The organism is Methylobacter sp., assembly GCF_023227905.1.
GTDB lineage: Bacteria > Pseudomonadota > Gammaproteobacteria > Methylococcales > Methylomonadaceae > Methylobacter_A.
The window spans coordinates 1-51,321 of the sequence record NZ_JALOCF010000030.1; the positions used below are offsets into that span (position 1 = coordinate 1).

The following is a 51,321-nucleotide window of genomic DNA, read 5'->3' on the forward strand; positions in this document are numbered from 1 at the left end:
CAGATTCCTACGCGTTACTCACCCGTCCGCCACTCGTCAGCGCCCGAAGGCCTGTTACCGTTCGACTTGCATGTGTTAAGCATACCGCCAGCGTTCAATCTGAGCCATGATCAAACTCTTCAGTTTAAATCAGTTTGCCACTCAATAAGATGAGTAGCCAATCTTGGCTCGACTACAAATTCAACGTATAAATTACTTTTTACGCAAGATCTTGTGTCGATTATTTATTACAAGCCTAAACAATCCATCACAAGCTCCCACACAAATTATTTTGATCTGATTTTTAAAGAGCGTGGAGCTAAGCCCCGGTTGAGCTGGACCATTATACCGATCCAATTCAATTTGTCAACACCCTGTCGACTTTATTTATTTGTTTCCGTCCGTGCCGGAACCGATACCCAGGTCCCGATGAGCCGACCATTATAACCGGTCCAACCCGTTTGTCAAGCTCCCTGCCAACTTTATTTCCCGCTCTCGACATCCGGTCAAGACTGCCAGGGCTGCCTGCCCCGAAAGAACTGCGCATTTTACAGCCTTTACAGCCGGCGTCAAGAAATTATTCTTACTCGGGCAAACTTTCGTTTTCCTACCTGATAAACATGTTGACTCCCTACCGGGATATCCAGCTTTGGATCAGAAATTTTTTCTCCATCAATTTTTACAGCTCCTTGTTTTATCATACGGATCGCCTCAGATGTACTCTCCGTTAATCCGGCATCTTTTAGTAAATTTGCTATTCCGTAACCCGTATCGTCAACCTTTAACTCCAGCTCTTCCATTTCATCAGGGATCGCGCCCCGCTGAAATCTGGCCTCGAAGTTTTCCAGCGCCTTGGCGGCCGCGAACGCATCATGAAATCTTTCTATAATTTCCTGCGCTAACTTTACTTTATAGTTTCTAGGATTTGCCCCTTGTTTGCACTCCTCTACCCATAACCTTATTTCAGTCATGGGTCGAAAGCTGAGTAATTCAAAATAACGCCACATCAATTCATCAGATATGGACATTAATTTACCAAACATGTCATCCGCAGAATCAGCTATGCCTACATAATTATTCAGTGACTTGGACATTTTTTGCACACCGTCCAACCCTTCCAGAATCGGCATCGTCATCACGACTTGCGGCTTTTGCCCAAAAGCCTCTTGCAACTGCCGCCCAACCAGCAAGTTAAACTTTTGATCTGTTCCGCCCAATTCCACATCGGCCTTCATCGCCACCGAATCGTAGCCTTGGATTAAAGGATATAAAAATTCATGTATCGCAATGGGCTGTCCGCCTTTAAAGCGCTTGCTAAAATCATCTCGCTCCAGCATTCTGGCGACAGTATGCTTTGCAGCCAACTGAATTAAATCAGCCGGTGACATTGCATTCATCCAGCTGGAATTAAACATCACTAACGTTTTAGCCGGATCCAGGATTTTAAATATCTGCTCTTCATAAGTTCTTGCATTATCAATTACCTCATCCCGAGTTAATGGCTTACGCGTAACATTTTTACCTGTTGGATCACCAATCATTCCGGTAAAATCACCAATCAGAAATAGCACCTCGTGCCCCAACTCCTGAAATTGCTTTAGCTTATTGATCAACACGGTATGCCCCAAATGTAGATCAGGGGCTGTCGGATCAAAACCCGCCTTAATCCGTAGAGGCCGCCCCTCTTCCAGCTTTTTAATTAACTCCTGCTTGATTAAAACCTCATCAGTTCCTCTTAGAAGGTGCTCCAATACGTCCTCTTGCAATTTCTTTCTCCAAAATATCTACAAATTATTCATTATAGAATTAATAACCGGCTGCGTTGAATAAAACTTTTATGCAGCCTAAAATTGGTAAAAGTACGTAAAAGCACTTAAAATGAAACCCTAAATCTATTAAGTATTTTCTGATTTATCTAACTTCAATTACTTAGCGTAGCCTAGTGAAAAATAGAATCTATACCTCTTTGCTCTTTGGAATTAGCATAGCTTTTTCAATAACCGGCCACACGCAGACAAAAGTAGAAAGCAAACACACAACAACCAAGACTATTTCTGCCTCAATTTCTCATTCAAAACTCGCAAAGCCTGGTGATAAAAAACTTGCTGTCGCGGTTAAGACCACGTCGAACAATAAAAAAGAGCCCGTTTCATCAAAAAACGCCAGCAAAAATAGCGCCATTGCTACGGCCAAGAAAACTGCCGCCCAAAAAACCGTTGTAATATCTAAAGCGGTTACTAGAAATCAACCTACCGTTTCCACTAAGCTAAAAAACAATAAGCAATCTATTAAAGCCGCCAAGCTTGTTGAGAAAGAAAAAGCCAATGTTTCTGCCAAGCAAAAACACAACAAACAGTCCATTGCCTCATCCAAATCGAATCACATAACGCACACTACCGCACCCGTTGATCCGTCTGCCAGAAAACGTACCGTTATTTCTTCCAAGTCGATCGAATCAACATCTATAAAGCCTGTTAATTATGGGGAGTCCGATAGAAATACTCGAACTAAGTTGAACCTGGACAACATTGGCTTAAATCCAATTGTTCCCACAAATGATGCCAGTCAATTTCATCCAATTTCAATTGCTCGCCCACAACCGACAACAATTAACACTGCGCATGTATCGATAGAAACCTCATTATTTTTGGATGGACTCGAAGCCGACCTATCTAAAGAACTTCTCTTGCAGCTTACCGACGTTTTTGCATGGGATATTGATTTTGCTACCAATTTACGCCCTGGCGACCAATTCACAGTTGTTTATGGAAAAAAAGTGGTTAATGGCAAAGAAATGGAAACCGACGAAATCATTGCCGCCGAGTTTATTAACCAGGGCGTCTCATACGCAGCAGTCCGGTATATCGATGACTCCGGCAATGCCAGTTATTACACGCCTGACGGACAATCCATGCAAAGAGCTTTTTTAAGTGCGCCGGTCGATTTTATAAAGATAAGCTCGCCTTTTGACCCTCACCGCAAACACCCTATCCTGAACAGGATTCGTGCTCATAAAGGTATCGACTATGCCGCACGAACCGGAACTCCTGTAAAAACAACCGGGGATGGCACTGTGACTTTTTGCGGTCGTAATGGTGCTTACGGACAAGTGGTCATTATTGAACATAACGACCACTATGAAACGCTTTATGCTCACATGTCCGGCTTTATGAAAGGCTTAACGGTTGGCAGTCATGTCAAACAAGGTGATGTTATCGGCTATGTCGGCCAAAGCGGTCTGGCTACCGGCCCACATTTGCATTACGAGTTTCACGTCGATGGACAGTATCGCAACCCGGAGACTGTCAAAATACCGCACTCATTGCCTATCGGTGGCGAGCGGCTAGCTGACTTTAAAACTCAAACCCAAACCTACGTTGCACAGCTGAACCAAGCCAAAGCCAAAAGTCTACTGGCTAAAACCCCTCCGGCAATTGCTCCCGATGTTGCCCTACCTTCGTCATCGACATCACCGTCTAATTACGACTAATTAAGACAATGCAAGAGTTTTATATTGGACTCATGTCCGGAACCAGCTTGGACGGCATTGACGCGGCTCTTGTTGATTTTAGCGCCAACCAAGCCCAACTTGTCGGTTTTGAATACCTGCCTTTTCCTGAAGACATACAAAGCGCCATCCAACGGCTCAGCAAGCCTGACGCGCTAATCTCTCTCAAAGAATACGGCGCTATGGATGCCCGCCTTGGCCATTTATTTGCCGATATTGTTAATACCTTGCTTGCTAAAGCCGACATGCCCGCGTCATCGATCAAGGCCATCGGCAGCCACGGACTAACCGTTTACCACGCGCCCGAAATCAAATTTCCTTTTTCCCTGCAAATTGGCGACCCCAACGTGATTGCCGAACTTACCGGCATTACCACTGTGGCCGATTTCAGGCGACGAGATATTGCCGCCAAAGGCCAAGGCGCACCGCTAGTTCCGGCGTTCCATCAAGCCGTATTCCAGCATCCGGATGAGCATCGTTGTATCGTAAATATCGGCGGCATAGCCAATATTACCGTTTTGCCTAAACATCAGTCCTCTGCTGTCATCGGCTTTGATACCGGCCCCGGTAATACCTTAATGGATCTCTGGATTAAACTGCACCGGAACCTACCATATGATAAAAACGGCGCCTGGGCTAAAACTGGCAACATCGACCATGACTTGGTGGAACTTTTAAAACAAGACGCTTATTTCAACTCCGCCCCGCCCAAAAGCACCGGCAAAGAATATTTTTCGCTTCCCTGGATTTATCAGTATTTCGACGCCTTCAGCTATAAAGCCGAAGACATACAGGCCAGCTTGTGTTTTTTAACGGCAATAACGATTTGCGATGCCATCAAAGAGCATGCGCCGACTACTGAGCGCATATTGATCTGCGGCGGCGGCATTCATAATGAATATTTATTGGAGCTCATCCAGCAAAACATAGGCTGTCCGGTTGAATCAACTGAGCAGTATGGCCTTCATCCCGATCATGTTGAGGCTGTAGCTTTCGCATGGTTAGCCAGGCAAACGCTAAACAATCTGCCGGGCAATCTTAAAGAAGTCACAGGAGCGATTGACTCTGTTATTCTTGGAGGAATTTATCAGGGAAACAAAAAGGGCGCAGCTTCCGCTCCTGCTGACGCTAAGCACCTACATCCCTGTAGGTGACATCGTATTGCCCGAATAAAGGGAGAGAACTATAAAATAACTACGCGGAAAAAGACGATCCGCAACCGCAGGTAGTGGTCGCGTTAGGATTACGAATAACGAACTGAGCGCCCGACAAATCTTCCTTATAATCGATTTCAGCGCCGGTTAAATATTGAATACTCATCGAATCAATCAATACGGTGACACCGCCGTTTTCAACGCAAGTATCATCTTCATTGACTTCTTCATCAAACGTAAAGCCGTATTGAAACCCTGAACAGCCACCACCTGAAACATAAACCCTCAGCTTCAGATTATCATTGCCTTCCTCGGCTATTAATTCACCTACCTTGGAGGCAGCGCTGTCGGTAAAAACGATTGGATTTGACATATACGTAACACTATAAAAATAAAGTTGGAAGAAATTATGACTATACCTAGCTTTTTAGTCAACAATTATGAATGGATATACAACTGCTCCTTTGACACTTACGGATAAAGCGCAATCGTCCTTAATCCCGAGTCTTCCTTCAGCCCGAATATCAGATTCATGTTTTGCACCGCTTGCCCCGCCGCGCCCTTCACCAGGTTATCAATCACCGACAGCACTACGATGGTTTGGCCACCCTGCGGCCGGTGAATCGAAATCTGGCAATTATTGCTGCCCCGGACATTTCGGGTATCCGGATGCGAACCTTGCGGCAATACATCGACAAACGCCTCATCAGCATATCTTTTTTCATACAAAGCTTGCACATCGCTCAAGCTTCCATGCCCCTGGCCGTATAACGTGGCGTGTATACCACGAATCATCGGCGTTAGATGCGGCACGAAGGTTAACCCGACCGATTTGCCGGCGACAAGCTCAAGCCCTTGCCTGATTTCCGGCAAATGCCGATGGCCGCCGACTGCATAAGCTTTAAAACTCTCGCCGGTTTCACTCATTAACGTCGCCAGCTCCGCTTTGCGCCCTGCCCCGCTAACACCGGATTTAACATCGGCAATCAAATGATTGGCATCGACCAGGTCGTTCTCAAGCAACGGTAAAAAACCCAGCTGCACGGCTGTTGGGTAGCAGCCGGGACAGGCGATTAAATTAGCTTTTTTAATCGCCTCGCGATTCACTTCCGGCAAGCCATAAACCGCCTCGGCGATTAAATCGGGGCACGCGTGCTCCATGCCGTACCACTTGCTCCAATCCTTGGCATCTTTCAACCTGAAATCCGCCGAAAGATCGATCACCTTAACGCCGCGCGCCAATAACTGTTCCGCCATCAGCATTGCAGTGCCGTTCGGGGTCGCAAAAAACACCACATCGCACTCGGCCAAGGTTTCGACTTCAGGCAGGCTGAATACCGCATCGATAGCGCCTCTCAAGCTGGGATAAAGCGCATCCACCCTAACTCCCGCATCGGCGCGCGAAGTGACGACCGACACTTCAGCGTCCGTATGTAACGCTAAAATCCGCAATAGCTCAACACCGGTGTATCCGGTTCCGCCCACAATACCTGCACGAATCATCTGTTTTATCCTACCCACACATTGTTTATGAAAATAACTGGGGCATATAATAACCGCAACTTAAATGATTGACGATGTTGTACCTATGCCGTTTCCCGAACAAATGATTGCTATTGAAGTAGAAAACGGAGCGTTAAAACCGGTCAGGCGCGACATGCCAACGCCATCCGCTGACCAGGTATTAATTAAAGTCGTTGCCGCAGGCGTTAGCCGGCCCGATGTGATGCAACGCCAAGGCCTGTATCCGCCCCCGCCCGGCGCATCCGACATTCCGGGGCTTGAAGTCGCAGGAACCATTCAGGCACTGGGCGATCATATCAACCATTTAAATATAGGTGACAGAGCCTGCGCGCTGGTGACTGGCGGCGGCTACGCCGAATATTGCCTTGCCTCGGACACCTTATGCCTACCCATACCGGAAGGCTTATCTTTTATCCAAGCCGCTGCATTACCGGAAACTTTCTTTACCGTGTGGAGCAATGTTTTCGACCGCGCCCATTTGCAGCCCGGAGAGACGCTACTGGTACACGGCGGTACCAGCGGCATAGGCACGACGGCAATACAACTGGCCAAAGCTTTTAACGCCAAGGTTATCGTCACCGCCGGCTCGAAAACTAAATGCGAATTCTGCCTGCAACTGGGCGCCGATGCGACCATCAACTATAAAGAGCAGGATTTTTTTGAGGAAGTAATGCGCTTTACCGGCAATAAAGGCGTCGACGTTATTCTGGATATGATCGGCGGCGACTATTTTCCGCGTAACCTAAAATGCATGGCTGACGATGCCCGGCTGGTGCAAATCGCCGTTCAAAACGGCCCGAAAGCCGAAATAAACTTGCTGTCAATCATGCTTAAACGACTCACCATCACCGGTTCGACCTTAAGAGCCAGGGACGATGTCTTTAAAAAAGACATCGCAGACAAACTGCTTGAAAAAGTCTGGCCTTTATTAGAATCAGGCCAAATTAAACCGATTATAAACTCAACTTTGGCGCTTACCGATGCCGCCTTAGCCCATCAACTTATGGAAAGCAGCCAACACATCGGCAAAATCATCTTAACGGTATAAAACATGACCTACACCACGCTCGTTTCTACAGACACACTTAACCAACAACTTAACAACTCCAACTGGATCATCGTTGACTGCCGCTTTTCACTCGCGGATACCGAAGCCGGTGCCAAAGCCTATCGGCACGGACATATCCCCAATGCCCGCTATGCTCATCTGGATAAAGACTTGTCCTCAGCAATCACCGATTTTACCGGACGCCACCCTTTGCCCAACTTTTCCTTATTGGCGAAAAAACTCGGCGATTGGGGCATAACCAACATTAGCCAAGTAGTGGCTTATGACGATGCAGGCGGTGCTTTTGCAGGACGTCTATGGTGGTTATTGAAGTGCATGGGGCACGACAAGGTCGCCGTATTGAATGGCGGCATCAAGCAATGGCAGAAACAAGGCCTACCTGTCACCACAACCTTGCCCACCGTCAAGCCAACCACATTCAGGGCATACCTGGATGAGTCAGCATGGCTTAATGCCGTACAAGTGCAAAACAGCCTGGCTCAAAAAGCCATTTGCCTGATCGATGCCAGAACCCCCGAACGCTATCGCGGCGAACAAGAACCGATCGACCCGGTTGCGGGCCATATCCCCGGCGCGTTAAACCGGGCTTTCCAGTTAAACCTGAACAGCAATGGTTTATTTTTATCGGCGGAACAATTGCGTGAGCAATTCAAACAGCTAATCGGCACAACCGCACCCGAACAGGTGGTTCATTACTGCGGCTCCGGCGTAACCGCCTGTCATAATTTACTGGCAATGGAATATGCCGGATTAACCGGTTCCAAGCTTTATGCAGGATCGTGGAGCGAGTGGATCAGGAATAAAAACCGGTCGATTGCTAAAGGCTAATTATTTTGACGCCTTAATTCCTGCATAGGCTATGGATGGCCTAATTCATATTTAACACTCACGTTTAAATCCCGTAAATCTTGCGCTTACGCCAGAAGGTCGCCCTGCTCATGCCCAGCGAGCGGGCAGCCAGGGTAACCATGCCATTGCTCTGCTCCAGCGCTTGACGGATTGCCGTGGATTCTTCCGCAGCCGATAACGGTTGATTCTGCACAGGCTGCGGCTCGGCATTACGTTGCTCCCGAAACTCAGGGGGCAGTTCAGAGCAGCGCAAGGTTGTCCCTCTGCCTACCGCAAAAGCATATTCCACAACATTTTGCAGTTCCCGGATATTACCCGGCCACGCATAGTCCAACAAAGCCCTCATAGCCTGCGGATCGATTTTTTCAATTTTCCTGAAATGGGCGGCATTATGCTCTTGAATAAAATGCCAGATAAGCAACCCTATATCTTCCCGACGCTCCCGTAACGGCGGAATAAAAATGGGCACGACCCTGAGCCGGTACATCAGATCCTCGCGGAACCGCCCCATTTTTACTTCCTCCCTTAACGAACGATGGGTCGCAGCGACAATGCGCACATCGACGTCAATCTACCGGTCGCCGCCCACCGGAATATAATTTCTTTCCTGTAAAACCCGGAGCAGTTTGGCCTGCAACTCAAGCGGCAATTCGGCCACTTCATCAAGAAACAGCGTTCCGCCGTGCGCGCGCTGAAACAGGCCGCTATGATCCTTGATGGCACCGGTAAACGCGCCGCGCACGTGCCCGAACAACTCGCTGTCCAGTAGACTGCTGGATAAGGCCGCGCAATTGATCGCCAGAAAAGGCGCCTTGCGCCGGGCGCTCAAATCGTGAATGGCCTTGGCCACCAACTCTTTGCCGGAACCGCTCTCGCCTCTTACCAAGACCGTAACATCTGTCTCTGCGGCATTTTGAATAATCTGAAAAACCGCCTGCATGGCTGGCGAGCGGCTTAACAGGCCATGAAACCCCTGCTTTACAGATTCGGAAGTCTCTCTTGAGGCTTTTGGCAAAGCTATGTTTGCGGGCCGCTCCGAAACAGGAAGCAGCAGCCCCAAACCGCCAGCAAAAGCCCCCTGCTGATCATGTAAAACCTGGATAATTTTTTCCAGCTCAAATTTACTGCCATCAGTTTGGAATAGCGTTATGAGTTGTTTTTTATGGTCGTCGCTATCAGTAATGGCATATTCTTGCTTACAGGGTTTGCCTGTGACATCTTTGGCGTACAATCCGGATAACTGCTCTGCGCCCTGACTCCAGTGAATAACCCGTTGGTTACGGTCAACGATATACAGAGCTGCAACATCGCATAGGGTTAGCAGCTTTAAAAATAACGGCTGCAACGACTGCTGTTCCAGCCAGGCGGATAAGGGTTCGGAAAGTTGTTTTGTTTGTTTCACAAGCGTCTCGTTGAATCAAATATGCGTTTCAATGAAACATTATATGAAACAGGCGAAAGGCGCAAGACAAAAGGCGAAAGCTGCCCACTTTAGCGCTGCGTCCTTTGCCTTTAGCCCTTTGTCCTTCGCCTTAACCTTTTGGCACAGGATTTGCTTTAAGCATAGTTATCCCATAACCCCAACCGGAGCAACATCATGCTATTCAAACAATTATTCGACCAGGAAACCTGGACTTACACCTATTTAATTGCCGATCCAGTTAGTAAAGACGCCGTTCTTATTGATCCGGTCAATACCCATATCGACGAGTATATTGAGCTGCTGGCAGCGCACGGACTGCAACTGAAATATTCTCTGGAAACCCATGTTCATGCCGACCATATCACTGCCAGCGGCTTGCTGCGCCAACGTTTGGGAGCCCAGACAGCGGTCAGCGGACTGTGCGGCGCGGAAAACGCCGACATTCAGATGCAGGACGGCGATATTTTTAAATTTGCCGGCGACGAGCAAATCAAGGTCATCGCCACACCGGGGCATACTCGCGGCAGTGTTTCTTTTTTATGGCGCGACCGCTTGTTTACCGGCGACTCTTTATTGATCGGCGGCTGCGGACGTACAGATTTTCAAGGCGGCGATGCCGGAGCGCTTTACGACTGCATTACCCAACGCTTGTTTACCCTGCCGGGTGAAACGCTGGTCTATCCAGGCCATGATTATCAGCAGCGCTGGGTGAGCTGCGTCATGCAGGAACGCACCACCAATCCTCGACTGGCAGGCAAGACCCGCGAGCAATTTATCGAGATCATGAACAACCTGAACTTACCCAAACCCCGCTTAATTGACGAGGCAGTGCCCGCTAACCGTTATTGCGGCCTGGATGAAAACGAGCGTCAGGATGCCGTAGCGCTCAGAGACGCAACGCCGCCGCTTCGCGCCACAACCAAAACCGAAGATTTGGTCGCCGCCGCTAAGCAACAAATTATTGAAGTCGATGTCGCCAAAGCGAAACAGCTGCTGGCGGAAGGCAATATCGTGCTGGTCGATACCCGAGAAGAAAGCGAATACGCCGCAGGGCACGTTGACGGAGCATTATTGGTACCGCGCGGCATGCTGGAATTCAAAATCGGCAACATGCCGGAACTGGCCGACAAATCGAAAGCGGTGCTCATATATTGCCGCTTGGGCAACCGCTCGGCATTGGCGGCGCAGACCCTGCAGCAATTGGGTTACACTAATGTGCTGTCTATGGCCGGCGGATTTGAGGCTTGGAAAAAAAGCCAAACGTCATAGGACACTACCCTATAAAGAGAGAATGGGTACATGGCAAAGTATGTGCTGCCGTCCACTTTTGCCGTGTACCGAAATTCTCCACTAACTACCAATTATGAGGAATTTATGTCAAACAAACACCATACCGTACTAATCATCGGGGGAGGCGCCGCCGGCGTTTCCATCGCCAACAACATGCGCCGCCAAAACGCCGATATTGATATCGCTATCGTTGAACCGTCTGAAGTCCACTATTACCAACCGGGCTTCACCATTGTCGGCGGCGGTGCGTACACCTTAAAAGAAACCGTCCGCAACGAAGCCGACCTGATCCATCCGTCTGTTACCTGGATTAAGGATTACGCCGAAACCTTTCAACCGGATGACAACAGCGTCAGTTTGCGTTCCGGCGACGTGATCAGTTACGACTATCTGGTAGTCTGCCCCGGCCTGCAACTGGATTGGGATAAGATTGAAGGCTTGAAAGAAACGCTGAACAAAAACAATGTGTGCAGCAATTATTCCGCCGAGACCGTGGAATACACCTGGGAATGCATCCAGAATATTAAGGAAGGCACCGCGCTGTTCACCCAGCCGCCGATGCCGATCAAATGCGCAGGTGCGCCGCAAAAAATCATGTATCTGGCCGCGGACCGCTTCCGTAAAAGAGGTACGCTGGACAAATTCAATATTGAATTTTTCAACGCCGGACCTGCGATATTCGGCGTACCGTTTTTCGCCAAGGCACTAAGCAAAGTCGTTGCCGAATACGGGATTAAAACCAATTTCAACCACAACCTGGTGGCTATCGACGGCCCAGCCAAAATCGCCACCTTCGAAACCACCGACAGCGAAGGCAACAAGCAACGGGTTACCAAAGCGTTCGACATGATTCATGTCACGCCACCGCAAAGCTCACCGGATTTTATTAAAAGAAGCCCGCTCGCCAATGCCGCCGGTTGGGTTGATGTTAATCCCAATACACTACAGCATACTAAATACGGCAATATTTTCGGTCTGGGCGATGCCGGATCGACACCTAATGCCAAAACCGCGGCAGCGGTGCGCAAGCAGGTTCCGGTTGTGGTTGACAATATTCTTAACCTTAAGAACAGCAAGGATGTCCAGGGCGGCTATGACGGTTACGGCTCATGCCCATTAACCACGTCCCTAAGTAAAGTGATGCTGGCTGAGTTTGCCTATGACGGCAAGGTGACGCCCTCTTTCCCTTTGCTGGACCCAAGAACACCCCGATCTATCTGGTGGTGGGGCAAAACCACCGGTTTTCCTTGGCTGTACTGGCATTTGATGCTCAAAGGCTACCGCATCGATATTCCTCATTTGGAAAGCTATGCCAAAAAGTTTTTGAACGAAGAATGATTTTTTAGGCGAAGGGCGCAAGGAAAAAGGCTAAAAGCCTGCCTTGAGTCTTTCGCCCTTTATCCTTTGTCTTTCGTCCTTTGTATTCTCTTATGCCCTATTCAAAACCCAATAATTCACGTTTAACACAGTTATTTCCGATTGTGGAGTGGCTAAGATCCTACACCCGCCAGGAATTCAACAGCGATTTATTCGCTGGCGTCATCACTGCTATTTTGCTGGTTCCACAAGGGATTGCCTACGCGATCTTGGCCGGTTTACCGCCTCAACTTGGGCTCTACGCCAGCATCCTGCCGCCGTTATTGTATGCGCTGCTGGGCACCAGTCGCACCCTGTCGGTGGGTCCGGTTTCGATTGCCGCGATTATGATTGCCAGCGCTCTGAGCGCGCCGGAAGTCAGCGTGTTAGGTAATCCTGTGCAAAGTGCCCTGATTCTGTCGGCGGAAAGCGGATTCATCATGTTGCTGATGGCTCTGTTACGTATGGGCGGGCTGGTCAATTTTATCAGCCATCCGGTGCTGACCGGCTTTACCAGCGGCGCCTCACTGTTGATTATCGGTAGCCAATTACCGCAGTTGTTTGGTTTAAAAGCCCCTTCCTGCGACTTTGATGTTGCCTGCTACAGCCATTATTTTTCAGGCATCGTGCCAGCCACTTTATTAATCGGCCTGAGCGCGATCGGCTTACTGGTGTTTTTCAACAAGCCGCTGGTTTTCATGCTAAAAAAAATCGGCATGAAACCTTCTGTGGTTACTGCGATCAGCAAATGCGGGCCATTATTAACTATCATGCTGGCGACTCTGGCCGTCGGCTATCTGGATTTAACAGGCCAACAGAATATAGCGGTGGTTGGCAAAGTTCCCTCCGGTTTCCCCGAATTGACCCTTGATTTTTCCCCTGCCGAAAAATGGTACGTATTATTGCCCTACTCCGGCTTTATCGCCTTGATCGCCTATGTTGAAAGCGTCGCCATTGCCAAGGTTACCGCTAATTTCAGAGGCGAAAAAATCATCGCCAACCAGGAATTGATCGCGCTGGGCACTGCTAATCTGGCAGCCGCCATTTCCGGCGGCATGCCGGTAGCCGGTGGATTTAGCCGCACCATGGTAAATTTTTCTGCCGGTGCGCGCACCCAAATGGCGATGCTGGTCGCCGCCGCTATTCTTGCGCTGGCGGTCGTCTTCTTTAGCCCGTGGTTTGAAAACATCCCTAAAGCGGCGCTGGCCGCAATCATTCTGGTCGCCATCATTCCTTTAGTAAAACTGAACGACATTGCGCACACCTGGCGTTATGACCGTGGCGATGGAATCGCCGAAATTGCCACTTTGCTGGGCGTTTTAGTCTACGGCATTGAAGAAGGCATCACGCTGGGCATTATCCTGACTCTGGTCAGCCATTTGCGCAAAACCAGCCATCCGCATATTGCCGTGGTCGGGCGCATACCCGGCACTGAGCACTACCGCAATATCAAACGCCATAATGTGGAAACCTGGCCTCACCTGCTGTTATTGCGCATTGATGAAAGCATTACCTTTGCCAATATTAATTATATCGAGGAGTTTATCAACGCCAAGTTAAGGCAGCAGCCGGGTATCAAGCATATTGTGCTTATTTTTACCTCGATCAGCGATATAGACGCCACGGCGCTGGAGGAACTGGAAAAACTGAACCGTGCTTTGCAGGCCTCAAAAATGACCTTGCATATCTCGGAAACGAAAGGTCCGGTACTTGATAAGCTTGAAAAAACCGATTTTCTCAGGCAACTGCAACCCGGCAGGGCATTTTTCCATACCGAAGATGCCGTTAGGGAGCTATGTAAGCCAATGTCTCAGGCTGACGAATACAAGTCATAACATGCCGTGTATTACTGCTATTTCGAAAACCCGATAAAGCGCCGATAAGGCGAGCCCTGCTTCCAGGTGAAAGCCTCGGTGTAGTAATGCATCAATGCTAGATAACCCAGCAATCCCAGAGTAATCGCTTTACGAATCTCCACATCGAAAAAGAACTCGGTTATAGCGTTGACCGCACTATCCCCGTAAGACTGCAACACAAACGTCAACGCAATGGAACACAAGGGCAACACGATAAACACAGGCAAATGGCAGCGCGCCGCATAGCGGTACATAAAATTCTGCGGTTGCTGGCGATGCTTGTTGTAGTCATGCACCACGTAGAAAATATAGGCCGTCGCGTCATGCACCAGCCTTGGCACCAGGATCGCGAGAAAGTAATAGTGCTGAACAAACAAATAGAAACTGCTTAATACCAATAAAACGTTGGACCACAAAAAATACCGGCCGGATTGCGTGGTCAGGTAGCGCTCGCATAGCAGAGCGGTGCACACCAATCCTACACATAAACCGCCCGCAACCAGCTTTATCCACTCCAGTTGTTGCACATCCAGGCTGTTCTTCATAAATATTCCAATATAAATAAAGATGCCCGCCGTTACACTCATCCACAATAGCAAATAAAAAACCCAATCGGGCAGACGGTACAAGCTGCGCCCCACGCCCAGTTGTTGTTTAAGCACGTGATATACGGTCCAGGCCGCTACCGTCACGTAAAGCGCTTTATAGGGAATAAACAGGCTACCGACGCCGAAAAACGTGATAATGGCAGCCGTCATCAAAATGATTTTCAGCTTATATACTTTCAGGTATTCGGTATTGCTCACCAGTAAGATGGAACTGGCGACAATATGCGGCGTACCAAAAATAATTTGAAATAATAAAAAGTGCTTCGGACTGCTCGGTAAATTCTGCTGCAAAAAGCCCTGCCAAAACCAACCATCAAACAGTTGCAACAATAAACACAAAGGAATGATTGCATACAAACCCAACAACAGCCGGAACGAGACGGTCAGCTGGTTATCATCAGTTATATCTTGAGCTGAAATGGCTTGTGCAGACATAAAACCATCCTCCTGTTATTGTTGTATTTTTCAGTCAGAATTAATATAAGCTATTATTTTAGATGACACGCTAAACAGTGAATTAAAGTCCGGCACTCACATTGAGTGCCCGTTTTTAGCGCGCGTACATCATACACCACAAGATTGTTTGGGAAAATACGTGCACAAAAAAGCCGGTGTTACCCGGCCTTGATAGCTTCGTTTTACACAGTTTGATACCCTAATCATTCACAGGGTAATACGAGCAAAAACTGCTTCGTATTACCCTGACTCTTAAAAGTCGCCTGTGTTTACGTTTGAAGGAATACGACAGTTGAAAGTCTTACTCAAAGGCTCAAATTTGCGCCGCGAGCGTATCGACCTGCGCAAACATTGATTCAGCTTTATCCGAAACAGAAATAAAGGTTTTTTAAACCTTCCACTCCACTTTGTTGATATAACTGAAAATAATCGCGTAAGGTAGTTTCACAAATGCCCACCAATAAGGCAATCTTATGATTAGACAGGCCGCGGCTTTTTAGCCACAAGGCTTGTAGACGTCGACGAACTAGCGGGACGGGGTGGACATTCCTTTCTTTTTTTAAAATTCCTAATGCTTCTGAAGTAAATTCAATATGTGTTGTCATAATAATTCTACTCGCAAAAATAATCACAAAGGGCTTTACAACGCTGATGAAGTGTTTAAAACCCGAAAGGGAAGCAAATTTGCTTTGCTCCTTCTGGAGTTCTAACTATCATCAATGGACGGTGATATAGCTTAATCGTTAACTTAGCATTTGGGGATATGTACGAATACTTACCCCTCTACTAGTTAATCTTACCAATTGATTCTCTTGAGTTTTCACATAAAATGAAAAATCAGTAATTAACTTTATTTATGAGGTTAAGATGAAGCTAATCAATGAATCAGTGTTGGAAATAACCATCAATTTCTTAAAAGACGTCAGAGAAAGCAATGGAATTTGCCTTGTCGGCTTGATAGAAGATCTTGAAAATGTAATGCAGACGCCCAGCGTGTGCGTTGACGATCAGCCAAAAAATATCCGAAAGCGCCGATTAAGCGATCAAGAAGATTAGATTAACTGGCTATAGATCCAAAGCTAGGCAAAACCTCGCAATCCTTGCTTTTGTTAACGCTCGGCATTATGTCGAGCTTTATGAAATTGCCGAAATACGTAGCGACACTGATTTATTATGGTTAACAAATAAGAAATACTTCATCGCACGTTTTGAAATCTTTCCAAAGCGTAAATGCTCCCTATCGGCCCCTCCCCGGGCCACAGGCCCTTCCAGGGCCATTCGATAATGCCCTTCATAAATAGAAGGGCATTCTTTTTACCAAACCCTTACCAGTGCTCCTGAAATGGCTGCTGCTATTCAACAGCTCAGCATTCGCCCAAATCCCACGACAATGCGCAGCCTTTAATCGATTAGTTATCAATTACTTGCAGGATCATTTATTTTCTATTTCAATCCCTACAAGCAAACACACTTACTCTCGTCTAAATTAATCAGCCTGAAAATCAGCCGGTAATAGTCGAGCCAAACAAGAGTCACTCCATTTTGCGCGAGGTCATCAACCAGTAAATTGAGCTTGCGATTATGACCGATAAAAATAGAAATTATTTCTATAAGTAATGGTACCTATGTTTTCTTATAAATCTGCACTATAGAATAAACCCACCAATTTCTGAGGAGGAATGGTCGCCAAGTTCAATTAGAAGAAGAACATCTTGGCGGATAAAGCCTGGATTCATTAGTGAATCCAGGCTTTTTTTTATGGTCGTGATAGCTTAAAACGCGACACAACAATAAGTAACTGATTGTTGTGTAATTTTCGAAATATTAACCTACTGCCCAACTTCATTGAGCCGCATTCATACCTTGATAAATTAAGATAAGGCTCGCCTTTACCTTGTTGATTTCGGAATTCAACAGTCAAATAGCACTTCTCTATTCTTCTACCTCGCCTGCATAAACCTATAGGCAATCACCACCTACTTGTTTGGCAAAATTGCCAACGTTTGTGTCCGCCCCAGCACGACTTTTGTCAAGCTACTGTGCGAGTTATGGAAAATAATGTTCAGACCGCGGTATATCAAAAAAACCATCCGCACTCGCTTCCAATTTTCAGGTTTGCTTGGGAATGCTTGAAACATCAGTTAATATTCGGTCAGAATATTTAAGTTAAACTGCTCGAATCCAGCCCTCTTCAAGCCTTGCTTTTTAGTTTTTAGGATTGCCCTACTCATGACATTTCAGCTACACCCACGCCTGAAACAGGATTGCATAGCCATTGGCAGTTTTGAGCTGTGTCGATTATTAATGATGAATGACAGCCAATATCCCTGGTTTATACTGGTTCCGGAACGAGCGAACTTGCAGGAAATTTATCAGCTGAACAAAGCTGAGCGTGAATTACTGGCGGAAGAATCGAGCTATCTTGCCGAGAATCTGGCAGTGCTTTATAAAGCGGACAAAATGAATATTGCCGCAATAGGCAATATGGTCCCGCAACTGCATATCCATCATATAGTCCGCTATCAGACCGATAAAGCCTGGCCTGCGCCGGCCTGGGGGAAATTCGCTGCCGAGCCTTACACAGACCGGCAGATTGCAGATAACTTAACTCGCGTTAAAGCCCAGTTGGGCATGTAAAGCAGGCACAAGGCCTTTGGCCTTGTGCCTTAAAATCTTAATCAACCAAAAACTCAGTAAAATAAGCCTCTTTAAATCCTCCGGGGTGCTCAGCCTTATCCTCTTCGGAATGTTCTTCCTCAGCGGCTTCGCCGTGGCCTTTATCCCCTTCCTCCATTTTTGCCAGCGTCTTACGAATAATATCGGTCGTTTCCTGCCGTAATGCTTCGCGCTGTTCCATGGTTTGCAGTCCTTCAGACGGTCTGCCGCTGTATAGCATGATCAATTCGTGCCTTAATGCCGGCATGTGCTTTTTTACCGTCGCGATAGTGGCGGCACCTTCAACCAATAATTGCACGTTTATCAGCAAAAACTTTTTTGGTTCCGCCAAATTAACGGTAAACTTAGGAGTCATTTCCAGATATTTTACGCCGGCTTCTGCTTCCGATTCTTTGCCCCCTTCATTCGCAACAGCCGCGGACATAAACAGAAGACTTAATATCACAACTAATAACCGCATAACAGACTCCGTGTAACTGGAAAATAATGGCCTAGTATAAGGCCAAGCCCATCAATTTTAAACCAAATCCAATACTGACAAGGTAATGACAACTAATCTCCCCATCGGCCCGATAATGCTGGACGTTGCAGGCTTAACCCTGGCACAAGACGAAAAAGAAAAGATCAATCATCCCAACACCGGAGCAGTCATTCTTTTTTCGCGCAATTATCAAGATCCCGAACAAGTTACCGAGTTGATTAATCAAATTCGCGCGGCGCGTAATGGCAACATACTGATCGCTGTCGATCAGGAAGGCGGCAGAGTGCAACGCTTCCAGCACGGCTTCACCCGTTTGCCGCCTGCGGTCAGCTATACGCAAAGCCCTGAACTGGCGGAATCGGCAGGCTGGCTGATGGCCGCTGAATTACTGGCTGTCGGCGTTGATTTCAGCTTTGCCCCGGTCCTTGATATTGATTGCGGCGTTAGCGAAATCATCGGCAACCGTTCGTTTTCAACCGATCCGACCCTTGCTACACGCCTTTCAAGCTCATTTAGAAAAGGCATGAATGAAGCGGGCATGGCCGCAACCGGAAAGCATTTCCCCGGACACGGCGCAGTGGCTTTGGACTCACACCTGACCCTGCCGATTGACGAAAGAGACCTGGACAGCATCAGGGCAAAAGACTTGCTGCCCTTTAAACAACTGATCGAGGAAGGCTTGGAAGGCATCATGCCTGCGCATGTAGTCTACCCAAAAATCGACCCGAATCCGGCCGGCTTTTCGCCGTTCTGGATACAGCAGATTTTACGCAAGGAATTGAACTTCAACGGCACCGTGTTCAGCGACGACTTGAGCATGGAAGGCGCGGCATCGGTCGGCGACTTCCCGGAACGCGCTAGACTGGCGCAATTGGCCGGGTGCGACATGATCCTGGTTTGCAATAATCCGGCCGCCGCCGAGCAGGTGCTTGAGGCCTTGCCGATAAGCCAAGACCCCGTCAGGGAACAGCGGCTTAGTCGTATGCAGGGCAAACCGCAGATGAACCGCGAACAGCTGACGCATACTGAAAAATGGCAGCAATTATCCACTCTCATCAACAATACCTATAACCATGCTTGAAGAAATCAAACACGTCCAGGCCACCGCCGATTTGCTGCACAGCGAACAGGAAATTGAAACCGCCATCGATAAAATGGCTCAGCAAATCAACATTGCGCTTGCCGATCACAATCCGCTATTACTCTGCGTCATGAACGGCGGCATCGTCACCTTTGGCAAGTTACTGACCCGGTTAAGCATCCCCCTAACCATTGATGCAATTAACGCCAGCCGCTACCAAAACCTGACCTCGGGCGGCAGTATCGAATGGCTGGTTAAACCGGTAACATCGCTTAAAGGCCGTACGGTACTGCTCGTGGACGACATTCTAGATGAAGGCATCACTCTTCAAGCAATTTATCAATATTGCCGGGAACAAGGCGCGACAGCCGTTTACAGCGCCGTGCTGGTGGATAAAATACTCGACCATCAAAAGCCAATCACCGCCGATTTTATCGGGCTGAAAGTGGAAAACCGTTATGTGTTCGGCTACGGCATGGACTACAAAGGCTATTTACGCAACGCACCGGGCATTTACGCCTGCAAGGAATAAACATCATGACTCAACTAGCCATTATCGGCGGCACCGGCCTGACCCAACTTAGCGATTTAACCATCATCAAACGCGAACAGCTGAGCACGCCTTACGGTTCGCCATCTGCCGAGTTTGTTACCGGGGAATTGAACAATACCCGGATTATCTTCCTGGCTAGACACGGCAATCCGCACACCATTGCTCCGCACAAAATAAATTATCAGGCTAATATCTGGGGTCTTAAGCAGCTTGGCGTTGAGCAGATCATTGCTGTCGCCGCAGTGGGTGGCATTACCAGCGAAATGGTTCCAGCGCATATCGCCATCCCGGACCAGATTATTGATTACAGCTATGGCCGCATGCATACTTTTTTTGAAGATGAGACAGTCACGCACATAGACTTTACCTGTCCGTACAGCCAAAAACTGCGTTCCCGCCTGATCAGCGCCGCCGCTAAAGTCAACATAAAGATCAGCCCGATAGGCACCTACGGCTGCACCCAAGGCCCTCGCCTGGAAACCGCCGCAGAAATCCAGCGTATGGAAAGAGACGGCTGCGACCTGGTCGGCATGACCGGCATGCCGGAAGCCGCCTTAGCCAAAGAACTCGGTATGGATTATGCCGCACTCAACGTAGTCGCCAATTGGGCCGCAGGAAAATCGGAAGGGGAAATAACCATGGAAGAAATTGAGCGGCACCTCCATAAAGGCATGGCGGATACCGCTGAATTACTGAAAGCTTTTGTGGGTTAGCTTGAGGCTTAGTGGTGGCAACCCGCGCCATGGATATGTCCATGCTCGGCTTCTTCTTTAGTCGCCGGTCTAACGTCCACAACTTCCACATCAAAAGTTAAGGCGGTTCCCGCCAACGGATGATTGCCGTCAATGGTAATATCGTCGCCATCGATCTTAACGATGGTAACTTCGCCGGAACCGGAACTGACATCGGCATGGAACATCATGCCGACTTCAAGCTCATCAATACCTTCAAACATTGACCGAGGGATTACCTGAATCATCTCGTCATGTTGTTCGCCATAAGCATCTTTGGCCTCAATGCGCACATTAAACTTGTCGCCGACGGCTTTACCGGCCAATGCCGCTTCCAGACCCGGAATGATGTTGCCAACACCGTGCAGATAAACCAAGGCCTCACCACCTTTCGAACTATCCAGTACTTCGCCGTCATCATTAGTCAAAGTATAGTGAATTGAGACAGCCATATTGTCAGCTACTTGCATGATAAAACCTTTTTCGTAATTTAAAAGCCGTCTATGATAAAGAGTTGCAACTATTTTGTCTGAAAAATTATCTAACCCATCATAATTATCCACAGGAAACCTATCATGTCGCGCTGGAGACCGCCGAGGCCAAAGTCATCCCCTTACATCACGCCGGAAGGCTATCAAACTCTGGAAATTGAATTGAAAGACCTGTGGACCAAGCGCAAAGAGGTTACCCAGGCTTTATCGGCAGCGGCAGCGGAAGGCGATCGCTCGGAAAATGCAGAATACATCTAATAACCTCATTTAACATACTATTTTTAAAAAAGCACAGAAAAAACAATCATATTTTGACAGTATGCATACTATCTTTATGTACTTTTTTTAAGTAAACTTTAAGATTAATATTTGAAGGATTTGGAAGAATTTCGAGATGACAGAAACGAAATACTATATATGTTACGAAAACCCTCTTAAACAAGATGAAGCTGAACTACTGCATAAATATTGGCGGCTTGATCAAAGCTCAGAAAATATTTATCGACACAAAGTGCAAGATTTAATAGGAATTCTTAACTTTGATAAGGAAAGCCACGTCACTAAATTCGTTAAGGGCAATTGTTTCATTTCATCAAATTCACAAATCTTTAACTGCACGTCTTGCCAAATAAAATTTAATGCAAATTGCCGAACTGAGCTCAATAATTTAATCAAAAGACTTCCAAAAGTTTGCAACAATTGCAAAAAAGAAGAGATAAATCTCATAGCTTTAGAAAAAATAAATATCCTCCAATCCTCAATACAGCAACCCATATTCCCTGAATTTAGTTATGAAGATCTTCAAGCACTTAATTATGTTGAGAAAATAATTTTGTTTGTTATGCTTTCGGAAATGAATGCCAGCGAAAATGAACCTATCAACTTTTCGGAAGGAGAACTAAATCTGACTGGTGTGACTGATATTGATAAGGATATATTATCATCATTATTTAATAAGAAAGCAATTTATGTTATCAAAGATGAAGACTATAATAATCTACCTTTGCTAATAGAAACGACAGAATATATTTACAAAAACAAAAAGCATTTAAATTCAGACAATATTAATTTCGTTAATTCATTTTTAAGTGGTTTATATGAACCTGGAGTATATTTTTTAAAACCTACTGATTCCCCTTCTTTTGAAGGCTTCTTAGATCAACTTTTTGAGGAGATAAATAATTCTTTCATAACCAAAAAAGATGTTGAAATTTTATCAGATCTTATAATTTCGATACTTTTATATCAATCGTATTATCTTGTTAACGAAGCTAAAAAAGAGCATAAAATACCAATAGACATGAACATGAAATTGGATATAGTACTAACTAGTTTAGTAAAAAAATATCCGATGCCTGTTGTTTTTAATATTTTAAATTATCAAGCCAAAAATGTAGCCGCAAAGCTTTATTCTAATACAGCGATGCCATCATATATTCAAAATAAATTATATTGCAAATATATTGAAGAATATATTAATTACTTAGATAAAAACAATAAAATACCCTATAAAAAAATGCTTCCAGACTATATGACTGGTTCAAAAATTGAATACTTCTCGAGCCACTATATTTTAGGAGACTTAATAAGCTGGTCTAGTTTAAGTGGGAATGACATTATAGAAAGGTGGATTCATAGTGATACTATAAAAAATATACAATAAATACCGTTTAAATAGAAATCAAAATTTTACGGGCATTCGAAAATAATTTGAAGCAAGAGTTATAAACGTTAACATAAAGTTTTATAAAATATAATTTTATGTGCATATTGTTACGAAACCCGCCGCTAAATCTTATTTATATTCGGCCACCGATTCTTATCTAAAAATCACGATCTAATACCGATCAGGTATACTCGATCTATGAACAGGGTCATGAACCACTCGAAGATCGATCGTTACAACGTAATCTATAAAACTGACTTGCTGGTAAAGGCCGTCAAATGGGCCAATTGGTTGGACGGAAAATCGGCAAAACCAGTTAAAAATGTCATTTATTGGATTGCTGCCAAGCGGCGATTTCTGAAAAAATCAGCTTGTCTGGCAATTGTGGCTGGAGTGCTGATGTTTTAAAGCGATAATCTTCGCAGTCGCAGAGCGTTCATAATGACTGAAACCGAACTAAAACTCATCGCTGCCGCCGCAATCATCGGTGACAGCAAAATGCCGAAGAACGGATACAGCACACCGGCGGCAATGGGAACGCCGAGCGCGTTGTAAATGAAAGCAAAGAACAGATTCTGGCGGATATTGCTCATGGTCGCTTGACTTAACAGCCGTGCCCGGGCGATGCCACGCAGATCGCCTTTGACCAGCGTAACCCCCGCGCTTTCCATGGCGACATCGGTGCCCGTACCCATCGCAATACCTACGTGTGCCTGCGCCAATGCCGGCGCATCGTTGATGCCGTCGCCCGCCATTGCCACGATATGGCCTTCGGCCTGCAATTGTTTAACGATTTCGGTTTTCTGGTCAGGTAATACTTCAGCTTCAACCCGGTCTATGCCAAGTTTTTTTGCCACTGCATTGGCGGTGGTTTTATTATCGCCGGTCAGCATGACGACTTTTATTCCTGCTTCGTGCAAGGCTTTCAACGCTTCCGATGTTGACGATTTGATCGGATCGGTGACACTGATAAATCCGCCGAGCTTGCCGTCCACGGCGACAAACATGACGGTCTGCCCTTCCAGGCGTAGCTCGTCAGCCTGTTTTTGTAAAGGCGCTGTATCGATATTCTGCGCTACCATTAATTGGGCATTACCCAGTGCAACCCGACGGCCTGAAATCCTGCCGCAAACTCCTTTACCGGTTACCGATTCAAATTGTTCTCCGGCAGTCAGCTTGATGCCCTTTTCTTCAGCGCCTTTAACAATGGCGGCGGCAAGCGGATGTTCGCTAGCTCGTTCCAGGCTTGCGCCGAGAGACAATACGTCTTCTTCGGAAAAATCCTTGCTGGCTATGACTGACATCAGACGGGGTTTACCCTCGGTCAGGGTGCCGGTTTTGTCGATCACTAAGGTATCTATTTTTTCCATGATTTCCAGCGCTTCGGCATTTTTAATCAATACTCCGAGCTGAGCGCCCTTGCCGGTACCGACCATAATCGACATCGGCGTGGCAAGACCGAGAGCGCAGGGGCAAGCGATAATAAGTACAGCTACTGCATTAACAATGGCATGCGCCAAACGCGGTTCCGGCCCCCACTGCCACCAGACTATCAGCGTGATGATCGCAATGATGACAACGGCCGGGACAAACCAGGCGGCAACCAGATCCGCCAGTTTCTGGATCGGCGCCCGGCTGCGCTGTGCTTCGCTGACCATCCTCACGATCCGGGCCAACAGCGTTTCGCCGCCGACCTTCTCGGCGCGCATCAGCAGGCTTCCAGTGCTGTTGACGGTAGCGCCTATCAGCCTGTCCCCTACATTTTTTTCCACGGGAATAGGCTCACCGGTCACCATCGATTCATCGACACTGCTATAGCCTTGCTGCACGACACCATCAACGGGGATTTTTTCGCCGGGCCGGATGCGTAACTGATCGCCCGGTTGGACCTGTTCAAGAGGAATATCCTCTTCCTTGCCGTCGCCTGTCACCCGACGCGCTGTTTTCGGCGCCAGTTCCAATAACATTTTGATAGCCTGGTTGGTGCGGCTTCGAGCCTGTAATTCCAATACTTGCCCCAGCAATACCAAGGCGGTAATGACGGCGGCGGCCTCAAAATAAACAGCCACCATGCCGTCCGGGGTGCGCATGGTTGGCGGAAAAATGCCCGGCGCAAATGCTGCTGTCACACTGTAGCCCCAAGCAACGCTGATACCCAAAGCGATCAGTGTGAACATATTGAGGCTGCGATTGATCAAAGAAGCCCAGCCGCGCACAAAAAACGTCCAGCCGCCCCACAGCACCACCGGCGTAGCCAGCGCTAATTGCAGCCATTGCAGCCTGCGTGCATCCAGAAAATCGGGTATGGCGGTCGGATACAGGTCATGGCCCATGGCCAGCATGAACAACGGCAGGGTTAAGGCAGCGCTCATCCAAAAGCGTCGCGACATATCCTTGAGTTCGTGATCTTCGGCTTCCACTTCAGTTGTTCGCGGCTCCAGAGCCATGCCGCAAATCGGGCAGTTTCCCGGTTCATTGCGGATGATTTCAGGATGCATCGGACACACATATTCGGCATGGCTTTCAAAAACCTTGCTTTCCACCGGTTCCATTGTCTCCAGGGTCATCCCGCATTTGGGACAGTTGCCGGGATTTTCCAGACGGACTTCAGGGTGCATGGGGCAGGTATAAGTTTTTTTGTGAGCGTATTTTGTCATTGTCTTATCCTTTTTTGCTCGGGGACGGCGGCGGATGACTTTTCTCAGTTCAAGGACAATCAGCGGTATAAATCCAACCCCGATCCACGCCACGCACTGATTTAGCGTAACCGGTTCGATCTGGAACAGCGTTTGCAGCATTGGAACATGGTGTATCGCCAACTGCAAGGCGAAGCTCACTGCCACAATCAGAAACAATCGCATGTTGGAAAACAGGCCTATCTGCCAAATGGTGCGCTGTTCGCTACGTGCGCTGAAGGAGCGCAGCAACTCGTCGATCACCAGGGCGGTAAAGGCAGCATCGCGGGCTTGCTCAAGGCTGTTGTTGATGTAGAGTTCATAGGCAAACACGCCGAGAGTGACGCTGGCGGTCAGCAAGCCGGTGAATAGAGTTAGCTTAAGAAAATCCCGGTTGAACAGCGCCTCTTGGGAACGTCGCGGCGGGCGATTCAACACGCCGGGGTCAATCGGATCAGTCGCCAGAGCCAGCGCCGGCAAGCCGTCTGTCACCAGGTTGATCCATAGAAGATGCAGCGGCAGTAGCGGCAGCGGCCAGCCCAGAAGAACCGCGCTCAGCATCACGATCAATTCGCCGGTATTGCCGCTCAACAAATAGGCCAAGGTTTTGGCGATATTGTCATAAATACCCCGTCCTTCTTCTACGGCAGCGACAATGGAGGCAAAATTGTCATCGGTGATGATGATGTCGGCAGCCTCCTTGGTCACCTCGGTGCCGGTAATGCCCATGGCGATACCGATGGACGCCTCCTTGATCGCAGGCGCATCGTTAACCCCGTCCCCGGTCATCGCCACGACTGCGTCCTGCGCCTTCCAGGCGCGGACAATGCGGAGCTTGTGCTCGGCGGTAACCCGTGCATAAACCGAAACCCGTGATACACGTTCCTTCAGCGCTTCGTCGTCCAGGCGGTCAAGCTCGGCTCCTACGAGAACTTCGTCGCCCTTGCCCAGAATGCCCAATTCATGGCCTATGGCCCGTGCGGTATCGGGATGATCGCCGGTGATCATCACGGTTTTGATGCCTGCCCGTTTGCATTTGACCACGGCCTCCTTCGCCTCGCCCCGGGGTGGATCCTGTAAGCCTATGAGTCCTAACAAGATAAGTCCCTGCTCGATCTCCATATCGTTTACAGTCACGCCTTCTTCGAAACTGAAGCCGTCCAGGGGGCGCTCGGCGACGGCAAGCACGCGCAGGGCATCGTGCGCCAGTAACGTGTTAGCATCGAGTAGCCGGGTGCGGTCGCTTTCAGTCAGTTCCCTGACTCCCTGGTCGGTACGAATCAGGGTGCAACGGCTGAGAATAACTTCTGGCGCACCCTTGACGAATGCCCAGGGATGATTCTCCTGACTACGGATAACGGTCATGCGTTTGCGGTCGGAATCGAAAGGCACAGCAGCCAGTCGCGGCATTTCAGTCTCGATGGCTGCGCGGATAATACCGCCTTTGGCAGCGGCCACCAGTAACGCCCCTTCAGTAGGATCGCCCACTACTACAGGCCGGTCATCTATTAGAGTCAGTTCGGCATCGTTGCAGGCAGCCGATGCGTGCAACAAGGCAAAAAGTTCGGGGCTTTTTGACGGCAAGCTTTCCACGTTGCCGGAAAAGAATGCACCTTCGGTTGAGTAACCTTCGCCGGTAACGCGATACAAGCGTTCCGAGGTAATCAACTTGCGGGCCGTCATTTCACCCATCGTCAGCGTGCCGGTCTTGTCCGTACAGATAACCTGAACACGGCCTAGCGTTTCAACCGAGGCCATGTGCCGCACCAAGGCATGACGCCGCACCATGCGCTGCACACCCAAAGCGAGAGCGACCGTCACCACCGCCGGCAGCCCCTCGGGAATGGCGGCGACCGCAAGACTCACCGAACTCAAGAACAGCTCAAACGGCGTCATTCCGCGCAGTAATCCGAGACTGAAAATCAGCGCAACTATGCCGAAACAGGCCCACAACAGCAGGCGCGCTACCCGGTCAAGTTGGCGTTGCAGCGGGGTTTCTCCGCTTTCGGCGGTCTCCAGAAGTGTGGCAATATGGCCGAGTTCCGTCTCCATCCCGGTATTAACCACCAAAGCGCGGCCGGTTCCACCCGTTACGCTGGTGCCGAGGAAGACCATGTTTTTCCGCTCCGCCAGTGGCGTTTCCGTAGGCAAGCCGTCGGTGAACTTACCTACGGCTTGCGATTCGCCGGTGAGCGGCGCTTCATTGATGCGAAGAACTGATGTCCGGATCAGGCGAGCGTCCGCAGCGACCAGATCCCCGCCTTCCAGCAGCAGGATATCGCCAGGAACGATTTCAGTTGCGGCGACCACCACGCTATGGCCGCCACGCACCACGCGGCAATGGGGAGCTGTCAGACGGGCCAGCGCTGCTGCTGCCTTTTCGGCACGATACTCCTGAATAAAACCAATCACCGCGTTCAGGATTACGATAGCAATGATGGCGATACCGTCTACAGTTTCGCCCAGTGCTGCGGAAACTGCCGCCGCGCCAATCAGCACCCAAATAACGAGACTTTTAAACTGGCTTACAAAAATAATAAGAGCCGAGACGCGCTTGCCCTTGCGTAGTTTATTTTGCCCATACCGGGCAAGCCTGACAGTCACTTCCTTATCGGCAAGTCCCTGCTCCACATCGGTAGCAAGACGGCTTGCGGCTTCGGTAACCGATAACTTGTGCCATGCGTTCATAGTGGTGTTCCTCCTTCCATTAACATTAACAATGAAAACTAAATAACCTGAACGGATGGTAACATTCCCATCCCCTGGCTTGTGTGAAGCATTGCATCCGGCGATGCATATTTGCCATACTCAAGCCCGCCTCGGCGGCTTTTTCATAGGCGTTAATCAGCGTCTGGCAATGGTCTTTAAAACTTTGCTCATGTCTACCGTAGAAATGGCTTTTTGACTCGTATTGGCTAAGAAGTTTCTTGTGTTCCTCAACCTTAAGCTGCATTTCTTTGGCCGCTTCTTCATAGCGTTTCGCCAACGTATCATGATCGGCTTAGGTTTTCGCATTTTGTACGGCCAAGCTCATATCCATCGGATGCGGGTTCATCTCGCTACATGCGGACAGTAAACCAACAACCAAAAGCAGGGTAATCAGTAATTGTGTTTTCATGGATTTTCTCCAAAGTAATTCAATAGTTAAAATGACATTGTTTTTCAGATTGTTAATGTATCGTTCAGTTGGTAATGACATCGTTCATCCTCTTTAAAAAATAGGAGGAAACGGGGTAGGCTGAAAACTTTTACATGGTGGGGCTGGACGCTTACCATTTTAAAACATTGAGATGCCCCTATTTATGACACCATACTGCGATCAGTTTTCGGCACTCAACTCTCCATTCACAGCCCTCACCGCCACAAAGCATACGGGTTTCAGATCGGAAACAAGGACGATGCTGACTAATATTTTGAATGGCTTGTATGAGTTCGATCTCCAATCTCATACGTTCCGGGTTTTGAACACCAATAGATTTTGCTAATTGTTGCAGGCCTGAAATTGTCATTCCCCCGTTTTCTTCGGACATTGAAAGATAGTGTGTTACCAGCATCGCTGAATAGTCTTTTTCGGCCTCTAGCCAATCATCCAATTCTTTGCCGGGTTCAAATCCCCTGGCTTGCGCTCTGTAATAAGCCGCTACTGAAATCCACTGATGGCGAGGTGTACTTTCTCCCAAGAGCTGTTCTGTTGGTGAAGTTGGCTGTCCTTGTGAATGGTTGTCCACTTTCGCTATGGGCGCGTTATTGCCTTTTGGGTTAGTTGAATTTTCTTGATTATTTGGATTCAAGATTTTGTTGAATTCAGAATTATCGCTCATTTTATTACCCTCTTTAACTTTTACGCATCGCCAAACGTATGGAGAAACGTCGAAGGCTCAGAACCAGAGACGCACCCCGGCAACGAGCCGCGCTTCCTCGGCATCTTTACCGGCAGCTCGTATATTATTTGCCGCCGAGCCAAATCGACTGGCCCATTCAATGCCAACATAGGGGGCAAATTCCCGTCGAACCTCGTAACGCAAGCGCAGACCCGCTTCAATATTGGACAAGCCGCTACTCACGTCTCGCGTGTCGTCTCGCTGGCTATAAAAATTCATCTCAATACGTGGTTGCAAGATGAGCTTTTGCGTCAGCAATAAGTCGTATTCTGTTTCAAGACGAAATGCGGTGCGCCCTTGCTCGTTGGCATAAGCAGTCGCTTCCACATACAGCCAGTAAGGCAATAGCCCCTGGATACCGAAGGCGAGCCAGCCGCGATCCGTGCCCTTGCCGGTGTCGTAACGTACACCCAATTGCGTGTCCAAATAAGCGGTAATCGCATGCGCCCAAAGCAACTCGTTGCGTGCGTCTTTAAACTTGCCGCTCTCAATCTCGCCTTCGGCTCTGATGAGTGCACGATTATAAGTCTGCCCATACCAGGCCTGCCAGTCATAGGTCATGGCGGTGTTGCCGCGAGTAGTTACACTTTCAAGCCGATCGGCCAACAGAGAGCCAAAGTTATCTTCGTCGCCCATCTTTGGCCGTGGAATCGGGCCGAAGTCGTAGCCATCCGAATAGGCGTGCGGATCGCGGGCGTCGGCTGGGGCCGAGCCGCCCTGCATGGACATGGATTCGCCGCCGCCATGATTCATGCTGCTCATGTCACCGGCTTTCCCGGAAGTTGCGCCACCATGGTCCATGTCATGTCCTGAACCCTCCCCCGTGCCGGACTTATCACCTTGTTCCATGCCCGGCATGGCATCGTGATTCATCCCACTATGATCCATGCCCGGCATCGCATCGTGATTCATCCCGCTGTGATTCATGCCCGGCATGGAACCGTGATTCATCTTGCCGTGATCCATGTCCTGGGTAGCCTCTATCTGCTCGGATGCTTTTGCCGCAGCCGGCTTTGATTCTGTCCCAGCCTTTATATTACGCCGTTTCCGCTCCGACTGCGCGGAACGATTGGCGTGGTGGTCGGCGTGCATGGGGTTCGTTCGCACTTTTTCCACGGTCGTTAGGTCTTGCGCCCAGACGGAAGACAGTTTGAGAACCATCAAGGCGGCGATCAAATTTACTCGACGGTTCATCATCTTTCCCTGCTCCACTTTTCGATTACTGCTGTTTGATTTCGCCATACTCAGGCCACAACCACTTCACGCATCATGCCCGCATGCATGTGCAGGAACAGGTGGCAATGCCACGCCCAACGGCCCAAGCCGTCGGGCGTGACGAGGAAAGTGACACGCTGCGCCGGCTGCACAATAATGGTGTGCTTGCGTACCTGGAAGCGTCCGTCCGGGCTTTCCAGCTCGCTCCACATGCCATGCAGGTGCATGGGATGGGTCATCATCGTGTCATTGACCAGAATCACGCGCAGCCGCTCACCATAGCGAAAATGCACCGGTGTGGATTTGCCGAACTCAAGGCCATCAAGTGACCAGCTGTAACGCTCCATGTTGCCGGTGACATGAAGCTCAATTTCCCGAACCGGTTTTCTAGTATCCAGCGGCCCTCCGATGGTGTGCAGATCGGCATAGGTAAGCACCCGGCGGCCATTGTTGCGCAGGCCGATACCGGGATCATCCAGATTGGTGCGCGGCGTGTCCACACGCATGTCTACGCCGGCGCCATATTCGGTACTGGCGTGGCGCACGCGCACCTGTCCGCCGCCCATGCCGTGGGCGCTGTGATCCATAGCCATACCGCCATGATTCATCCCCTCCATTTCACCACTGCCCATGTCGCCCATCATATCCTCCATGGTCAGCGGTTCGGGTTTATCCGGAGAAGGCACCGCCGCCGTCATGCCGGCACGCGTTGCCAGCGTGCCGCGGGCATAGCCGGTACGGTCCATCGACTGGGCAAAGATGGTATAAGCCCCTTCTTCTGGGGTAACGATGACATCGTAGGTCTCGGCTGGTCCGATGCGGAATTCGTCCACCGTGACCGGCTCGACGTTCTGTGCGTCGGCCTGGACCACTGTCATCTTGAGCCCTGGTATGCGCACATCGAAAAACGTCATCGCGCCTGAGTTGATGAAGCGCAGCCGCACCTTCTCGCCCGGACGGAATAGCCCTGTCCAGTTACCGGCCGGGGTGGTTCCGTTCATCAGGTAAGTATAGGTATAGGCAGAAATGTCCGACAGGTCGGTCATATTCATGCGCATCATGTTCCACATACGCCGCTTTTGGATAGCCGATACAACGCCCTCACCAGCCGCATCATGAAAGAAATCGACGGCCGTCGGCTGGTTGAAGTTGTAGTAGTCGCCTTGTATTTTGAGCTTCTCGAAAACCCGCATCGGGTCTTCGTCAGTCCAGTCGGACAGCTGCACCACGTAGTCGCGATCGGCGCGGATCGGGTCGGCGCCGACCGGGTCAACGATAATCGCGCCGTACAATCCGGTCTGCTCCTGCATGCCGGAATGGGAGTGATACCAGTAGGTACCGGATTGTTGCACCTTGAAGCGATAGGTGAAGGTTTCCCCCGGCGCAATACCTTTAAAGCTCATACCCGGCACACCATCCATTTGATAGGGCGGGAGGATGCCGTGCCAATGAATCGACGTTTCCTCGGCGAGGCGGTTGGTGACGCGAAGCGTCACTGTATCCCCTTCTCGCCAGTGCAGTGTCGGCGCAGGAATCGAGCCATTAACGGTGGTTGCCACGCGTTGCGCACCGGTAAAGTTAACGGGGGTTTCCGCTATCGTAAGGTTAAATTCCGTACCGGTAAGTATCTCGGCGAGCTGTGTTGTTCCCTTGGCTTGAGCCGTTTTGAGCCACGGCGGCAGCCCTAACAGAATACCGCCAGCGACCAGCCCTTCAATGAAGCGCCGACGGGAAGGATTAGGCAATAGTAGCGAAGGTTTGGAAATATGTTTCATTATGATACTTACTCAGACAAGAAATTGTATTCGGCCCAGGTCGCCTGAAGTTGAAATAATAGGGATCTCAGGCTGCCATTACTTTAATGGCTATGTCCGCCGCCGCTGCCGCGAGATGAACGACTGTCATCTTTAGATCTATTGGAATCTGTTGCGCACGCAGAAACAGCGACTAAAAAAAGGGTGATTAATGCAAATTTCATATATTTCATAGGATTCTCAGTAATATTATTTAGTATGGATTTCTTATTTAGCGTCAGTATGTTCGTGCGCATGACCGTCAGATGGGGCTGGCCCGGAACGACTCGCGTTAATTTTCGAGTTGGGTGCCACCCCCTGGGACGCTGTGACTTTGCCAGCCGGCTTGTCGATTTTCTGCACGGGTTCCTTGACTGGCGGGGCTTCGGCGGCAGTCGGCGCGGGCATCGCGCCGTGACCACCATGAGCGTCGTGGTCTGTAGCGGCGATGCTGTGCGCAGAAAAGACTGTGGCGACGAGGGTGACGAGGACGGGGGTAAGCAAACTTTTCATGGGTTTTCTCCTAGGGTTTAGTGGATTTAGTGGGTTTAGTGACTGGCAAAAATGCGGGTGCTGCCGTCCGCCTGGACGAGCAGAGTTTCATAAGGAACTGGCTTGGCGGTTTCCATGCCCGGCGAACCGGGCGGCATGGAGGGAACGGCCAAGCCGAGAGCATTGGGTTTTTCCTTGAGCAGGCGCTGGATGTCGGCGGCAGGAACATGGCCTTCAATGATGTAGTCGCCGACCTGGGCGGTATGGCAGGAACCCAGGCGATCTGGCATGCCCAGTTTTTTCCGCGCTGCCGGGACATCGTTCACTTCGCGGGTGCTTACCTGAAAACCGTTCTGTTGTAGGTGCTCAATCCATTTTCCGCAGCAACCGCAATGGGGATTTTTGAACACTTCCACCTGCGTCGCGGCTTGCGCCCAGGCGCTACCGGTGCTGACGAGAAAGACTAACAATAAGGAACGAAGATGTGGTTTCAGATCTGATTTCATGACTGTTTCCGGGTTGATTTGAGTGCGGCCAGTTTAAACAGCTGTTCCTTACGGGAGGCTGACCAAGACATTACATTTACGTAATTTTTCTGGGCTTACTCAGTGCTTATGAGCGCCGTGCTTGTGGGAATGCGGTTTTGTGTCGTGGGGATGTTCGACGTCGGACTTGCTTCCCATTTCGGCTTCGTGCCCCTCCAGACCTATATGGGAATGCCCATTGCTGGCCTCGATTTGTCGGCGATACTCTTCAGGGGAAAGGCTAGTCATGATCTTAAGGAAAGCCGTCAGATCCCATATCGCCTCGTCCTCCATGCCGCCTTTCGACCAGGCCGGCATGCCGGTCGCCTTGACGCCGTGTTTGACGATCCAGAACCGGCGGGCATCCGTCCGGTCGGAATCGGCGGCATTTGCAGGTTTGGAAAGATTCAGCGGGGTCGGATAGAGGCCTTTACGTATTTCGGAATCTTCAATGCCGGGTGAGAGGTGGCAGTTCGCGCACATGGCGTCGTAGTTGCCGGCGCCCCGGCGAATCCGGCCGGCATCGGACAAGTTGTCCGGTGGAACAATGTCGGCGGCCCTGCGTGCAATGGACTGTTCCCGCGCCCACTCAATGAGGCGATAAACGGCGGGGCTGTGGGGCTTATCGGCCGCCATATCGATCGCTCCGGCCTGGAGCAGACCAATCACCGTTACGGCGCCGAGGCTAAGGACGGCCAATGCGCCCAGCAGAATTTTTTTCATGGAAAGTTCCCGCAAATTGTCTGTAGGTGTATTCTACGATACCCCAGTTAACGGGAAAGTGACGCGCGGATTACATTTACGTAATCTTCGAGATTTGGTCTCGCTGCCAGTATAGAATGGCGTTAATACGAGACAAGTTACGCGGGGAGTACGCATGAAAATCCTGATCGTGGAAGACGAACCCAAAATCGGGGATTACCTGAGACAGGGCTTGGCGGAGGCAGGCTTCGTCGTCGATTTAGCGCGGAATGGGCTGGACGGTTTGCATTTGGCGCTGACAGAAGCCTACGACTTAGCAATTTTGGATGTGATGCTGCCCGGCATTGACGGCTGGCAGGTGCTGCAAGGTATCCGAAGGGCGGGTAAGGAAATACCGGTGCTCTTTCTCACGGCCCGCGATGACGTTGACGATCGGGTCAAGGGACTGGAACTCGGGGCGGACGACTACTTAGTGAAGCCTTTCGCCTTTTCCGAACTGCTGGCCCGCGTCAGAACCCTGCTCCGGCGCGGAGGAAAGGCCAAGGAGTCCGAGATTCTGCGAGCCGCCGACCTCGAACTCGACCTGATACGGCGCCGGGTAGCGCGGTCGGGCAAGAAGATCAATTTAGCATCCAAGGAATTCGCCCTGTTGGAACTCCTTTTACGACGCCAGGGCGAGGTGCTTCCCCGCTCCCTGATCGCCTCCCAGGTGTGGGATATGAACTTCGACAGCGACACCAACGTGATCGAGGTCGCCATCCGGCGTCTGCGGGCCAAGGTGGACGACGGCTTCGAGCCGAAACTGATCCACACCGTCCGCGGTATGGGCTACGTGCTGGAGACAACCGAGTGAGGCCGATCGGACGCAAATCCATCACGCTTCGGTTGACCCTGCTCTTCGCGTCAGCCTCAACGACTGTACTCCTGCTGTTGGGGCTGCTGATCGGCTCGCTCGTTGAGCGGCATTTCGAAGAGTTGGACATGGAATTGCTCGGCGGCAAACTGGAACTTCTCCACCACACCTTTAAGAAAGTTCGCTCCGACCAGGAACTGGAGGCGCTACCGGGACAACTTCAAGATTCCATGGTGGGACACCCCGGTTTAGTAGTGGCCGTTTTGAAGCCGGGTGGTCAGACCCTATATTCAACTGAAGGTGCGAAGTTACCGGAAGAACTGCTTGCCGGAGTCAGAGAGAATCCCCTCCGCCCATTGCTTTGGACCGACCCTGAGAACCATCGCTATCGCGGGATTTCCGCCGAAGTGCCGACCAGTATCGAAGGCGCGACTCCGGTGGTCGTGGCCGTGTCCACCGACCTGTCGCACCACGAGCATTTCATGCACTCGTTTCGGACGGCGTTGTGGACGGTCATGGGCCTGGCGGCGCTGCTGACCGGCTTTCTCGGCTGGGTAGCAGCACGCCAGGGACTGGCGCCCCTTCGGGACATCAGTCGTAGTGCTGCGGGTATTACCGCGAACCGCCTTAACCAACGGTTGCCTTTAGACTCCATTCCCGTCGAACTGGCCGAGGTAGCGGAAACCCTGAACGAGATGCTGGCACGGCTCGAAGAATCCTTCCGTCGGCTGTCCGACTTTTCCTCGAATATCGCCCACGAGTTGCGCACGCCGGTCAGCAATCTGCTGACACAAACCCAGGTCACTTTGTCCAAGACCCGGACACTCGACAAATACCAGGACGTACTGGCTTCCAACGCGGAAGAGTTCGAGCGTCTGTCGCGGATGATTGCCGACATGCTATTCCTGGCTAAATCGGACAACAAGCTCATCGTCCCCCATCGCGAGAAGGTCGATTTGGTGGCGGAGGTGAGCAGCCTATTCGAATTTTACGAGGCGTTAGTCGAGGAAAAGGGAGTCAGTCTGACCTATTCAGGAAGGGGCGCTGTTTACGGCGACAGGTTGATGCTGCGCAGAGCCGTCAACAATCTGCTCTCGAATGCGGTGCGCCATACGCCGGAACGGGGAAAGATAGTTGTTCGCGTTAACGATTCCGACATCTCGACCGTCGTTTTGTCGGTGCAAAACACTGGTGAAACCATCGCCCCCGAGCATTTGCCGCGGCTGTTCGACCGCTTCTACCGGGTACATGCATCACGGCAGCGTTTTGGTGAGGGCGCGGGACTCGGTTTGGCGATCACGCGTTCTATCGTGCACGCCCATGGCGGCGAGGCTTTGGCGCATTCGGAGGGCGGCTTCACGACGTTTGAGATTCGGCTTCCGGTTTGAAAAATGATGACGGATTTCCAGGAAAACTCCCGTGCCTACCGGCCTGCGGTTTCAGGGTCGGTATTATGAAGGATGAATAAATTCAAGATGAAGTGGCTACACTAAACCGGACATACAGGTACAAAATACAAAAATGAAACTGACAATTGGTAAACTAGCCAAACAAGCCGAAGTGACTGTTGAAACCATCCGCTATTATCAGCGTATCGGTATGCTGGATGAACCCGGTAAACCCGGTAGCGGTTTTCGGCACTATCCAGCCCATGCCATCACCAGAATCCGGTTTATCAAACGCGCTCAACAAGCGGGTTTTACCTTAAAAGAAATTGCCCAACTGTTATCGCTTGATGCCGGTCATTGCGCCGATGTGCGAAAAATTGCCGAACAGAAATGTCAGCAAATCGATGCGCAAATAAAGGACTTAACGGCTCTGCGTAATGTATTGGATAGCCTGGTTAGAGGTTGTCAGACTGATTCTTCCCCGGAACATTGTTCCCTCATCGATGCACTTTCGACCAAATAACTCGGACTCAAAATCCTGAGCATTCAAAAATAATGCAAATTCCTCTTGACTCTGTTCTGTAGAACAGGGTTTAGACTCCTATTCGAATTATTAAAACCTGACATTCCCTGCATTCATCATACCCTTGCTGAATGCAGCACTCAGACGTTTAGTTTTTATTTAGGAAAATTCTTATGACTACAGAACATGAAATACCACCCACAGAAGACCCATCCTGGCTAGGCATTGGTGCCATAGTAGCCGCCATTGGCGCATCGGTCTGCTGTGTTGGCCCCTTGCTGCTTGTATCTTTGGGGATTGGCGGCGCGTGGATGAGCGCCTTGACTTCAATGGAAACGGTCAGGCCTTATTTTATTATTCTGACCTTGGTTTTTATTGGTTTGGGCTATCGCAAGCTCTATTTGATACCGGATAGCTGTGAAGAAGGTAAAGCCTGCGCAACATCCGAAGTCAAGCACAAACAGCGGATGATCTTCTGGATTGGCTCGGCATTGATCTTGCTGCTGTTGACCTTTCCCTGGGTTGCCCCGTTTTTTATGGAATAAGGAGAATAATGATGACTATTAAAACCGTATGTTTAACGTTGAGCTTGTTGGCCGCACCCTTATTAATGCAGACAGCCCATGCCGAAGCAGTTGTTCCTGTTCAAATGCAAAATCAAAACAACAGTCAATCCGTCACATTGGCTATGCAGAACATGACCTGTGCGATGTGTAAGATCACCATTAAAAAGGCTTTGCAGGGTGTCGAGGGTGTAGAAAAGGTGAGTGTCGATGGGGATACTAAAATGGCATATGTTACGTATGATCCGCAAAAAACCAGCATAGAAGCCTTGATTAAAGCGACTACAAATGCAGGTTACCCAGCGACTGTTCACCAACCAAAGTAATCCTTTGGTTCCCACGCAGGAGAGACTGTGAAAGTATTCATTTTTAGAAAAGAATTAAAGAATAACCACGAAGACACGAAGGACACGAAGTTTTCAATATATTGAATAAGAACAATTATTTTTTCTTCGTGTCCTTCGTGTCTTCGTGGTGAATAATGCTTTTTGCCTGATTTGGGTAATACTTTCACAGCCTCAGGAGCGTGGGAACCAGAACAACAGAATGAGGAAACAATCGTGGATATTGAAACTGTGTTCAAGCTAGCGGGCTTTCTGTTATGGCCGTTTTTGCTTGCGTTCTTATGCTATCTTTTTGATATAAAAGGCTTCTTGTGCTGTGCTAGAAAAGGAAATCCTGATGTGGACCAAAAAACTGAAAATTGACGGCATGACCTGCCCCAGCTGCGCTGACGGTATCGAGAAAAAACTCAATGCGCTTGAAGGTGTTGAAATCAAAGTTTCGTATCCGGAAGGCAGTGCCATGCTGACGGTGACGGGTGAAACCCGTCTTGAATCACTGATTCAGCACATTGCGCAAAAAGGTTATCGGGTTAAAGAGATTGCCGATAAGACTGTCAAAGCCGATAAAAAAACAGCACCTGTAAACAATGACAAGCCGCTGCATGTGGCGATCATCGGCAGCGGCTCGGGCGCTTTCGCCTGCGCCCTTAAAGCGGTGGAAAAGGGCGCCAAAGTGACGATGATTGAACGCAACCCGATCATTGGCGGCACTTGCGTCAATATCGGCTGCGTGCCTTCCAAAATCATGATTCGCGCGGCGCATATTGCGCATCTACAAAAAAATCATGGGTTCCCCGGCATTAAAAAACAACAACCGGCGATAAACCGCAAACAACTGCTTGCCCAGCAGCAAGCCAGGGTCGATGAACTCAGGGCGGCTAAATATGAAAATATCCTGGCAACCCATCCGGAGATTAATCTGGTCAAAGGACAGGCACGGTTTAAAAACGCCAACACGCTCATCGTCAATCGGGAACATGGCGAATTCACCGAAATTACAGCAGACCGTTTTCTGATCGCCACCGGATCGTCTCCGGGTATACCGCCCATTCCGGGACTGGCGGGCACGCCTTATTGGACATCCGCCGAAGCCTTAGTGGCGGAACAACTGCCGGAACATTTAATCGTCATTGGTTCAGCGATAGTCGCTCTGGAGCTGGCGCAAGCCTTTTTACGGCTGGGGTCGAAAGTAACGTTGCTGGCTCGCCATACGCTCATGTATCGGGAAGACCCCGCCATAGGCTCGGTATTGCAAGCCGTCATGGAAGACGAAGGCATGACCATCCTGACCCATACCCAGCCGGAAGCCGTGAGCTATAAAAAGAGCCTGTTCGGTCCAGGAAAATTTACCTTGAAAACCCGGTCAGGCCGAATGCTTTCAAGCGACCAATTACTGATTGCCACCGGTAGGCCGCCTAATACCGAAAATCTGGGTCTGGAAAAAGCGGGGGTTAAGGTCAATAAGGATGGCGCTATCGCCATTGACAATCACATGCGCACCCGTGTCGAACACATCTATGCCGCCGGCGATTGCACCGACCAGCCGCAGTTCGTCTATGTCGCGGCAGCCGCGGGAACCCGCGCCGCCATCAATATGACCGGAGGTGACGCCGCCATTAATCTGTCGGCGATGCCGTCCGTGATGTTTACCGAACCGCAAATGGCCACTGTCGGCTTGACTGAACGCGATGCACAGCTGAACAATATCAAAACCGACAGCCGCCTGTTGCCGTTGGAGAATGTGCCGCGCGCCCTGGCTAATTTTGAAACCCGAGGCTTTGTCAAACTGGTCATCGAAGCAGGCAGCCGCCGCTTGATCGGCGCGCAAATCCTGGCGCCGGAAGCAGGCGAGATGATTCAGACGGCGGTACTGGCCATCCATAACCGGATGACGATAGAAGACCTGGCCGGACAATTGTTTCCGTATTTGACGATGGTCGAAGGTCTCAAACTGTGCGCGCAAACCTTTGTCAAAGACGTGAAAGAACTCTCTTGCTGTGCGGGCTAAAGCTACCGCTCCTCGGCAATTGCTCCTGCATTGCTCTACCTCCTGCATAAGCCACAAGGATGTGGCGAATGCAGATTTTGCAAGGAGCAAAAATCTGCCCATGCAGTCGTGCTCACGCCCCTTGCCTACATCCCTGTAGGCAAAGATGAATGCCTGTTTTAAGGAGAATTAAAATGAATGAAAAATTAAGTCAATTTGGCGGTTTGTTTGGTGCCGCGGTTGCCGCGGCCTGTTGTCTCGGCATCCCTGTCGTGCTCAGCGCCGTGGCTGCCGTTGGGCTTGGCTTTCTGATATACGATGCCTTTTTGTTGCCGATGTTCATAGGGTTCGACGCTTTAAATATATGGACGCTTTATCGTTCCGCCAGGAAACATGAAGCACTATCGGAAGAAGCGATGCTCGCGTTCCGGACCGGCAGCATCGGCGCATCGGTTAGCACTTTAGGCTTAGGGCTTAGGAATTGGCTCCAAATAACTTCCCGGCTCGAAACCTGCCAGGTTTTAAAAACCTGGCAGGTTTGAAATGTATTTCGGGAAGTTAATTTTGACCAAATCCTTAATGCCTACATGGATTGAAGCCTAAGTGCCACGAAAGTTCACCAATATCCCAACCAACATGGTGATGGGTTTCCTCGGCGCCGGTAAAACCACGGCCATTCTTAATCTGCTTAAACAAAAACCGGCTGACGAAAAATGGGCGGTATTGGTCAATGAGTTTGGACAAGTCGGCATTGACGGCGCAATCTTCGCGGCTTCGGACGCGATAGTGAAAGAAGTGCCGGGGGGCTGTCTGTGTTGCGCGGTAGGACTGCCTTTCCAGGTTGCCGTTAATCGCTTGTTAACGGAAGTCAAACCGGATCGTTTGCTCATTGAACCAACAGGTTTAGGGCACCCAAAGCGGGTATTGGATAGGCTCGCCGAAGGGTATTTTCGAACCGTACTGGATGTGCGAGCCAATATTTGCCTGGTTGACCCGAGAAAGTTAAGCGATAGCCGCTACACGTCATATGAAAACTTTGTCGATCAAATCGCCTTATCCGATGTGCTGGTCGCCAATAAAATGGATTTAGCCGACAAAGCAGCGACTCAGTTGTTTGAGCGTTGGGCTGACAGAAGTCGTCCACGTAAAACCGTGATTGCTCAAACCGTTCAAGGACAACTGGATGTTGCCTGGCTGGATTTAATGAGAAACCCGGAAAGGCAAGCCTCTTTTCCTAATGCTCATCAAACCAGATCAATTCATCGGACAGCCGAAACCGCCCTGGAGAATAAGAATCAGCTTAAGTCTAATGCAGCGGATGGTTACCAGAGTTATGGCACTGTATTTCCGGAACACAGTTGCTTTGATTATGCACGCACAACACGGTTATTAAACAATCTTGAGGCGGAACGAATAAAAGCGGTTTTTGCGACCAATAAAGGTTGGTTCATTTTTAATGCAGTTGACGGGGTAATGACTATCGTTCCGTGCAAACCTTCAGCAAACAGCCGGATTGAAATAGTTGCTACACAAAATAACTGTCAAGACATTTCGACGGAGTTAAGTCACTGTATTGTAAACAGATGTTAGAACCGTAGGGCTAAACAACGTGCAGCTCATCAATCGCGAACAATGGGCTTCGCGTCTCTCGACCCATCCTACGAAACTTACAATTACCCACTGCGTGGGAAGGATGACACACTATGATAAATGAATGGCTTAAAATTGCCTTGCAAAAAAATATCCTAATGCGTGCAATCAAGGTTGCGCTGGTGGTTGGTTCAATTCTGATGTTAATCAATCACGGTGATGTAATACTGAGCAATGGATTATCGATAAAGGAACTCATCAAAATTACTTTGACCTATTTAGTACCCTATTGCGTTTCGACCTATTCAAGCACTGAAGCGGTTTGCGCTGCTGAAAACAGGCCCAGTATTAATCAATTAATCCGGGAATTGCTCAAGCGGAAAAGCTCCGAATTAGCTCATGGCTCAATAACTGTTTTTAATTTGTTCATCATCCGACTGCAACAGATAAAAAAACGTACCTATTCAGCACATAGAGAAATAGAACACAGATGACACGGATTAAACGGATAAACACTGATTAAAAAGCACAAAACAAACTTGGGGCTCCGTCTTTAAAAATCCGTTTAAATCCGTCCTATCTGCGTCATCCGTGTTCTAATTAATCATAGTTAGCGTGCGCCGAATAGTTACTAAAAAACAATCGAAATACTTAACGAGTTGTACTTATGAGTAGCGATCAAAAACAGCAGTTCTCCCGTTATTCCGCTCTCGTGATTGAGCCGGATAACACTTCATCGGCAAAAAACTTTACGTATTTCACGCCTTGGCTTTTTGTCTTCACCCTGATCTGGCTTGCCGTTTACGGGTTGGTATTTCCAGACCCCATCGGACTTGCGGCCAGCCATTGGCCGCTGGTCATCGTCGGTGTGTTCGGGGCTTTCATCGGCAATGCCACCGCGATTGGAGGCGGCATTGTTTTTATCCCCGTGCTGATGTTCGCTTACCAAGTCGATCCCGTCAGCGCCTTGAAACTCGCGTTCGTCACACAAGCCGTCGGCATGACCAGCGGCGCATCCGGTTGGCTGCGGCGCGGCGAAGTACCGTTACCGCTTTTGAAATGGACCGTGCCTGCGCTTATTATCGGGACAATGATGTCCACATTCTTGATTCACCCGCAGCCGATGCTGGTCAAAGGGCTGTTTGGTCCCATTGCGTTCATAACGGGCTTGCTGACGCTGATCACGCTGGATCGAAAAGGCGGACTATCAGAACTTCCTGCACATGCCCGTATTCCAATCGTCCTGGTTTCTTTTACCGGCGGCATGATTACCGGCTGGGTTGCGATCGGCGAGGGCGAAATCATTGCCGCCTTTTGTATGCTCGCCTATGGCCTTAACGCTAACCGGGCAATCGGACTGGGCGTGGTATTGTTGTCGTTAAATTCCCTGCTACTGGCTTTTATTCATGCCTTCTATTACGGCGGCGTACCCTGGGAGTTGGCGGCATTCACGATGCTCGGCGTACTCTGGGGCGGACGGCTGGGACCCTTTCTTGCGCAATGGATTTCCCCGCGCGCCACAAAAAAGGTTTTCGCCTTTATCGCGTTGCTCGATGGCTTGATGATTACCCTACAGGCGAGCTATGTGATGTTTTTTCGGTAAAGTACTTATAAAACTTTGCCCAAGAGAGTGACGCGTGCAAATTTGCCATATTCAAGTTTTCCTCGGCGGCTTTTTCATGGGCATCAATACCCTTTAGCAATGTGTTTTAAAACTTTATGTCAACAGCATCGATGACTTTCCTGTAGGTGGTTTGGTTTTTGCTGTATTGGTCAATTTTCAGCGATATCACACTAATATTGACTGCTATGTGTCTTGGCGTCGACTACCGCTGGCAGTAGCCAAAAAATAGGGACCAATGAGGCGCTGCAACATTTCTTCCATCCTGTGCTCCTCAAAGCCGCTCATCTCCTCGTGAAGACGGAGTGCGATCATCGCAAAAACACTCACCAACTGCGGATCGAAGTGGCTACCACTTTCCCGTTTGAGCATAGCGATGGCATCGACCACTGCCCATGACTCTTTATAAGGGCGGTTAGAAGTCAGGGCGTCGAACACATCCACGATGGCGAATATTCGCGCATTCAAGGGAATCACTTCACCCTTGAGCCCTTGTGGATAACCCGTACCGTCGTATTTCTCATGATGAAATTCGACGACGTCCCTAGCGCCGCCGAGCCAACTCGATTTACTCAGAATATCCACGCCCAACGACACGTGAGTTTTCATGATCTCGAACTCTTCCTGCGTCAGTTTTCCCGGTTTAAGCAAGATCGGATCGCGGATACCGATCTTGCCGACATCATGCAAAAATGCGCCGGCGATCAGGTCGTGGATGTTTTCACGGGAAAGCCCGATCGCCTCGCCAAGCCGCAGCGCATAAAATGTTACCCGATAGTTATGGCTATTGGTATCGGAATCGCGTTCGGCAATCGCGCAGCCGAGCACATTCATCAGCTCCAGGTTGCCTTTCAGCAAATCGCCGGACAATTTGATCAGTCCCCGGTTGAGCGCCAAGATGATCGGATACATCAGGAAGGTGGTAAACGTAATGGCGAGGGCGACAAACAGCAGCATACGAAGCAAGTCGTCCTTAACCGAGGTGAGGGTCTCTCGATCAACTTGGTAGATACCTTCAAAATAGCCAATAAGAGAATTTTGGATATCTTTCAGGGGAACCAGGATGACCAGCAGCAATTCGCCACGAATGAGGTGAAACTGATGGGAGAACTCACCCACCTGTGGAAAGCGATGGCGATAGCGTTCGATGTCCTGTTCGGCGACCTCCTGCCCTTGCCGAATGGTTTCAAGCTGGAGTTGTTTGTTGCGATCGTACAGTTCGACGACCAGGAAATGCTGGTTGACCAATTGCTGTGCCAACTCTGCCAGATGTTGTTGAGCTGCGGAATCTAGCCGTTCCAGGTTGTGGGCGGACTCCCCGCTGAAGGTCGCGGATTCCCTGAGTGCGAGTTCATGCACGAACTGCTGTATGCGATTGACTTCCAGCCATAAAACGACACCGCCGATCACCACGCTGAGCAACAGCCATCCCAGAAACAGCCGGATCAGGATTTTCCGGTGGATGAACCGGCTCGTGGCAAGGGCGGCTTGCGAGTCTGCCCTGGCGTCATCGGCCTTCCTCGTCATGGCTTCCGACCCGCTCATTCCTTCGCCTTGCCTACCGGAAACTTGATGTCCCTGTGCCAGCGCCAGATCACGTAAACCGCCGGGATCACGAACAAGGTCAGCATCATGGCCGAAAAGACACCGCCTATCTGGGGCGCGGCCAAGCGCTTCATCACGTCCGCGCCGGCGCCGCTCGCCCACATAACAGGCAGCAGGCCGATGACGTCCACTAGGCCGATTATCGCCATGGGGCGGATACGCTCCAGCGCGCCGTTATGGACGGTTTCGATCAGATCGTCCAGGGTGCGCAACCCGCCCGCCGCCTGACGTCGGAGGCAGGCTTCGTCCAGATAAGCCAGCATCACGGCGCTGGTTTCGGCCGCCGTACCGATCACCGTGAGAATGCCGACCCACACCGCGATGCTGATGTTGTAGTCCAGCAGGAACAGCAGCCACACGGCGCCCACCAGCGACATGGGCAGGCCCAGCATGACGATGAGGGTTTCGGTGATAGAGGGGAAGACGAAGTAATACAGCACGAAGATGATGGCGACAGTCAGCGGCACCGCCAGCTTCAGCCGCTCCTTGACCCGCTGCATGAATTCGTACTGACCCGACCAGACGATGGTATAGCCGGCGGGCAGTTCGACCTTCTCCTGCACCGCCCGCTTCAAGTCCTCCACGTAGCCGCCCACATCGCGCCCGGCCATGTCCACGTATACGTAGCCGGACAACATGCCGTCCTCGTCGCGGATCATGGCAGGTCCCGACACCATTTTCAGGTCGGCCAGTTGCGCCAGCGGCACCTGGGCGCCGTTGGGCGCGCTGACCGTCACACGTCTCAGTTTGTCCAGGTCGTCGCGCAGTTCGCGCAGATAGCGCAGGTTGACCGGGTAGCGCTCACGCCCTTCGATGGTCGTGGTAATGCTTTCCCCGCCGATGGCCGATTCGATGATCTTGCTAACGTCCATGACGGTGAAACCGTAACGGGCGATTTCCTCACGCTTGATGACGAAGTCCAGGAAATAACCGCCCGAAACCCGTTCCGCATAAGCGCTACGGGTGCCGGGCACGTCCTTGGCGATCATCTCGATGGCTTTGCCGATCTCCTCGATGGCTTTCAAATCCGGCCCGAAGATCTTGACCCCCACCGGCGTGCGCACGCCGGTGGTGAGCATGTCGATGCGCGCCTTGATCGGCATGGTCCAGGCATTGGTGACGCCGGGGAATTGCAAAGCGCGATCCATTTCGGCAACGAGGTTCTCGTAGGTCATGCCTTTCCGCCATTGCTCCTTGGGTCTAAGTTCCACCACCACTTCCATCATGGAAAACGGCGCCGGATCGGTGGAGGTTTCGGCGCGCCCGGCCTTGCCGAATACCCGTTCCACCTCGGGGAAAGACTTTAGTTTTTGATCCATTTGCTGCAATAGCTTGCCGGCCTCGGTCACGGAAATGCCCGGCAAGGTGGTCGGCATATAGAGGATGGTGCCTTCGTACAGCGGCGGCATGAATTCCGAACCCATGCGCTGTAACGGCACAGCGATGCTGGCCAGCAGCAGCAAAGACAGCGCCACCAAGCCGAACCGGTGGCGTAAAGCCAGGGCCAAAACCGGCGCGTATAACCGCCGCAACAGCCGGGTGACGGGATGGCGCTGTTCAGGAAAAATCCGTCCGCGCATCAACCCCGGCAAACAGGCTGGCACCAGTGTGATGGTCAATGCAGCGGTAACGGCTATCCCCAGGTTGGTGGTCCAGGCCAGTGGTTTGAACAAACGACCCTCCTGTGCTTCAAGGACGAAAATCGGGATAAAGGAAACGGCGATGACTAGCACCGAGGCGAACATCGCCGGCCCCACTTCCTTGGCCGAGTCGATAAGCACCTGCAACCGGTCGCCGGGACGACCGTCCCGCTCCCATTCCTCCAGGCGTTTGTGGGCGTTGTCCACCATGACGATGGGCGCGTCGACCATGTCCCCTATCGCCAAGATGATGCCGCCGATGCTCATGATGTTCATGCCCACGCCGAAGAAATACATGGGGATAAAGGCGATCAGGATGGCGATGGGCAAGGTGACGATGGGAATGAGCGCCGAGCGGATATGCAGGAGGAAAGCGACAATCAGCACGCCGGTGACGATCAGCTCTTCCGCCAGGTTTTCGTTGGCCGTGGCGATGGACTCCCGGATCAGGTCGCTGCGGTCGTAGACGGTGACGATTTTGACGCCGGCGGGTAGGGACGGTTCGATTTCCTTGATCTTGGCCTTGACCCGCTCGATGACAGCGGGGACGTCCTCGCCGTAGCGCATGATGACGACGCCGCCCACCGCCTCGCCCTGGCCGTCCAGTTCCGTGATTCCGCGCCGCATATCCGGCCCCAAACTAACCGTCGAGACATCGCGCAGCAGGATGGGGGTGCCGCTCGGACTGGCGCCCACCGCGATTTGCTCGATGTCGGCGGTGGACTTGATATAACCTCGCCCCCGGATCATATATTCCAGGCCGGAGAATTCGACGACCCGTCCGCCTACGTCGAGGTTGCTTTGGCGCACCTTGTCGATGATCTCGTTCAGATTAAGCCGGTAGGCCAGCACCTTGGTGGGATCGAGATTGATCTGATACTGGCGCACAAAACCGCCTACGCTGGCGACTTCAGCAACGCCGTCCACGGCGCGGAGCCAATAGCGCAGATACCAGTCCTGGAACGAGCGGAGAGAAGCCAAATCCTGCTGCCCGGTTGTATCCACCAGAGCGTACTGAAACACCCAACCGACCGCCGTGGCGTCCGGCCCGAGCTGCGGCGTCACGCCTTCCGGCAATTTGCCGGATAACTGGTTCATATATTCCAAAACGCGGGATCGCGCCCAATAGATGTCGGTGCCGTCCTTGAATAGCACATAGACGTAGGAATAACCGAAGTCCGAAAACCCCCGCACCACCGTCACATTGGGCGCGGACAGCAGGGCGGTGATGATGGGATAGGTGATCTGGTCTTCCATCAGGTCCGGCGAGCGGCCCGGCCACTGGGTATAGATGATGACCTGGGTGTCGGATAAATCAGGCAGGGCGTCGATGGAGGTGTTTTTCATGGCCCACAAGCCGCCAGCGGCCAGGCCGAAGACCAGCAGAAAAACGATGAAGCGGTTTTTGGCGCTGAATTCTATGATTTTTTCGACCATGACCGATCCTGTATACTATTTGAAATATCTGTTGAAAAGGGACGATCTCAATGCTTCATCCCTTTCATGCCGCCTACTGCACTCTTGAGCTGGCTTTCGGAATCGAGCAGGAAGTTCGCCGAGGTGACGATATGCTCGCCCTCGTGCAGTCCCTCCAGAATTTCGATCCAGTCGCCGCTACGCTGGCCTATTTTTACATTGCGCCATTCAAGTTTGCCGCCGCCCAGATGAATAAAGATGATCTGCCGCTCCCCGGATTCCAGCACCGCATTTTTGGGCACCGCCAACCGACTCCCCAGCGGCACGGCAAGCTCCACATTGGCAAACATTCCCGGTTTGAAAATTTCTGACGGGTTATCCAGTACGAAGCGAACCTTGGCGGTACGGGTTTGCGGGTCTACCGTCGGATAAATAAAATCGATCCGGCTTTGATACTGATTGTTTGGTGCGTAGGATAGACTGACAGATGCAGTTTGCCCCAGTTTTATCAGCGGCAGTTCATATTCGTAGATATCGGCCAGCACCCACACCTTGGTCAGATCGGCAATGGTATAAAGCTGATCGCCGGGATTAACGCGCATGCCGGCTAAAGCAGTCTTAGTAATGACCGTGCCGGTGAGCGGCGCATGGATCGGCAGGGTTTTCAGCACTTCACCGGTGCGTTCCAGATCACGGAGGTGATAGTTTTCAATATCCCACAGGCGTAAACGTCGGCGCGCCACATCAAGCAACGAATTCGCGCCTCTGGCAACTTCGGGGAACTCGCTGTTTCCCAACGCTTTTGCGCTTTGCAAGGCAAGCAAATATTCCTGCTGGGTTGCCACCAGTTCCGGGCTATACAGGGTAAACAGTATCTGGCCTTTTTTGACATGTTCACCCGTGGTGTTCACATAGAGTTGCTCGATCCAGCCTGCTATTTTGATATTCACCTGGGCGATAAAACGCTCGTTGATTTCCACTCGACCCACTGTACGGATTTTTTGTTCCATAAGCCGGTATTTGGCTTCCTCGAACTTGACACCAATCGATTGCAGGCGTTCGATGTCGATGTTCATGATATTCTGGGTATCAGGCCCTTTGGGTGCGGATAAGTGATCCGTTCCGGCATGATTCGGGGGTTCTCCTGTGTATGCCGGCGGTGCAGCCGCCAGCAGCAAGGCATAAATGGCTGCTGCACCCCACTTATTGAATAGTTGCTTGATGAGCATGCTTGGTTTCTGAATCATAGCCGTTCTCCAATGATGCCCTCTAGCCGGGCGAGGGCTTTTTCATGTTCGACCATTTCGCTGTGCAGTTCGATTTCATTGTCCAGCAGAGTCAGCAAACTGGTCAGCAAACTGAGGAAATCCACTTTGCCGACGCCATAACTCGCCTGAGCCGCGGCAAGCGTAAAATGTGCCTGGGGAATGATGGCGTCTTGAAGGATGCGGATAAGCTCTTCTGCGCGTTGTGCCTGTGCGATATTGTCTTTGACGCGAAACAGCAGTTCCTGTCTGACATTCTGCAAATCGTCCTTGCTGGCTTCCCGTCCGGCCACCGCCTCTCGTACCCCTTGCCGTTGTTTGGTGGCAAAATAGAGTGGAACTTCCACATTGAGCATGACCTGATAACCGTTGAGTCCGGTCGGTTCTTCACGGATGCCGCTGGCGCTAAGTTCAAAATTGGGAAAATATTCCCGTTTTGCCAGATCTATTGTTTTGTCGCCGCGTTCTACGCCCTTTATCCGAGTGGTCAGCAATGGCGCCGAGTTGCCAACCAGTACTTCCAGCTGTTCCTGACTGTGTTGCAACGGCATCATCGCAATCTCTTCCGGAATTCCCAACGCACTATAGGGATGGCGATTCAATATTCGGTTAATGTCTGCCGACAGCGACTGTTTGCGTTGTTCCAAACTAGCCAGCCGCGCGATCAACCGCGAAATTTCCGTCTGTGCCCGATAGACGTCCTGTTGTGCTCCCTTTCCTACAGCATAGTACGCCTTGGCGGTTTCCTCGAACTGAACCAGCAGGCGCTTGTTTTTCTCGACAATAGCTATCGATTTGTAAATAAAATGGAGGTCGTAATAGGCCTCCTTGAGGGCAGCCACCAGTCCGAGCCGGGTCGCCAGATAGTTTTGTTCCAGCATTTCGGCTTCACTGGAAGCGATCTCACCTTTGAGGCCGAGTTTGCCGGGAAACGGAATAGCCTGACTGACTCCAACCATCGTTTCCCGTTTTTCCAATTCCCTGTGACTCCAGAGAAGTTTAGGATCGGGCAGTGTTTGAACTTGGGAAATTCTGGCCTGAGCAGATACCCAGCGTTGTTCGGCTGCCTTGATTTCAGGGTTTTGGTCCAACGCCTCCTGGATCAGTTGCGCCAATGGCAAAACCCGCTCAACGTTGTTGTCAGCGGCGAGAATCGAAGCAGGCCACAACAGGCTAGCCCATAGCAAGGCGGATTTCATGATATTTCTCCTGAGCGTTCATTTTAACTGACTTGCAAAAATGACCAAGGCCGAAAATCGCCCGCCCTTGCGTAGTTTATTTTGCCCATACCGGGCGAGCCGCTTTTTCGTTTTATTGACAGAAAGCCCCTGCTCCACATCGGTCGCAAGAAGGCTTGCGGCTTCGGTAATCGATAGCTTGTGCCATGCATTCATAGTGGTGTTCCTCCCATTAACAGAGAATCGGCAATGCCATTTTTGTATTAAACGTTTGATTTTTCATTATTGCGATCTGCACTTTCTGGCAGACGGCAAAATCCTTGTGCAGGCAAATCCAGGGCACTATTAAATTTGCTGGATAAATTCTGGAAGGCAATGATCCCGGTTAGTTCGACTATTTCATCCTCGTTAAAATATTCATGCAGGCGCTGAGACAAATCGTCACCAACCTGCCGGTCGGTATAAGTCACAGCCTCGACATATTCCAGGACAACCCTTTCCTTGTTATCAAACAACTTGCTTTCTACCCATTGTTCAAGGGCCGCCACCTTGTTCATGGAGCCCGTTCTTTTTGCCAACATGGCGGAGTTAATATCAATACAAAAACGGCACTCGTTTATTTGCGAGACTCTCACCGTAATCAAGGATCGTAGAACTGGATCGATAGGGCTACTTTTTCTATCCAGCACCGCATAGAGTATAGCTATCGCTGCAAATAACCTAGGGACTCTGGCCCAAATCAATGCAGGCTTAAGGAGTTGTCCGTATTTTCTTTTTTGATTCCAAAAGAATGGACGAAGGTACCATGGGTAACTGGAAATAGGTTTTTCTGGGACTCTCATCTCATCACTGAAGCAGATAGAAAACATCCGGACTCATCCGAAGACGGTTCGGGCAATGGCTTACCCAGGGTAGGTAGCCTCTTTTTTTATATAAAGGGTTTTTATATCATAGCCAGGGGATGTTACCATCCCCTGGCTTGTTGTGAAGCGTTACATCTGGCGATGCATCTTTGCCATGCTTAAGTTCGCCTCGACGGCTTTCTCATAGGCGTTAATTAGCCACTGGCAATGGTCTTTAAAACTTTGTGCCTGTCTACCGTAGAGATAGCTTTTTGACTGGTACTGGCTAAGAAGCTTTTTATGCTCATCGACTTTAAGCTGCATTTCTTTCGCCGCTTCCTCATAGTGTTGCGCTAGCGCCTCGTGATCGGCTTTGGTTTCCGCGTTTTGTACGGCTTGACTCATATCCATCGGATGCGGGTTCATCTCGGCGCAAGCAGACAGTAATCCAACAACCAAAAGCAGGGTAATCA

General features: G+C 50.2%; 46 protein-coding genes, 1 rRNA gene and 3 pseudogenes. 25 read left to right on the plus strand and 25 right to left on the minus strand.

The annotated features are described in order from the left end of the window. Nucleotides 1-126 (minus strand): 16S ribosomal RNA (locus tag M0R47_RS12710); the annotation flags it as partial. A gap of 422 nt (nt 127-548) precedes the next feature. After that, nucleotides 549-1,745 carry a tyrosine--tRNA ligase gene (gene tyrS, locus M0R47_RS12715; RefSeq protein ID WP_292555334.1) on the minus strand — a complete coding sequence of 399 codons (1,197 nt, stop codon included), beginning with the start codon at nt 1,743-1,745 and terminating at the stop codon, nt 549-551. 176 nt (nt 1,746-1,921) lie between these two features. Here tyrS and M0R47_RS12720 point away from each other — a divergent pair, with 176 nt between their 5' ends. Next, on the plus strand, nt 1,922-3,469 hold the full coding sequence (locus M0R47_RS12720) for a peptidoglycan DD-metalloendopeptidase family protein (RefSeq protein WP_292555337.1): 1,548 nt from the start codon (nt 1,922-1,924) through the stop codon (nt 3,467-3,469). Nucleotides 3,470-3,477: 8 nt separating this feature from the next. Further along, nucleotides 3,478-4,641 (plus strand): anhydro-N-acetylmuramic acid kinase, encoded by a 1,164-nt coding sequence (locus M0R47_RS12725; RefSeq protein ID WP_292555340.1) that lies wholly within the window; start codon nt 3,478-3,480, stop codon nt 4,639-4,641. A 40-nt stretch (nt 4,642-4,681) separates the two neighbouring features. Here the strand turns inward: M0R47_RS12725 and erpA are convergent, their stop codons facing one another. Further along, complete coding sequence (erpA, locus tag M0R47_RS12730; protein ID WP_006892745.1) at nt 4,682-5,014, minus strand: iron-sulfur cluster insertion protein ErpA; 333 nt, start codon at nt 5,012-5,014, stop codon at nt 4,682-4,684. 98 nt (nt 5,015-5,112) lie between these two features. Then, nucleotides 5,113-6,144, minus strand: coding sequence for an N-acetyl-gamma-glutamyl-phosphate reductase (argC, locus tag M0R47_RS12735; RefSeq protein ID WP_292555347.1), 1,032 nt, complete (start codon nt 6,142-6,144; stop codon nt 5,113-5,115). A 103-nt stretch (nt 6,145-6,247) separates the two neighbouring features. Between argC and M0R47_RS12740 the strand changes: the two genes are divergently transcribed. Together M0R47_RS12740 and M0R47_RS12745 are read left to right on the plus strand one after the other, a co-directional pair. Further along, nucleotides 6,248-7,213 (plus strand): NAD(P)H-quinone oxidoreductase, encoded by a 966-nt coding sequence (locus M0R47_RS12740; RefSeq protein WP_292555464.1) that lies wholly within the window; start codon nt 6,248-6,250, stop codon nt 7,211-7,213. A 3-nt stretch (nt 7,214-7,216) separates the two neighbouring features. Next, nucleotides 7,217-8,062, plus strand: a complete 846-nt coding sequence (locus M0R47_RS12745; RefSeq protein WP_292555351.1) for a sulfurtransferase — start codon at nt 7,217-7,219, stop codon at nt 8,060-8,062. A gap of 64 nt (nt 8,063-8,126) precedes the next feature. Here the strand turns inward: M0R47_RS12745 and M0R47_RS12750 are convergent, their stop codons facing one another. Continuing rightward, nucleotides 8,127-8,570: a helix-turn-helix domain-containing protein gene (locus M0R47_RS12750; protein WP_366513214.1), complete on the minus strand. Its 444-nt coding sequence runs from the start codon at nt 8,568-8,570 to the stop codon at nt 8,127-8,129. Then, nucleotides 8,556-9,485 (minus strand): annotated as a pseudogene (locus M0R47_RS12755) (sigma-54-dependent Fis family transcriptional regulator); the annotation flags it as partial. The pseudogene M0R47_RS12755 and the gene M0R47_RS12750, both read right to left, overlap by 15 nt. 195 nt (nt 9,486-9,680) lie before the next feature. Here M0R47_RS12755 and M0R47_RS12760 point away from each other — a divergent pair. From M0R47_RS12760 to sulP, 3 genes are all read left to right on the plus strand, one after another. After that, nucleotides 9,681-10,775 (plus strand): MBL fold metallo-hydrolase, encoded by a 1,095-nt coding sequence (locus M0R47_RS12760; RefSeq protein ID WP_292555354.1) that lies wholly within the window; start codon nt 9,681-9,683, stop codon nt 10,773-10,775. Nucleotides 10,776-10,880: 105 nt separating this feature from the next. Beyond that, nucleotides 10,881-12,134 (plus strand): FAD/NAD(P)-binding oxidoreductase, encoded by a 1,254-nt coding sequence (locus tag M0R47_RS12765; RefSeq protein ID WP_292555357.1) that lies wholly within the window; start codon nt 10,881-10,883, stop codon nt 12,132-12,134. Between the two features lie 92 nt (nt 12,135-12,226). Continuing rightward, a complete protein-coding gene (gene sulP / locus M0R47_RS12770) occupies nt 12,227-13,987 on the plus strand; it encodes a sulfate permease (protein ID WP_292555360.1) in 1,761 nt (586 codons plus the stop codon). 17 nt (nt 13,988-14,004) lie between these two features. Here sulP and M0R47_RS12775 read toward each other — a convergent pair whose 3' ends face one another. Continuing rightward, nucleotides 14,005-15,051, minus strand: coding sequence for a hypothetical protein (locus M0R47_RS12775; RefSeq protein ID WP_292555364.1), 1,047 nt, complete (start codon nt 15,049-15,051; stop codon nt 14,005-14,007). Nucleotides 15,052-15,434: 383 nt separating this feature from the next. Beyond that, the gene (locus M0R47_RS12780) at nt 15,435-15,677 is read right to left on the minus strand and encodes a helix-turn-helix domain-containing protein (RefSeq protein WP_292555367.1); all 243 of its coding nucleotides are present in this window, start codon (nt 15,675-15,677) and stop codon (nt 15,435-15,437) included. A gap of 262 nt (nt 15,678-15,939) precedes the next feature. On the opposite strand from M0R47_RS12780, the gene M0R47_RS12785 reads away from it, so the two are divergent. Beyond that, on the plus strand, nt 15,940-16,128 hold the full coding sequence (locus M0R47_RS12785) for a hypothetical protein (RefSeq protein ID WP_292555370.1): 189 nt from the start codon (nt 15,940-15,942) through the stop codon (nt 16,126-16,128). Between the two features lie 1,173 nt (nt 16,129-17,301). Beyond that, on the plus strand, nt 17,302-17,709 hold the full coding sequence (locus tag M0R47_RS12790; RefSeq protein WP_292555373.1) for an HIT domain-containing protein: 408 nt from the start codon (nt 17,302-17,304) through the stop codon (nt 17,707-17,709). 37 nt (nt 17,710-17,746) lie between these two features. Here the strand turns inward: M0R47_RS12790 and M0R47_RS12795 are convergent, their stop codons facing one another. Next, nucleotides 17,747-18,208 (minus strand): flagellar basal body-associated FliL family protein, encoded by a 462-nt coding sequence (locus M0R47_RS12795; protein WP_292555376.1) that lies wholly within the window; start codon nt 18,206-18,208, stop codon nt 17,747-17,749. A gap of 85 nt (nt 18,209-18,293) precedes the next feature. Here M0R47_RS12795 and nagZ point away from each other — a divergent pair, with 85 nt between their 5' ends. From nagZ to M0R47_RS12810, 3 genes are read left to right on the plus strand one after another with little or no spacing between them, the layout of a single operon-like run. Further along, a complete protein-coding gene (gene nagZ / locus M0R47_RS12800) occupies nt 18,294-19,310 on the plus strand; it encodes a beta-N-acetylhexosaminidase (RefSeq protein WP_292555380.1) in 1,017 nt (338 codons plus the stop codon). Continuing rightward, nucleotides 19,303-19,842 (plus strand): hypoxanthine-guanine phosphoribosyltransferase, encoded by a 540-nt coding sequence (locus M0R47_RS12805; RefSeq protein WP_292555382.1) that lies wholly within the window; start codon nt 19,303-19,305, stop codon nt 19,840-19,842. The genes nagZ and M0R47_RS12805 overlap by 8 nt, the downstream gene beginning before the upstream one ends. Before the next feature lie 5 nt (nt 19,843-19,847). Further along, a complete protein-coding gene (locus tag M0R47_RS12810; RefSeq protein WP_292555385.1) occupies nt 19,848-20,576 on the plus strand; it encodes an S-methyl-5'-thioinosine phosphorylase in 729 nt (242 codons plus the stop codon). Nucleotides 20,577-20,584: 8 nt separating this feature from the next. Here the strand turns inward: M0R47_RS12810 and M0R47_RS12815 are convergent, their stop codons facing one another. Further along, entirely contained in the window at nt 20,585-21,064 is a 480-nt protein-coding gene (locus tag M0R47_RS12815) for a peptidylprolyl isomerase (protein WP_292555388.1), read from the minus strand. A gap of 105 nt (nt 21,065-21,169) precedes the next feature. Between M0R47_RS12815 and M0R47_RS12820 the strand changes: the two genes are divergently transcribed. From M0R47_RS12820 to M0R47_RS12830, 3 genes are all read left to right on the plus strand, one after another. Beyond that, nucleotides 21,170-21,343, plus strand: coding sequence for a hypothetical protein (locus M0R47_RS12820; protein WP_292555391.1), 174 nt, complete (start codon nt 21,170-21,172; stop codon nt 21,341-21,343). Nucleotides 21,344-21,479: 136 nt separating this feature from the next. After that, on the plus strand, nt 21,480-22,748 hold the full coding sequence (locus M0R47_RS12825; RefSeq protein WP_292555394.1) for a hypothetical protein: 1,269 nt from the start codon (nt 21,480-21,482) through the stop codon (nt 22,746-22,748). A 213-nt stretch (nt 22,749-22,961) separates the two neighbouring features. Beyond that, on the plus strand, nt 22,962-23,159 hold the full coding sequence (locus tag M0R47_RS12830) for a hypothetical protein (RefSeq protein ID WP_292555396.1): 198 nt from the start codon (nt 22,962-22,964) through the stop codon (nt 23,157-23,159). On the opposite strand, the gene M0R47_RS12835 is transcribed toward M0R47_RS12830, so the two are convergent. The 6 genes and pseudogenes from M0R47_RS12835 to M0R47_RS12860 form a co-directional block, all read right to left on the minus strand. Next, the gene (locus M0R47_RS12835; protein WP_366513216.1) at nt 23,156-25,408 is read right to left on the minus strand and encodes a copper-translocating P-type ATPase; all 2,253 of its coding nucleotides are present in this window, start codon (nt 25,406-25,408) and stop codon (nt 23,156-23,158) included. The two genes, M0R47_RS12830 and M0R47_RS12835, sit on opposite strands and share 4 nt — an antisense overlap. A 45-nt stretch (nt 25,409-25,453) precedes the next feature. After that, nucleotides 25,454-28,114: pseudogene (locus tag M0R47_RS12840) on the minus strand (cation-translocating P-type ATPase); the annotation flags it as partial. 25 nt (nt 28,115-28,139) lie between these two features. After that, on the minus strand, nt 28,140-28,412 hold the full coding sequence (locus M0R47_RS12845; RefSeq protein ID WP_292555398.1) for a hypothetical protein: 273 nt from the start codon (nt 28,410-28,412) through the stop codon (nt 28,140-28,142). A 310-nt stretch (nt 28,413-28,722) separates the two neighbouring features. Then, nucleotides 28,723-29,247: a DUF2934 domain-containing protein gene (locus M0R47_RS12850; RefSeq protein WP_292555401.1), complete on the minus strand. Its 525-nt coding sequence runs from the start codon at nt 29,245-29,247 to the stop codon at nt 28,723-28,725. Nucleotides 29,248-29,304: 57 nt separating this feature from the next. After that, nucleotides 29,305-30,501, minus strand: a complete 1,197-nt coding sequence (locus tag M0R47_RS12855) for a copper resistance protein B (protein ID WP_292555405.1) — start codon at nt 30,499-30,501, stop codon at nt 29,305-29,307. 50 nt (nt 30,502-30,551) lie between these two features. Continuing rightward, nucleotides 30,552-32,297 carry a copper resistance system multicopper oxidase gene (locus M0R47_RS12860; protein ID WP_292555408.1) on the minus strand — a complete coding sequence of 582 codons (1,746 nt, stop codon included), beginning with the start codon at nt 32,295-32,297 and terminating at the stop codon, nt 30,552-30,554. A 273-nt stretch (nt 32,298-32,570) separates the two neighbouring features. Between M0R47_RS12860 and M0R47_RS12865 the strand changes: the two genes are divergently transcribed. Beyond that, nucleotides 32,571-32,849, plus strand: coding sequence for a hypothetical protein (locus M0R47_RS12865; protein ID WP_292555411.1), 279 nt, complete (start codon nt 32,571-32,573; stop codon nt 32,847-32,849). Between the two features lie 14 nt (nt 32,850-32,863). Here the strand turns inward: M0R47_RS12865 and M0R47_RS12870 are convergent, their stop codons facing one another. Both M0R47_RS12870 and M0R47_RS12875 read right to left on the minus strand, forming a co-directional pair. After that, nucleotides 32,864-33,313, minus strand: a complete 450-nt coding sequence (locus M0R47_RS12870; protein ID WP_292555414.1) for a DUF411 domain-containing protein — start codon at nt 33,311-33,313, stop codon at nt 32,864-32,866. 99 nt (nt 33,314-33,412) lie between these two features. Continuing rightward, on the minus strand, nt 33,413-34,054 hold the full coding sequence (locus M0R47_RS12875; protein ID WP_292555417.1) for a cytochrome c: 642 nt from the start codon (nt 34,052-34,054) through the stop codon (nt 33,413-33,415). A gap of 154 nt (nt 34,055-34,208) precedes the next feature. Between M0R47_RS12875 and M0R47_RS12880 the strand changes: the two genes are divergently transcribed. The 9 genes and pseudogenes from M0R47_RS12880 to M0R47_RS12925 all read left to right on the plus strand — a co-directional run bounded on the left by M0R47_RS12880 (nt 34,209) and on the right by M0R47_RS12925 (nt 42,884). After that, nucleotides 34,209-34,886 carry a heavy metal response regulator transcription factor gene (locus M0R47_RS12880; protein WP_292555419.1) on the plus strand — a complete coding sequence of 226 codons (678 nt, stop codon included), beginning with the start codon at nt 34,209-34,211 and terminating at the stop codon, nt 34,884-34,886. Beyond that, a complete protein-coding gene (locus M0R47_RS12885; protein ID WP_292555421.1) occupies nt 34,883-36,274 on the plus strand; it encodes a heavy metal sensor histidine kinase in 1,392 nt (463 codons plus the stop codon). Before M0R47_RS12880 ends, M0R47_RS12885 begins: the two co-directional genes overlap by 4 nt. 133 nt (nt 36,275-36,407) lie before the next feature. Next, nucleotides 36,408-36,797 carry a MerR family DNA-binding protein gene (locus M0R47_RS12890; protein ID WP_292555424.1) on the plus strand — a complete coding sequence of 130 codons (390 nt, stop codon included), beginning with the start codon at nt 36,408-36,410 and terminating at the stop codon, nt 36,795-36,797. A 173-nt stretch (nt 36,798-36,970) separates the two neighbouring features. After that, a pseudogene (locus M0R47_RS21950) lies at nt 36,971-37,686 on the plus strand (mercuric transporter MerT family protein). 355 nt (nt 37,687-38,041) lie between these two features. Beyond that, nucleotides 38,042-39,712 carry a mercury(II) reductase gene (gene merA / locus M0R47_RS12905; protein ID WP_292555430.1) on the plus strand — a complete coding sequence of 557 codons (1,671 nt, stop codon included), beginning with the start codon at nt 38,042-38,044 and terminating at the stop codon, nt 39,710-39,712. A 173-nt stretch (nt 39,713-39,885) separates the two neighbouring features. Further along, the gene (locus tag M0R47_RS12910) at nt 39,886-40,233 is read left to right on the plus strand and encodes a MerC domain-containing protein (RefSeq protein ID WP_292555433.1); all 348 of its coding nucleotides are present in this window, start codon (nt 39,886-39,888) and stop codon (nt 40,231-40,233) included. Nucleotides 40,234-40,294: 61 nt separating this feature from the next. Then, entirely contained in the window at nt 40,295-41,281 is a 987-nt protein-coding gene (locus M0R47_RS12915) for a GTP-binding protein (protein WP_292555436.1), read from the plus strand. A 113-nt stretch (nt 41,282-41,394) separates the two neighbouring features. After that, on the plus strand, nt 41,395-41,775 hold the full coding sequence (gene nrtS / locus M0R47_RS12920; protein WP_292555439.1) for a nitrate/nitrite transporter NrtS: 381 nt from the start codon (nt 41,395-41,397) through the stop codon (nt 41,773-41,775). 173 nt (nt 41,776-41,948) lie between these two features. After that, nucleotides 41,949-42,884 (plus strand): sulfite exporter TauE/SafE family protein, encoded by a 936-nt coding sequence (locus tag M0R47_RS12925; RefSeq protein ID WP_292555442.1) that lies wholly within the window; start codon nt 41,949-41,951, stop codon nt 42,882-42,884. Nucleotides 42,885-43,088: 204 nt separating this feature from the next. On the opposite strand, the gene M0R47_RS12930 is transcribed toward M0R47_RS12925, so the two are convergent. The 7 genes from M0R47_RS12930 to M0R47_RS12960 all read right to left on the minus strand — a co-directional run bounded on the left by M0R47_RS12930 (nt 43,089) and on the right by M0R47_RS12960 (nt 51,319). Further along, entirely contained in the window at nt 43,089-44,447 is a 1,359-nt protein-coding gene (locus M0R47_RS12930) for an HD-GYP domain-containing protein (RefSeq protein WP_292555444.1), read from the minus strand. Further along, nucleotides 44,444-47,584 (minus strand): CusA/CzcA family heavy metal efflux RND transporter, encoded by a 3,141-nt coding sequence (locus M0R47_RS12935; RefSeq protein ID WP_292555446.1) that lies wholly within the window; start codon nt 47,582-47,584, stop codon nt 44,444-44,446. The genes M0R47_RS12930 and M0R47_RS12935 overlap by 4 nt, the downstream gene beginning before the upstream one ends. Before the next feature lie 47 nt (nt 47,585-47,631). Further along, entirely contained in the window at nt 47,632-48,810 is a 1,179-nt protein-coding gene (locus tag M0R47_RS12940; protein WP_292555449.1) for an efflux RND transporter periplasmic adaptor subunit, read from the minus strand. Next, nucleotides 48,807-50,027 (minus strand): TolC family protein, encoded by a 1,221-nt coding sequence (locus M0R47_RS12945; protein WP_292555452.1) that lies wholly within the window; start codon nt 50,025-50,027, stop codon nt 48,807-48,809. The genes M0R47_RS12940 and M0R47_RS12945 overlap by 4 nt, the downstream gene beginning before the upstream one ends. Before the next feature lie 18 nt (nt 50,028-50,045). Then, nucleotides 50,046-50,222: a cation-transporting P-type ATPase gene (locus M0R47_RS12950; RefSeq protein WP_292555455.1), complete on the minus strand. Its 177-nt coding sequence runs from the start codon at nt 50,220-50,222 to the stop codon at nt 50,046-50,048. 47 nt (nt 50,223-50,269) lie between these two features. Then, on the minus strand, nt 50,270-50,875 hold the full coding sequence (locus M0R47_RS12955; RefSeq protein WP_292555458.1) for a carboxymuconolactone decarboxylase family protein: 606 nt from the start codon (nt 50,873-50,875) through the stop codon (nt 50,270-50,272). 123 nt (nt 50,876-50,998) lie between these two features. Then, nucleotides 50,999-51,319, minus strand: coding sequence for a hypothetical protein (locus M0R47_RS12960; protein WP_292555461.1), 321 nt, complete (start codon nt 51,317-51,319; stop codon nt 50,999-51,001). Nucleotides 51,320-51,321 lie beyond the last annotated feature (2 nt).

Coding starts and splice junctions, on each gene's coding strand:
- M0R47_RS12725 (WP_292555340.1), top strand. CDS start 3,478: ATGCAAGAGTTTTATATTGGACTCATGTCCGGAACCAGCTTGGACGGC.
- erpA (WP_006892745.1), bottom strand. CDS start 5,014: ATGTCAAATCCAATCGTTTTTACCGACAGCGCTGCCTCCAAGGTAGGT.
- argC (WP_292555347.1), bottom strand. CDS start 6,144: ATGATTCGTGCAGGTATTGTGGGCGGAACCGGATACACCGGTGTTGAG.
- M0R47_RS12740 (WP_292555464.1), top strand. CDS start 6,248: ATGATTGCTATTGAAGTAGAAAACGGAGCGTTAAAACCGGTCAGGCGC.
- M0R47_RS12745 (WP_292555351.1), top strand. CDS start 7,217: ATGACCTACACCACGCTCGTTTCTACAGACACACTTAACCAACAACTT.
- M0R47_RS12750 (WP_366513214.1), bottom strand. CDS start 8,570: ATGTACCGGCTCAGGGTCGTGCCCATTTTTATTCCGCCGTTACGGGAG.
- M0R47_RS12760 (WP_292555354.1), top strand. CDS start 9,681: ATGCTATTCAAACAATTATTCGACCAGGAAACCTGGACTTACACCTAT.
- M0R47_RS12765 (WP_292555357.1), top strand. CDS start 10,881: ATGTCAAACAAACACCATACCGTACTAATCATCGGGGGAGGCGCCGCC.
- sulP (WP_292555360.1), top strand. CDS start 12,227: ATGCCCTATTCAAAACCCAATAATTCACGTTTAACACAGTTATTTCCG.
- M0R47_RS12775 (WP_292555364.1), bottom strand. CDS start 15,051: ATGTCTGCACAAGCCATTTCAGCTCAAGATATAACTGATGATAACCAG.
- M0R47_RS12780 (WP_292555367.1), bottom strand. CDS start 15,677: ATGACAACACATATTGAATTTACTTCAGAAGCATTAGGAATTTTAAAA.
- M0R47_RS12785 (WP_292555370.1), top strand. CDS start 15,940: ATGAAGCTAATCAATGAATCAGTGTTGGAAATAACCATCAATTTCTTA.
- M0R47_RS12790 (WP_292555373.1), top strand. CDS start 17,302: ATGACATTTCAGCTACACCCACGCCTGAAACAGGATTGCATAGCCATT.
- M0R47_RS12795 (WP_292555376.1), bottom strand. CDS start 18,208: ATGCGGTTATTAGTTGTGATATTAAGTCTTCTGTTTATGTCCGCGGCT.
- nagZ (WP_292555380.1), top strand. CDS start 18,294: ATGACAACTAATCTCCCCATCGGCCCGATAATGCTGGACGTTGCAGGC.
- M0R47_RS12805 (WP_292555382.1), top strand. CDS start 19,303: ATGCTTGAAGAAATCAAACACGTCCAGGCCACCGCCGATTTGCTGCAC.
- M0R47_RS12810 (WP_292555385.1), top strand. CDS start 19,848: ATGACTCAACTAGCCATTATCGGCGGCACCGGCCTGACCCAACTTAGC.
- M0R47_RS12815 (WP_292555388.1), bottom strand. CDS start 21,064: ATGCAAGTAGCTGACAATATGGCTGTCTCAATTCACTATACTTTGACT.
- M0R47_RS12820 (WP_292555391.1), top strand. CDS start 21,170: ATGTCGCGCTGGAGACCGCCGAGGCCAAAGTCATCCCCTTACATCACG.
- M0R47_RS12825 (WP_292555394.1), top strand. CDS start 21,480: ATGACAGAAACGAAATACTATATATGTTACGAAAACCCTCTTAAACAA.
- M0R47_RS12830 (WP_292555396.1), top strand. CDS start 22,962: ATGAACCACTCGAAGATCGATCGTTACAACGTAATCTATAAAACTGAC.
- M0R47_RS12835 (WP_366513216.1), bottom strand. CDS start 25,408: ATGACAAAATACGCTCACAAAAAAACTTATACCTGCCCCATGCACCCT.
- M0R47_RS12850 (WP_292555401.1), bottom strand. CDS start 29,247: ATGAGCGATAATTCTGAATTCAACAAAATCTTGAATCCAAATAATCAA.
- M0R47_RS12855 (WP_292555405.1), bottom strand. CDS start 30,501: ATGAACCGTCGAGTAAATTTGATCGCCGCCTTGATGGTTCTCAAACTG.
- M0R47_RS12860 (WP_292555408.1), bottom strand. CDS start 32,297: ATGAAACATATTTCCAAACCTTCGCTACTATTGCCTAATCCTTCCCGT.
- M0R47_RS12865 (WP_292555411.1), top strand. CDS start 32,571: ATGACCGTCAGATGGGGCTGGCCCGGAACGACTCGCGTTAATTTTCGA.
- M0R47_RS12870 (WP_292555414.1), bottom strand. CDS start 33,313: ATGAAATCAGATCTGAAACCACATCTTCGTTCCTTATTGTTAGTCTTT.
- M0R47_RS12875 (WP_292555417.1), bottom strand. CDS start 34,054: ATGAAAAAAATTCTGCTGGGCGCATTGGCCGTCCTTAGCCTCGGCGCC.
- M0R47_RS12880 (WP_292555419.1), top strand. CDS start 34,209: ATGAAAATCCTGATCGTGGAAGACGAACCCAAAATCGGGGATTACCTG.
- M0R47_RS12890 (WP_292555424.1), top strand. CDS start 36,408: ATGAAACTGACAATTGGTAAACTAGCCAAACAAGCCGAAGTGACTGTT.
- merA (WP_292555430.1), top strand. CDS start 38,042: ATGTGGACCAAAAAACTGAAAATTGACGGCATGACCTGCCCCAGCTGC.
- M0R47_RS12910 (WP_292555433.1), top strand. CDS start 39,886: ATGAATGAAAAATTAAGTCAATTTGGCGGTTTGTTTGGTGCCGCGGTT.
- nrtS (WP_292555439.1), top strand. CDS start 41,395: ATGATAAATGAATGGCTTAAAATTGCCTTGCAAAAAAATATCCTAATG.
- M0R47_RS12925 (WP_292555442.1), top strand. CDS start 41,949: ATGAGTAGCGATCAAAAACAGCAGTTCTCCCGTTATTCCGCTCTCGTG.
- M0R47_RS12930 (WP_292555444.1), bottom strand. CDS start 44,447: ATGAGCGGGTCGGAAGCCATGACGAGGAAGGCCGATGACGCCAGGGCA.
- M0R47_RS12935 (WP_292555446.1), bottom strand. CDS start 47,584: ATGGTCGAAAAAATCATAGAATTCAGCGCCAAAAACCGCTTCATCGTT.
- M0R47_RS12940 (WP_292555449.1), bottom strand. CDS start 48,810: ATGATTCAGAAACCAAGCATGCTCATCAAGCAACTATTCAATAAGTGG.
- M0R47_RS12945 (WP_292555452.1), bottom strand. CDS start 50,027: ATGAAATCCGCCTTGCTATGGGCTAGCCTGTTGTGGCCTGCTTCGATT.
- M0R47_RS12950 (WP_292555455.1), bottom strand. CDS start 50,222: ATGAATGCATGGCACAAGCTATCGATTACCGAAGCCGCAAGCCTTCTT.
- M0R47_RS12955 (WP_292555458.1), bottom strand. CDS start 50,875: ATGTTTTCTATCTGCTTCAGTGATGAGATGAGAGTCCCAGAAAAACCT.